This is a genomic window from bacterium (genome assembly GCA_018830565.1).
GTDB lineage: Bacteria > UBA9089 > JAHJRX01 > JAHJRX01 > JAHJRX01 > JAHJRX01.
Genome location: JAHJRX010000052.1, coordinates 1 through 49,013, shown reverse-complemented (window position 1 = coordinate 49,013; position 49,013 = coordinate 1). Strand labels below are relative to the sequence as shown.

Sequence of the window (49,013 nt, the reverse complement as noted above, 5' to 3'; positions counted from 1 at the left end):
TATTGACCAAATGCGAGAAAATTTTGCCATGCACTGTATTCCTGAAGGAATGGAAAATAAAAACATTGATCACTATGACGAGTTTCTCCAAGAACGTAGAAAACTAATGGCTATGAAGATAAGAAAATTTTATTGGCAATTGTAATTTCAAAACTGCCCAAAGACAAACGGCAAATAGTGGAAAAGATATATAAATCCGAGGCGGCATTGAGCGGCAAAAAGGTTTTGGTAGTGGATGATGATGTGCGAAACCTCTTTGCCCTAACCAGCCTGCTGGAGAGCCATAATATGGTCGTGCTGACCGCAGAAAACGGCAAGGACGCCATTGCCGACTTGAAGAAAAACCCGGAGGTTGATATAGTGTTAATGGACATTATGATGCCTGAGATGGACGGCTACGAGACCATGAAAGAGATACGCAAGTTAGCCAGATTAAAGAATTGCCCATAATTGCCCTGACCGCTGAGGCAATGAAGGGCGATAGGGAAAAGTGCTTAGAAGCCGGCGCCTCCGACTACATCACCAAACCGGTAAACACCGAGCAGCTGCTGTCGCTGATGCGTGTGTGGTTGTATAGGTAAGAGAGAAGATTAACCACAAAGGCACAAAGGCACGAAAGAACACAAAGAGAGAAAATATTCTTAGTGTTTTCTTAGTGTCTTGGTGTCTTAGTGGTGAAAAAAAGGGACTAACCACGAAGCCACAAAGGCACAAAGGCACGAAGGAAGAAAAGATTCTTAGTGTCCTCCTTAGTGTCTTGGTGCCTTGGTGGTGAGAAAAAAGGGATTAACCGCAAAGGACGCAAAGGAGGCACAAAAGACGCAGAGAATGACTGAAAATGAATTTCAAAACTTTGTGAACTTTGTGGATTTTCTTTGTGGTCTTTGTGGTAAAAAATCTTTCTTAGTCTCTTGGTGGTGGGAAATTGCAGGCTTAAAATTTAACTTGACATATTAAATATTTAGGGTGTATAATTTTTATTATGGAATTCAAGCCACGAGTATTAGCCAAAACAATTTATAAAGCGATTGAGACCTTTCCGGCGGTTGTCTTAACCGGCCCGCGTCAGTCAGGTAAAACAACCTTGTTCAAGATGCTTTTTCCAAAGACCCATACCTTTGTTAGCCTGGAAAACCCTGATGTCCGCCTCCGTGCAAAAGAAGACCCAATAGGTTTTTTGAATCAATATAAACCACCGGTAATTATAGATGAAATACAGTATGGACCTGAATTATTATCGTATATAAAGACAAAGATAGATGAAGACCGTAAACCTGGTCAATGGTTGCTTACAGGCTCACAAAATTTCGTTTTAATGGATAAGATTACCCAGTCGTTGGCTGGTAGGGCTGCGATACTTACGCTCTTGCCTTTTTCCATTTCTGAGAGGATTGACCAAGCTCAAAAATCTGAAGATATCTCCGGATGGTTTAATAGGTTAAGTGTCCATAACAAATGTGAAAAACAAATTTCTTTAAGTGAGATAATACTGCGTGGGTTTTATCCTGAGATTGCTTCTAATCAGGATGTTGATAGGCAGTTGTGGTGCGGGTCATATATAACGACATATTTAGAGAGGGATATCAGGAATTTAGCAACCATAGGAGATATTAGTCATTTCGAGAGATTTTTAGTTATATGTGCCACCAGGACAGGGCAAATCCTTAATTTATCGGAGATGGCACGAGATATTGGCATTAGTGTTCCTACAGCAAAAAGGTGGCTTTCCCTCTTAGAAACAGGGCATCAGATATACCTTCTCTACCCTTATTACAGAAATATAGGTAAACGATTGGTAAAAAGCCCTAAATTATACTTTAACGACCCGGCGTTATGCTCCTATTTATTGGGGTTGCAGACAGCAGAAATATTGGTTAGTCATCCATCTTTTGGAGCTTTATTTGAGACGATGGTTATCTCGGATTTTCTAAAAAGATTCTTGCATTGTGGCCAAAAACCCTCCCTTTATTATTTGCGTTCAAGGGATGGATTAGAGATAGATTTGGTGATTGAACAAGGAGGAAAACTGCATCTGTTTGAAATAAAGAGCACTATGACCATTACTCCAAAACATGCTGTATCTTTAAGCAGACTGAGGGAGGAATTGGGTTCTGATGTTGCCTCAGCAGGAATTATCTCCTGCTCAGAGGAGAATTTCGTCATTAAAGGAAATATTATTAATTATGGCTGGAAAAATGTATTAGGGAGATAGGCTGAAGGTAGGCAGGAGGCAGAGGGCAAGATGGCAAAGCAATATATTTTGTTCGTGACAACGGTGTTGGTTTTGATTGTTCGCAGGCAGATAAACTATTTACAGCATTTAGCCGACTACATTCTACATCTGAATTTGCAGGTATTGGCATTGGATTGGCTACTGTCCAACGAATTATTTATCGCCACAACGGACGCATCTAGGCAGAAGGAAAACCAAATGAGGGTGCAGTCTTCTATTGGACATTAGGATGATTAACCACAAAGACACAAATTAAAAGAAGGAGGTAACCTATATGGCAAAGAGAGTACTTATAGCAGACGATGAGGTACATATAAGGAAAATACTTGAACATGCTTTAACAGAGGCAGGATATGATGTGTCCACTGCCCTGGATGGATAAGAGGCGTTAAACATCATAGAGAAAGAGCCTGTGGATTTAGTCATTACAGACCTGAGTATGCCAAAAATAGATGGGTATGAACTGATCACAAAATTGAAGCAAGGCGAAAAAACCAAAAATATTCCTGTGATTGTCCTGACAGCACTTGGCCAGGATGATGAAATACAAAAGGCAAAGAAGTCTGGTGCAGATGAAGTTGCCTCAAAACCATTCTCATCGAAGAAAATAGTGGAGATGGTCGACTCAATGCTGAAAAAGGAGAATCATAATGAATAACAATGATACTTCTAATAAAAAAATTATGGAGTTAGAAAGTGATTTAGAAAAGTTTACGATGGAGTTATCGTCTGCTTATGAAGAACTGAGCCTTATTTACGAGATTACCAATGAGATGGAGACATTGCTTGACCCGGAGGTACTATCAAGTCAGGTATTGGATAAAGCAGTTAAGCTATTGAAGGTCAGGATAGGATTTCTCATGCTCTTTGAGGATGAAAATAAGTTGATACTTAAGGCATCAAAAGGATTTGGCTTAGGGGAACCAGAAAGATTCAATAAGTATAATCCATTTAAGGGGATAGTCGGAATGGCAATTTCTCAAGGGAAACCCGTTATTTGGTGTGATGCCTCTGACAAGGAAGAGGCACGACTGGGAATAAAGTCCTGTCTGGCTGTGCCAATATTGGTGAGAGCTGAAAAGATTGGCGTCATTTGCCTTGGGGATAAGACCTCTGGTGAACTATTTTACTCATCTGATGAGAAACTTGTCTTTACCCTGGCTATCCATGTAGGGGCAATATTTGCTAACTCCAGACTTCACCATAGAATAGAGTCTTTGCTCTTCGATACGGTTAAGGCTTTGGTCTCTGCTATTGAACAAAAAGACCCATATACTAAAGGGCATTCAGAGCGGGTAGCAGAAATTTCCGAGGCAATTGCCGATGAAATGGCGATGACTAATGAAGAAAAACAGCGGGTGAAAATATCTGGAATCTTACATGATGTAGGTAAAATCGGCATCCCTGCCTCTATTCTAATCAAACTAGAAAAACTCGATTATGAGGAATGGGAAAAGATAAGTGAACACCCAATTAAGAGTGTCAGTATCATTAAAAATATTGAGGAACTAAAAGAAATTCTTCCCTCCATTTATCATCATCATGAAAGATACGGGGGAGGAGGTTATCCTGATGGAATTTCAGGTGAACAAATACCACTTATTGCCAGAATAATTGCCGTTGCCGATACCTTTGATGCCATGAATTCAAACAGGGCATATCGCTCAAAACTTACCATTGAGGAGATTCTCCGTGAGATAAAGGATAAATCCGGTAGTCAGTTTGACCCAAGGGTTGTCCAGTATTTCTTTTTTGCCTTTGATAAAGGGAAGGTGAAGGTTGAGTAATACCAAATTGCAATTTCCTTTCCGTCTCAACCTTGTCCAGACATTTCCATCTACCGCGGTTTTAACTACCCCTGCTGAATACTTATAGAGTTAATGGTGCTTCTTATCAGAAAAATGAACCTCTCCCTTTTTCTACTGTTATTCATACCCCCTTTTATGCAATATTTCAATTCATTTGTTCAGTAAAATTTGTGGGACATAATAAGATCTTTTAAGGGGAGTTGAGATTAATAGGCCCAACCAGGTCTGGGCTACTGATATAACTTATATCAGGCTTCATCATGTAATGGCTTACCTGGTGGCCATCATGGATTGGTTTAGCCGTTACGTGATCTCTTGGCAGTTGTCAACCAGTCTTGAGGTGGACTTTTTCTATCAGCCTTAGATGAGGCCTTGAAATCGGCTGCCCAGAGATATTTAACACTGACCAGGGATCACAGTTTACCAGTCTATCCTTCAACCATATGCTTATAAATAAAAGCATTAAGATAAGCATGGATGGTAGAGGTAGAGCACACGATAACATATTTACCGAAAGGCTCTGGCGTTCTCTCAAATATGAAGAAGTCTATCTTAAAGATTATCAGAGTGTCCGAGAAGCAAAACAAGGTATTGGAAATTACTTAGCTTTCTATAACCATGATAGGCTGCATCAATCCCTTAATTATTTGACTCCAATTGAGGTTTATTTTAATTAAGAATAATTTAAGTGTAACTTAAAAAACCTAAAAAATTGTCTTGATAAATGGGTCCACCTTACTCAGAGCAAATTAATTGAGTGCCAACGAGTTTATCTTTTGTTACTTGGTATTATTTCCTATGAAAGGTTTTCGTTAATAACTACTATAATTAGAATTGCTGGCTATTCCTTTTAACCTTTCTACATAATTTTGAGCAGAAAAAGCAGCTAGAGCTCCATCTCCGCAAGCTGTTACTACTTGACGCAATAATTTTTTTCTACAATCTCCACCAGAAAATATACTTTCTCTTGAAGTCTTCATATTCTCATCCGTAATAATATACCCTTCTTCATCTACCTTTACTACTTCTTTAATAAAATTAGTATTAGGCATAAGTCCAATAAAGACAAAGACTCCTTGACAAAGAATTTCTAATTCTTGTTTCGTGTTAATATCTTTAACCTTGACGGCTTCTACCTTTTGACTACCTAAGATCTCCATAACTTGAGCATTCCAAATAAACTCTACTTTTTTATGGGTCAATATTCTTTCTTGTAAGATCTTTGTGGCTCGAAGTTTATCTCTTCTATGGATAACGGTAACCTTTCTAACAAACTTAGTTAAAAATAAAGTCTCTTCCACAGCCGCATCTCCTCCTCCTACCACCACTATGTCTTTATCTTTAAAGAATGCTCCATCGCAAATTGCACAATAAGAAACACCTTTGCCTTGAAATTCTGCTTCTCTTTCTATTCCTAATCTTTTAGGCATAGCTCCAGAAGCAATAATCAAAGCTAAACTATGATACTTCTGCTCATCAACCACTACTTCCCAAATCTTGATATCTTTACTCTTTCTAAAAGCAACCTTTCTTACTTCCCCTACAGCAAATTCCAAACCAAATCCTTTGGCTTGTTTTCTAAATCTATCTATTAACTCAAACCCACTAATTCCTTCAGAAAAACCAGGGTAGTTTTCAATTAAGGTGGTAGTTACTGCTTGAGAAGGCACAAAATAGCTTTCAATTAACAAACTCTTTAGCCTGGCCCTGGTTGCATACAAGCCAGCCGTTAACCCTGCTGGCCCTCCGCCAACAATAATTACATCATAAAGAAGACTATCTAATTTCAACTCTTCCTCCTTTTAGTTTTTACATCAGCCCCATTTTAAATTGTTATTTTAAAAGCAACACGGATTTACTAAAAGATATTTTTGGCCTGTCGATTTCCTTAAATCCTACTTTTTGGGCAATAATAATTGTATCTTCTAATTTTTTTCTGGTAACATGTAAAATTGGTTCTACAATTAATAAAGGCATATTTGGTTTTAAGGCGTCATAAATGCTTTGAAGAAATATTTGCCGATTTGGAACTTCATGAACCATCCAAAAAGCAAGGGCGAAGTCCAATGAAGAGTCTAATATTAATTTTTCATCAGAAACAATCTTTGGGAAAATCCTGTCATCAACTTGGTATTTTACAGCCTTCTTTTTCAAAATCTCTAACATTTTAGATTGAATATCCATAGCTATTACCTTACCTTTTGGACCAACTATATTTGCCATTGGTATTGTAAAAAAGCCTTGTCCAGCTCCAACATCTAAAACAATATCACCTGATTTTATATGTTTGGCTAATATCAGATTAGGATTATGGAAAAGTTTTCTAAAAATATTATCAAATGTGAAACAAAGCCACCATGGACACACATGTTCATTTCTTAGAAAAATAATGTCAAAAAGATTTTTCATACATTTCTTTTTAAAACTGGAGGCTGATAGCTGAATGCTTGCAGATTTAATGTTTATTTTTATCTATCTAATCAAGTTTTTTATTTGATTCTGGTCATGCTTTGCTTGCGTAATCGAATATTTTGGGGGGTAACCTCTAAATATTCATCCTCAGCTATAATCTCCAACCCTCGTTCCAGCGTTAATTCCATTGGTGGAATCAATTGAATAGCCATATCTGCATTTGAAGACCGCATATTGGTGAGTTGTTTGCCTTTAATAGGGTTAACAACCATATTTTGCCCCTTGGCTGTACTGCCAATAACTTCTCCCCGGTAAACCTCCACAGTTGGGCCTACAAACAACACCCCACGATCCTGAAGGTTGGAAAGGGAATAGGCTGATGTTTTGCCAGTTTCTCCAGAGATCATGGATCCAGTATTGCGTTTTTCAATTTCACCTGCATGTGGCTTAAAGCCAATCGTTTCGCTGCACAAAATTCCTTCTCCCTTGGTGTCTACAATAAATTCACTGCGATACCCCAGAAAACCACGGGTTGGAACTTGGAAAACCAATCGAATGTGCTTTTGCTCAGGTTGTATTTCTAATAATTGTCCCTTTCTCTTGGAAAGTTTCTCGATGATAATCCCAACAGATTCTTGCGGGGCATCAATGGTGATTTTTTCAAATGGTTCGCATTGCTCGCCAGCTATTTCCTTAAAGATTACCTGTGGTTGAGAAACTTGAACCTCAAATCTCTCGCGACGCATATTTTCTAATAAAATAGCAATATGCAATTCCCCACGACCATAAACCTTGAAATATTCAATAGGCGAAAAATCTATCTTCAAGCCCACATTGACCTCTAATTCCTTTTCTAATCGTTCCTTGATTTGACGGCTGGTAACAAACCTTCCGTCCCTTCCAGCAAAGGGAGAGTTATTGACTAAAAAATTCAAAGAAATTATTGGCTCGTCAATTGCAATGGCTGGCAAGAGTTTTTGGTTTACATCAGCACAAATTGTGTCTCCGATATAAATTTCCGACAGACCAGCTATCATGACAATGTCTCCGCTTGTAATTTCCGGCACCTCTTTTCTCTGCATGCCTTCAAAGGTAAACAACTTAGAGATACTGCCAGAAATAATCTCATTTGATTGTTTTTTAATAAAAACCTTATTTCCGGTTTTTAATACCCCTTGATAAACGCGGCCAATACCCAAACGACCAAGATAATTATCATAGGCTAAATTAAACACCTGTAAGGCAAAGGGCAAATTCTCATCAACCCTTATTGGCAAAACCTTTTTTAAGATCGTATCTAAAAGTGGGGTCAGATCATTAGATTCATCGTTTAATTCCATTTTAGCAATTCCTTGCCTAGCAATGGCATAAACAGTAACAAAGTCCAACTGTTCATCATTAGCGCCCAGATCCATAAAAAGCTCCAGCACCTTTTCATGTGTCCAGTCTGGTCGAGCTGCCAATTTATCAATCTTATTGACTACCACAATTGGTTTTAATCCCAATCCTAATGCCTTTTTTAAAACAAATTTAGTTTGGGGCATTGGACCTTCCTGGGCATCAACCACTAAAAGCACAGAATCAATAGACCGCAAAACTCGTTCTACCTCTGAGCCAAAGTCTACATGACCAGGGGTATCTACAATGTTAATTTTAGTTCCCTTGTAGAAAACTGAAGTATTTTTGGAATAAATGGTAATGCCTCGTTCTTGTTCTAGGGCATTGGAATCCATACTCACAGTTTCATCAGTAACCATGCCAGTTTGACGCATCAAGGCATCGGTCAAAGAAGTTTTGCCATGATCAACATGAGCAATAATAGCGATATTCCTAATTTCCATAATTAGCTGATAGGAAATTTAATTTTTGAGCTAAGTTGTAAAAATCCACTTTCCATACCTCCTGTGCTATTTAAAAGAGATTTTTTCTCCCCTTGAGTATAATTTTAACATAAGAAACTGGTTAAACAGGGCCATTTTGGATATACCCAGCAATTCTAAATTGTATAGCACTTATTAATGAAAATTTGACATAGAGCAAATTAATTTGAGGGCAAACAAGTTTATCTTTTATTGCTCGGCATTATTTCCTATGTCTAGTTTTCGTTAATAAGTGCTATAGACTTATCCAAATACTATTAAGTTAATCACAAAAGAACCTAATCTTTTCCTTTTTTTCTCCTGCCTCCCCTTTGTTATATAACTATAAATCTAAAAAGAAGTGAGAATAATTGATTTGGGAAAATGCAAAGGCATAAACAAGAGAGGTATTGTTAGTTTAAACAAAAACCAGAGGGTAAGAAACAAAAGGTGATAAGGCTGAAATATGCAAACTTTGCTTTGGAAAAAAGTTAGGCATTTACTACGGAACTTACCTTGACCTTGAGGCGCATTTTAAAACTTGCCAAAGAGGCGTCTTTGCTGGATGTTAGACAAAAACCCTTCGACCTCTACTTGCACCCCCAACCAAATATGGTCAAATAAAAATGGCTCCTCGGGTAGGGCTCGAACCTACAACCCTTCGGTTAACAGCCGAATGCTCTACCATTGAGCTACCGAGGAATAATAAACAAGAAAAGTATATTAGATAATAAATTTTTGTCAAGAAAAAAGAATGGTGCTCTAGTAATGGGTTAGTCATTGGTAGAAAAAATTATTGATTCACTGGCTATTCATCTTGGGATAAAAAAGCAAGAACAAGAAGATTAAAAGACCAAGGTGGTTTCTAATTCAAATAAATGAGATTTAAAGCATTCTCTTTCATTTTCTGGATCTTCTTGTCTTATATTTTTGTATGAAAGAGAAAAAACCTTATTAATTGAAAAGTAATACTTTCCTTGCCAACCAAGGACTTGATTTTTCGATCTTAACTCTTTATTAAAAAAACGGATAGTAATTTTATACTCTGGAGAAAATATTAGCTTGGCTGGAATTAAATAATAAGAAGCCCCAAGATTGACTTGGCCAGACTCATCACAGTCACCAGTACCTTTATTGGTAAATCTATTATAAGCAAGATAAGAACTCGTAGAGAAACCCTTCTTCTTAGGATAAGTATTTAAGTTTAAATTAAGAGTAATATTTTGGCAAGGGGCAGGTTTATACTCAGATTTATAGAGAGAATTATTTAAGTAATTAGATAATTGAGTATTAACAAAGTATCCTAAATCTTCAAAATTTTGAGTTACTCCAAAAGAAAAAGTTTCTTCTTTTTTACTTATTTTTGAAGGTGATAACGAAGATAAGAAGTTGCTTTTTTTTCGAGATAGTTTATGGCCAAAACTTAATTTTGGCCAAGATGATAAAGTTAAATTTAAATTAGATTTAAAAATGTTTGTCTTAGTAGTAAGGAGATTATTTATCTTGTCTAAGTTGTCTTGGTAAGATTCGTTATCCATATTTAATGAAATACTCTTAGCGGAGAATAAAGTATGCAATTTAAAGCCTCTTTGATTACTTAATAAGAATAAATTACCAGCGGTCTTATAGTCTGGCTTGATGTGAAAATAAGTAAGATTAAAGTTGGTCTTGTTTATTTTATTAGCCAAGGTTATTTGATAAGCATCATCTGCTTTATATTCTTGGACATCCTTAGTATCTAAATCAAAGTAACTACGGTTGTATTCAAATAAAAGACGATGGAGATATTTTCCTTTTCCATAAAGGGAAATATCTCCATCTAAGCTAAGATGATTATTTCCTATGGGAGTAACAATACTGTAAGGGTATACTTCCTTGGGATTAGCAATAGAAGAAGCCTTATCTTGAATCTTAAAGTAGTTTAAATTTAAGTTAGTATTTTTAAACATCTTAAGATTAATTCTGGTGGCGGTTATAAATTGAGCAAAGATACCATCATAGCTATCTAATTGACCATTTTGATTCTTATCTTCTCCATAATCAATTAAGTTATTTTGGTTGACATCCTCACTTAAAGCTTCTCTTTTTTCTTGGGAAAGACCGTAAGAAGAAAAAAGAGAAGCTTTATCTTTTATCAAGCTGTGCTCGAGGTTTATTCCTCTAATTTTTAGATTATCAAGACCAAATGAAGTATATCTTAAATAAAAATCACCAATTTCCATCTTAGTATCTTGATAAGGCATCTCCAGGAAGAGATTTTCAACATTAAGACTATCTTTATCTTTATTGATATTTATTAACCCCGTAAAATCACTAGAGATCATTTTTCCCATAAGAATAGATTTTAAAGAAAAGGTATTTCCTTCTTGATAAAGAGAACTATATTTATTGATATTAATTTGTTTTGTGGATAAGGTAGCACTACCATTAAGAGGAAAAGCAAAAGCCTCTAAAGCAGAGGAGGATTCTATTCTTAATATTCCTAATAATAAAAAAAAGATAAAGAGTTTTGTCTTCAATAGGTAAGCTATACTTGTTAAATTTACTCATCTGATGTTAAAGATGAAAAACATCTTGAATGATCATCTTTCTTCTGGAAGAGGAGGAATATCGATATTAAGCTCATTCTTTATTTGCATCCAAGAATAAAATAAATTTTCGGTAGTGATATTTCCTGCAAAATCTTCAATCTTTATTTTCGCGGAGATATCTTTTTGGTATATTTGGCCAGGACAAGTCCATTCATAGATACCTTCTTCTGTTTTAACCATAGAGAGGTCATTAGCCATAACCTTACGAATCCCACTGCCCTCATCAAATACATTTAAAGTTAAAACCAAGTAATTCTTTCCGGCTACATTTCTTAAATCTTTCCTCTTGGTAAGAATAACTGGGGAAAGGTAGTCATAGTATGGAGTAGGAACAGAAACGTATCTTTTTATGCCTTCTTGGTAAGAAGCAGTTATCTCTATTTTATTATATCCCAATTCCCAATGAGGTGCTTCATAGGTATAGTTATAAAGAGGGCCAAATAATTGCAACTCTCGATCGTTAATAGATAAGGCCATAGGAACAACTACTTCTACTTTAGATATCGTTGGTTCACTGACATTTTTTACTTTATCAGTAGCGATAATCTTAAAATTATAAACACCATTAGGAGGAATTGCTGATAAGTTTAAAAATAACTTTGGAATATAGTTGACAAACTTATCTTGATTAGAAAGGTAGTAGTTAATCTTGACCGGAGTAGGCTTACAAAGAGCAACTCCTTGAAATGAAAAGTTTCCTGAGTCATCTGAAACAGTATTTAAGCTTTGGCTTTCATTAATACTTAAAGCAATACTACTATTAGGTTCAGCATTTCCTGAGATATCAGTAATAACTGAATTTAAAATACTACCAGGGGAAGGAAAGATGATCTTAGGCTTAAGAGTGTAAGTATCGACTAAAAGATTTAAAGAAACCACTTCGCTGGATAGATTATCTTGATTGGTAGCCATCATATTAATCGTGCATTCTCCTTCGGGTAAATAAACTTGGTTAATATTCCAGTTTCCATTTTGATCAGCACTTGTATTATAGATAGATCCTTTTATGACCGTGAAGGTAATCTTATTTCTTGAATCGCTTATCCCTTTAACATTAAGATAATTTTTAGAAACCAAGGCTCCTGATTGAGGAAAAACTAGCTTAGGAGGATTAACCTCAGAGACTATGGGAGCCATAGACAATTGAGTAATTTTCACTTCTGACTCTTCTTTGTCTTCTTCTGGATCCTCTTTCTTAGTTTCTATAACTTCTGGAGAAGTTTCTTCTTTGGCAGGATCTTTGGCAGGAGAAGAAACTTCTTTATCCTTATCTTTTGGCTCCTCTTTATTTTCTATAATTTCAAGGCTTTTTATCTCTTTTACCTCTTCTTTTATCTTTTCTATCTCTTCAGGGGAAATCTTTTGAGGTGGAGTAACTTTAGTTCCATCAGTAGAACTTATTGAAAACTCACTACTTTTTAAGGTAACTTCCTCTTCCGGTAACTGACTACTTCCTCTAAAGTAAATCTCACCTACTTCTACCAAGGCCTTAGTTGTCTTATCTTCTTCTACGCAAACAATAAAAGTTGTTCCCCTAACTCCTACAATGGCGGTAGGAGTGATTACATTAAATCGGGAATTCTTTTGTCTAAGTTTCTCGATCCGAGCTCTAATCTTTCCAAGCCACAACTTGATAGAAGATTCTTGCTCTAATGTTTCTCTATCCAGAGTTAATTCTTTTATGTCTATCATTGTATTTTCCCCAACCTTAACGATACTTCCATCTTCAAACTTAATCTCCGTATTGGAGAGTAGTCTAGTTCGAAGTCTGTCTTCTTGGTGAAGAATCATATTAAGTTTAGCTAAAGTCCATTCTTTATCATTTGACTTTTTTACCTCTACTTGTCCTTGAATATAAGTGACCGTTACCATCGCTATCCCTTTAGCGTTAGCTTTTTTAACTTGAGCGTGAAGGTATGTTTGGAAGTTTAATAAAAAGACAAAGGTAAACACCGTAAATAGTAAAACATTCTTCAAAGCAATACCTCCAATAGATAAAAGTAAGGTTATAATAAAGCGTAGGATTAAAGAAGATCAGAGGATTAATTTTAAAAGACTACAGCCATCTTCTCGGATTTAGAAACTTTTTGATTTTGATATTGAGCAGTAATTATTAAGATATAGACTCCACTAGCCACTCTTTTTTGAGCAGAGTTTCTACAATTCCAAGAAGTAGAAAAATAAGTTCCTTCTTTACTTAGATTAAAGTTTCCTTTTTGGGGATTACCTTTTTCAAGAATTCCTTGAGTAATTAATTCTCCTGAAATGCTATAAATCTTATAAGTTACAGAAACTCCTTCTTCTGGTCTATAGACTTCAGCCACTAAGGTTGTTTCTCCCTCAGTCACAGGATTGGGGAAGTTATAGAGATCTTTAATCTTAAGGGTCTCTGAATACCACTTAGTGGCAATAGAAATGGTAAAAGACTTCTTAAGGCCATATTTCCCAGAATTAAAAACTAAAGTCTTATTAGTTCGCAGATCAATTTCTTTTTCTCCATCATGAAGAATAATCTTATATTTAGTGGGAACACTATCTATATTTTCCCAAAAAAGAGTAATCTCTTCGTTGGGCATGTCAGTAGAGACCACAAAATTCCAACTTTGAAAATTCTTAAAAGGCTCTCTTGTATCAAAAGCGTAAATTCCTGGATTGGTCTTCCATTCATAGTGAGGAAAATAAAGCGATAAGTAAGGTGAAACCAGAGGAGGTTCATTTAAATCCTGATGATCGTAGTCATTACAAGAAGCAGTGTTTATACCTAGATAATTGTTGCTATCTTTATGTTCTTTACTGGTAGCGATAAGTTGAATTTGCCAATTATCTTTACCTTGAAGAGAAGAAATAGACATAGGAGAGGGTGGTAAATTTGTAGCCGGAGAATTAGGGATGATAATTTGGCAATTAGAAAAAGCTTTTATCCAACAACCATGCCAAGGTTTTAAAACACTGATCGCTTGGGGATTAAAACTATCTTTGCTATCCCAAGGCAAAGAAGCTAATAAACCCTTTTTAACTGCTTGAGAAAGGCTTAATTTATTATCTTCGTAAACTACTTGAACCTTATTCCAATCTACAGGATATGGGAAAGGATTGCCAATTTGATTCCAGCCAGAAATAAGAGAAACTACATAAGGTAAGTTAAGATCCACGAAATTCCCTTCTACTTGACACTTAATTTCAGGGGTATCTTGAGAGACCTTTATCCAATATCCTATTCCAGGATAAAATTCTTTAGCAGAACGATATTTTAAAGTAATGGCATCTTCTTCTTCGCTTTCCAGCCAACGGTAAACCTTTATATTATTTGGATCTATCTGGTTAAAAACACTGCCTACTATCACAGGAGGAGTATTTCTAGGAATAGAGATCATCGCCCATTTATTAGCAGGAATAAGGTCATAATTATCAATTATAAACGGTGAAGAAACCACGAAATTTTTTAGATAGCCATCACTAACAGTCAGCTTAATAAGATAACCGCCATCAAGGTAATTTCTTGTATCAATAGAGATCTCACCTTCATTACTTCCTTCTTCTCTAACTTGATGGATGACTTCTTCTTTTATTTCGTTTATCCGACGCCAAGACTTTCCCTGATTATTACTCATCTCTACATTTATACAAAGAGAATCTAAATCCTTGTCATCAGCTCTCCATTTAATAGTCCTTTTTCCAATCCAAACTTGGTCTGAAAGAGAATCTTTGGTAGGAGAAAGTAAGCTAATCTCGGGAGATGAATAGCCAAGAGCATAGATAGAAAAATGATTTAAGCTTGCCTTGATTAATTTATTTTCTTTGTCCAAAAAGTCCTTTGCCTGGTATGGGACTAAATTCCAAGTAAGCTTATCAGGGTCTAATCTATATATCTTAAAAGCTTCTGGTTTTAACAAGGTTCCATCATCTAAGATAATATTTTCAGGATAAGGAATCTTTATCACCACCGGTTTACTAAAGTTTCCTTGATACTCACTATTGGTCTGGGTAAAAAGATTAAACTCGCAAGTAGAATTTACTCTAATGTTTAAATTCTTTGTATTGGTAATAGCTTGATTAATCTTTTCTTTCTTTTCTTCATTTAATTCTTGATAAGAAGAAACAATTAATTTTGCCTTTTCAGTATTTTCAGTAAAAGTATCTTCACTAATTGAGATTTGGACAAAATCTTTCTTAATCTCTAATCTCTCTCGGGTAGAAATAACATTTCCAATAGTAAAATCTTTGGTCAATAATGCAGTCTGGGAAAATCCATTAAAACTTTGTTCTGGTCTATCTGTTACGGTTAGCTTTAATCGATAGTTTAGCCCATCCTTGATATTGCCCTTTTCTAAGTTCCAAAGATATTCGCCAGCTCCAGAATTAATCTTTATAGAATTAGCTACCTTCTTCCAACTATTTCCTGAGTCATCACTATAAAAAATAGATAAAGATAAAGAATCATCGTCTTGATCATAGGCGTAGTATTTAATATTTATTTCTTTACTATAAATTTCTCCTTCTTTTGGTTCTATCTTAGTTAAGACAGGAGAGCGGTTGGTATTAGTAACTTTAATTAAGACAGTCTCTTCCGAGGAAGCTTGATCAAGGTCAGTAACCTTGAAGGTCAGTGAGTAATCTTTAGCCTGGTCAAAAGCAGGGGTCCAGGTAAAGGTCTGACCAGTAAGGGCAGCGCCTGTTGGTAGATTAAAAGCACTGTAAGTAAGAGAACCACCATCAAGATCAGAGGCGGAGAGATCAAAGGTCAAGAGAGCGTTCTCCTTAATTGTTTTACTCTCAATCTTAGTTAAGACAGGAGAGCGGTTGGTATTAGTAACTTTAATTAAGACAGTCTCTTCTGCGGAAGCTTGATCAAGGTCAGTAACCTTAAAGGTCAGTTGGTAATCTTGAGCTTGGTCAAAAGTAGGAGTCCAAGTAAAGGTCTGACCAGTAAGGGCAGCGCCTGTTGGTAGATTAAAAGCACTGTAAGTAAGAGAACCACCATCGGGATCAGAGGCAGAGAGATCGAAGGTTAAAAATGAATCTTCTGCAATCTCTTTGTTTCCAATAAAATTTAAAGTAGGAATTTGGTTATTATTATTTCCTACAATAGTAACGACTTTATCCTCACCCTCTATCTTAAAATCAGTAATATTAAAGAATGCCTGTCCACTCCAAGCACAAATACTATTATCATATGATAATGTTTTATATTCAATGGATTTAGCTAAGATGGGGGGGTTAAATGTATATGTATAAGTATGGTTAGTTGGTGAATTACTATTATTAACATAGGCTTTAATTTTAAATATATCTCCTGGAAGGTTAAATTTAGTCTCATTAGAAGAATTTTGGATAATAATTTCGGTAGAGATAGGATATAAAACATATCGAGAGCAAGAAACTTCTATCTCTCTAAGAAGATATTCCTCAGAAAAAGTATATTTTCTCTGGCCACCATTGGTAACGGTGCCAGATGTCCCTGAAAATCCAGCCAAATTAAAAGACGAAACAGGAAAATTATTTCTAATTATTTTTGGAAAAATAGCCGTAATGGTCTCATTATTATATTTTCCTTCGGCCTTAATTCTATAATCACCTTTTGAGATACTACTTAAATTCCAAAGATAACTAGTTGAAGTAATATTAGAGGCAAGGGATGTCCAACTTTGCCCATTATCAGCACTATAATATAAATTTGCCCCGTCTAATATTAAATTAGGTATGTCCGTCTTCCATGAAATTCCTAATTGAGGATTTGAAGAATAAATATTAGCATTTGGCTCCACAATGCTTAAATTTACCTCAAGAGAAACTTCCCATTCATAATAATTCATCCAATCCCAACCACTGGTGTTAGATTTATGGATTGAATTAACATCCCACCTAATCGAAGTTACTTCTCGAAGAGGAAAACTAAATTCTTGCCAACCAGTTATCGCCACAAGAGAAATATTTACCGTCGAACCATCACTAAAGGATAAGGTTACATCTTTAGGACAGTCTCGATAGTCGCCCCAGTAGGTATAAAATCGAGTTTTGTTAATAAAACAAGGTTGATTAAATTCATATTTCATCCAGGTGTCCTTACTCCCCTCAGTAACAAACCAACCATCAACCTTTCCATTGTTTATGCACGAAGTGGGCTGGCTTTGATAAGGAGGAGAAGAACTAAAGCTCTTTACCATTCCTTTTGAAGCTAAAGCAAAATTTATGGTTTCGGCAAAAGAATTATGGATAAAAAGATAGAGCACCAGCCAGGAGATTGTTAAGAAAAATATGGATAATAATTTAAAGGTCTTTTTCATAAGATATTCCTGAATGATCTTATTTAAAATTTATAGCACTTATTAATGAAAATTTGACATAGAGCAAATTAATTTAAGGGCAAACAAGTTTATCTTTTATCGCTCGGCATTATTTCCTATATCCGATTTTCGTTAATAAGTGCTATGTTAATAACTACTATATAGTTTATAGCTTCTTTAAAAGATAGGTTTAGAATGAAGTGGTAAGTGAAATCTTGTGAGTATCCCCTAAATCATCAAAAGGAGTAAAAGCATAATCCAAAGCCACCTTAAAGAGTTTTAAGCCCAGACCATAAGTGATATTATTTCTTACTTCCTCAGGACCAGATAAGTATCCTGCTCTTAAAGCCAATGTTTTAGCAATTGTATATTCTGTTCCCAATCGATAGTTTAATTCATTGTCAGTGGGCTTATTTATCTCAAGAGCTACTAATAAATTCTTTTTAAATAACTTAGAAGAGATGCCTATTTTATAAGTTAAAGGAAGAGAGTCTTTTTCTTGTTCAAATTTAATCTTTTGTCCCATATTTAAGATACAGAAGCCCATCGTTAAATCTTGGAAAGGTAATTTAATTAAAGCGCCAAGGTCTCCACTTAATAGATTTGAGGTCTTATAATTAGCTAGCTTTTCTTTAATTACTTTAAGATTAATGCCTAAACTAAGATGCTCATTGATGTCAAAAGCGTTAGATAAAGTAATAGCCAGATCAGAGGCGTTAAAAGTACCTAAGGAAAGGTCTCCAGAAGGGTAAGTATCGTTTGTTTTTCTTATCTCATCTATTTTAAGGTAATTAAAACTTAGCCCCATTACATCTCTAAAACTTAAAGGAATAGCTAAAGCCAGATATCCATGTTTAATATCTTGAAACCACATATTATACATGGTGTAAACTTGCTTATTCTTTATTTGAGATAGACCAGCAGGATTATAATTAAGGGTATTAATATCTCCATAAATAGCGGTAAAGGAATTAGCCATAGAGGTAGCCTTAGCTGACATTCCAATCTTAAGAAAATTAGCTCCCATCGTACCAGCTTTCTCATGGATGGCTAAAGAATAATCAAAAAAGACAAAAAGAGATAAAAGATTAATTATTAAGACTAAAGAAGATTTAAGATAACTCATAAATATTTTCTCAAGTTAAGGATGGTAACAAATAAAAAAGCCAAGCTCTCGAACGCTATTGCAAAACAGCTTTCGGCAACTTGGCTTTCACCTTTTCAGGCTCATTAGCTTTCCAACTCATTACTTAATAATGAGCTAGCTTTTTCGCTTCTGTTTTTAAAAAAAATCTTATCTTATATTAATAATAAAGATGACATATATTTTTATTTTTGTCAAGGGTTTTTTTCTTTTTTTTTACAAACTTGGGGAATTCGTAAGCTGAGATTTTTTAAATTGACTAAATATATTATCTATGGTATTCTATCTAAGATAAAAGACTAAAGTTAATAGTAAGCTTTCAGCCGTTAGTTTGGACAAAGCATTACGAGACAAAAAGCAGCAAAGTGATGAAGTCAGGACAGTTTTCTTTGTCTTGGCTTTGTGGCTTTTGCTGGCTGATAGCTGAATGCTTCTGTTTTTTCTGGATTCTTAATTTATGGACTATGAAGTAATTATTGGATTAGAGGTTCATGCTCAATTAAACACCAATTCTAAATTATTTTGTCATTGCCCTACTCAATTTGGAGCTATTCCTAATTCTCAAGTATGTCCAGTCTGCTTGGGACTTCCTGGAGCATTACCAGTCTTAAATGAAAAAGTGTTAATTTATGCTTTAAAAGCTGCCTTAGCTTTAAACTGTAAAATTCCAGAAATAAGCAGGTTTAGCCGAAAGAATTATTTCTATCCTGACTTGCCTAAAGCTTATCAAATTTCTCAATATGACCAACCTTTAGCTAAAGATGGCTATCTTGAAGTCTTAGGAGAAAATAATCTTATTAAAAAAGTAGGTATTAATCGAATTCAGATAGAAGAAGATGCCGGTAAGCTTATTCATTCTGAAGAGGAAGAGAGTAGTTTGGTAGATTATAACCGTTGCGGGGTGCCTTTAATAGAGATTGTAAGTGAGCCTGAAATAAAGTCTATTCAAGAAACGTATGAATACTTATTAAACTTAAAAAATATATTGGAATATTTAGAAATATGTGATTGCAATATGGAAGAAGGTTCCCTACGATGTGATGCCAATGTTTCTATCCGACGTAAAGGTGAAAACAAATTTGGCACTAAGACAGAAATTAAGAATATGAATTCTTTTAAAGGAGTCCAAAAAGCTTTAGAATATGAAGTTAATAGACAAACAAGATTAATTAATGAGGGAAAAGAGGTATCTCAAGAAACCCGCCTTTGGGATGCAGATAAACAAATTACTCTACCTATGCGGAATAAGGAAGAATCAAGCGATTATCGTTATTTTCCAGAACCAGACTTATCTCCTCTTGTCATAAAAGGAGAATTAAAGAATAAAGTGTTAGTTGCTCTGCCTGAACTACCTCTTCCTCGCTACAGAAGATTTATAGAAGAATACAAAATTCCTGAATATGATGCTCATTTATTAGTAAGGGATAAAAAATTAGCTGATTATTATGAAGAAGGGGTAAAATTTTATCCTAAACCAAAAGTAGTAAGTAATTGGATCATCAGCGAACTATTAGGAATTTTAAGTAAAAAGAAAGAAACTTTAAGCCAAATCAAGATTACTCCTCTTCAATTAGCCGAGATGCTAAAATTAATCGATCAAGGGGTAATTTCTGGTAAGATCGCTAAGGATCTTTTAGTTTTGATGGATGAAAGCGGAAAAGACCCTGGTGTTATTGTAAAAGAAAGGGAATTAGAACAAATAAGGGACGAAGAGTTGATAGATAAAGTGTTAGAGAAAGTGATCAAAGAGAATTTCAAAGTTGTAGAAGAATTTAAAAAAGGGAAAGACAAGGTATTGGGATTTTTAGTGGGCCAAGTAATGAAAGAGACCAAAGGAAAAGCAAATCCTGAGATAGTTAACCAAATTTTATTAAAAAGACTAAGATCTTAAGAGGCAAGAGATGTTGCATTGCGACTTTGTTCATTTACATAATCATAGCGAGTATAGCTTATTAGATGGAGCTACGGGGTTAGAAAAGTTAGTGGAAAAGGCTTTTGAAGCTAAGATGCCAGCAGTAGCTTTAACCGATCATGGTAATATGTTTGGAACGGTAGAATTTTATAAGCATTGTTTGCGAATAGGAATTAAACCTATTGTAGGATGCGAAGTTTATATTGCTCCTGGTAGTCGATTTGAAAAGAACATTTCTAAGAATGATGAAGCTTCTTCTTTTCATTTGACCTTATTAGTGAAAAATTTTATAGGCTATAAAAACTTAATGAAACTCGTGAGTCTAGGTTACTTAGAAGGATTTTATTATAAACCTCGCATCGACAAAGAAATTTTAAGAAATTATAGCGATGGATTAATTGTTTTATCTGGATGCTTAAAGGGAGAGATACCTTCATTAGTTTTAAAGAAGCAGCTAGAAAAAGCTTCACAAGTGATAAGTGAATACATAGAAATATTTGGTAAAGACGATTTTTATTTAGAAATCCAAGATAATGGCCTTAAAGAACAAGAGATAATCAATCAACAACTGATTGAGTTTTCGAAAGAATGGTCCGTGCCTTTAGTGGCGACTAATGATACTCATTACTTAAGCAAGGATGATGCAGAGGCACACGATGCTTTGCTTTGTATTCAAACCGGTAAAACTATTTCTGAAATAAATCGCTTAAAATTTTCTACTTCCGAGTTTTATTTTAAAAGTTCCTCCCAAATGAAGGAACTTTTTAAAGAAACTCCTCAAGCCATAAAAAATACCGTGGAGATTGCTAAAAAGTGCAACTTAGAATTAGAATTTAATAAAATTTATCTTCCTCAATATCAAGTAAACCAAAAAGAAGATCTAAATAATTACTTAAGAGAATTATGCCTTGAAGGTTTATCTAAAAAATATCAAGAAGTTAACGAAGAGATTAAGAAAAGATTAGAACTTGAACTAAAGATGATCTCTCAAATGGAATATGCCGGATATTTCTTAATTGTCTGGGATTTAATCAAGTTTGCCAAGGAAAATGAAATCTTAGTAGGTCCGGGCAGGGGATCAGCGGCAGGAAGCATTGTTGCTTACACCTTAGGAATTACCAATGTAGATCCTATTCGGTACAAATTGTTCTTTGAACGTTTTTTAAATCCTGAGAGAATAAGTATGCCTGATATTGATATTGATTTTTGTGATGATCGCCGCGACGAAATTATTGAATATATCATCAAAAAATATGGAAAAGATCATGTTTCTCAAATTATAACTTTTGGGGCAATGTTAGCTAAGCAAGTAATTCGAGATGTAGGAAGAGTTCTTGGTTTCCCTTATGGAGAGGTAGATAAAGTAGCTAAATTAATTCCTAATGAATTAAATATAACCTTGAAAGATACTCTTAATCGAGTAACAGAATTTGCAGATTTATATGAGAGTAGCTCAGAACATCAAAGATTAATCAAGATAGCTATGAAATTAGAAGGATTAGTAAGGCACGCTTCTATGCATGCGGCTGGAGTAGTTATCTCTAAGGAGGAAGTTACTCAATATACCCCTTTATATAAAGACACTAAAGGAGGTTCAGTTACTACCCAATATTCAAAAGATTCTTTAGAATCTATTGGTCTTTTAAAGATGGACTTTTTGGGACTTAAAACTCTTACGGTCATCAAGAATGCCATAAAATTAGTCAAAGAAAATCAAAAGATAGAGATAAATTTAGATAATATTCCTTTAGATAATTTAAAAACTTATCAACTTTTATCAAATGCAGAAACTATTGGTATCTTCCAGTTAGAAAGTGTTGGCATGAGAGATTTAATCAGAAAGCTAAAACCAGAAAGTTTTGAAGATTTGATTGCCCTTTTAGCTCTATATCGTCCTGGCCCTCTAAATAGTGGAATGTTAGATGAATATATCAAAGGTAAATATAATAAAATAAAGATAAGATATCTTCATCCTCGTTTAGAAGGAATATTAAAGGAAACCTATGGCATTATTGTTTACCAAGAACAAGTAATGCAAATTGCCAGTGAGTTAGGAGGGTTTACTTTAGGGCAAGCAGATGAATTACGTCGAGCTATGAGTAAAAAAATACCAGAGAAGATGGAAAAGATGCGCCAGTTTTATATAAGTGGAGCAAGTAAGAATGGGGTTTCTAAAAATAAGGCCAATGAAATATTTGAGTTGATGTTTAAATTTGCTGAATATGGATTTAATAAATCTCATAGTACTGCTTATGCTTTAATTTCTTATCAAACAGCTTATTTAAAAACTCACTACTCTTTAGAATTTATGGCGGCGTTACTGACTAGCGAAGTTTCCAATAATGATAAAATTAGCTTGTATATATCTGAATGCCGGCGCTTAAAGATTGAAGTTTTACCACCTTGCGTAAACGAGAGTGACACCTATTTTACTATTACTCAAGGAAATCTTCGCTTTGGTCTTTCAGCCATAAAGAATGTGGGAGATACAGCCATAAATTCAATTAAAAAGGCTCGTCAGGAAAGAGGAAGCTTTACTTCTCTTTATGATTTTTGCAAGAGAGTTGACTTAAGGTTGGTTAATAAAAAAGTTTTGGAAAGCTTAATTAAATGTGGCGCTTTTGATTTTACCGGGATGAAAAGATCGCAACTGATAACTTTAATTGATCAAACTATAGAAATGGCTTCTAAATTTCAACAAGATAAAATAACAGGTCAGGAATCTTTCTTTAATATTATTGAAAATGATCAACATTTAATAGAGAAATATAGTCAAGAAATTTTAAAAATACCAGAATGGAATGAAAGTAAATTATTACAATACGAAAAAGAGGTTTTAGGATTATATGTTACTAGCCATCCCTTGGCTAAATATGAAAAAGAAATAAAAGTTTACACTACCGATAATACTCAAACAGTAGTAAAAAGGCAAGATGGCGAAGAAATAATAATGGGTGGAATTATTAACACCCTCAAGGAGACGACCACTAAAAATAATAATTCCATGGCTTATTTGGAAATAGAAGATTTAGAAGGAAGTGTAGAAACTATAGCCTTTCCTCGAGTTTACGAAAAATTTAAGGAGATAATTAAATTAAATGAGTTGGTAATAATTAGAGGAAAGGTAAATAAAGAAGTAGAAGGTAAAGTAAGAATTAATCTTGAAGAGGTAATTCCTTTAGAGGAAGCCAAGATAAGGCTTATTTCTAAAATTCATATTAATCTTAAGTCACTTGGAATAAGAAAAGATAATTTATTATCCTTAAAAGAGATATTTTTAAAAAACCAAGGGGAAATTCCTATATATTTGCATATTATGACTACTAATCACGGAGAAGTAATGACTTCTGTTTCCCCAAGATTAAATATAACCTTAACTACTCAAATGATCAAAGAGATAGAGACTCTCTTTGGAGAAGATATGGTCTGGATAGAAAAGAAAAGAGAAAGCTTAAGTAACCGTCTCTAAATATAATAACTGTTAGCTGGCTGATATAGTAGTTATTAACGAAAACTAGATATAGGAAATAATACCAAGCAATAAAAGATAAACTTGCTTGGAGTTAAATTAATTTGCTCTATGTCAAATTTTTATTAATAAGTGCTATAGCTGAATACCCACAATTTAATTTAATTTAATTTAAGGAGGTTTTGTGAAAAAAATTATCATCATCTCTGTTGCTTTACTTTTTTTCTCTTTTAAAGCCTTAGCTTCTTCTACGATTACCGAATTAGTCAATATTCCTACGGCTCATACCTTAGTTAAAGGTTTCTTTGACTTAAACTGCAAGATGTATAACGAAGGAGGGGTTTTTGTCAAAATAGATTTAGGTATTACTAACCGACTAACGATAGGAACTTCTTTAGATGTAGAAAAGGTGATTGGAGATCAAAAGATGGAGAGCGATCTTCCTCCTTTTATTTCAGCTAAATATCATCTTTTAGATGGCACTAAGTATATACCGGCTATCGTAGCGATAGGATATAATTCTTTAGGTTATCCCAGATACGAAGGTAAGATTAAATTTTCATCTCAGGAATTAAAAGGACCTTATCTTTCTTTCACCAAACCTATACTACCATTAGGACTTAACGGTCATGCTCATGCTGGAGTTAATTTTGATACTCATGGTTTTAAAGACTCTTCTATTTATCTTGGTTTAAATTTATTTATTAACCCGGAGTTACTCTTGGTTTTAGAAGCTAACTCTATAAGATTTAACCATCAGGAAGAGGAAAAAAATGTTCATGGGGGAATAAGATTTGCTGTTAACCAACAATTTGAGATTGAATTAGACTTTAAGAATCTTTCCCATGGTTCGGTAACCAGACAAGTTAAAATTCGGTATTTAAGTACTTTATTTTAGGTTTTATTAAGGTTTAAGATATGGCTTTTGTTGGATCTCTCGATTTTGAAAAACCTATTGATGGAATTGAACAAAAGATTGCTGAGCTTTTTAAAGTTACTCAAGAAAAAGGAATTGATTTTTCCAAGGAAATTGAAGCATTAGAGATTAGAGCTACCGAGATCAAGAAGCAAATATTTAGCAACTTAACTCCTTGGCAAAAAGTACTAATTGCTCGTCATCTTAATCGCCCTTCCACGGTAGATTATATAAGGAAGATATTTTCAGAGTTTGTAGAGCTTAGTGGTGATAGACTTTTTAGAGATGATAAAGCTTTAGTCGGAGGAATAGCTAAATTAGATGAAAATAAGGTTTTGGTAATAGGACATCGTAAGGGTAAAGATACTAAGAGTAACTTGGAGTATAATTTTGGGATGCCTCATCCAGAAGGATATCGTAAAACTGTTCGATTAGCTCAGATAGCGGAGAAATTCTCAAAACCATTAATTACTTTTATTGACACTCCAGGTGCTTATCCAGGAATAGGCGCCGAAGAACGAGGCCAAGGTGAAGCCATTGCTAGATCTTTACAAGTCTTTTCAAGGCTTACCGTTCCTATCATCGTAGTCATTATTGGCGAGGGAGGTAGCGGAGGAGCTTTAGCGATAGGAGTAGGAGATCGGATCTTGATGTTAGAGCATGCTGTTTATTCTGTAATTTCTCCTGAAGGATGTGCTGCTATTTTATGGAATAATCAAAGTAAGGTCAAGGAAGCCGCTAAAAATCTTTCTTTAACTTCAGATAATTTGATGAAGTTAAAGGTAATAGACGAGATCATTAAAGAACCTATAGGAGGAGCTCATCGTAATCCTGAAGAAATTTTTAATTCAGTCAAGTTGTCTATCTTAAATAATTTAAGAGAACTTCAAAAGATACCTGTTTCTAAACTAGTTTTAGAAAGGTATCAAAGATTAAGAAAAATTGGAAAATTTATAGAATAGGAGGAAAGAAGTTTGTGATTATTAGGGATTATGAGAAAGATAATAAGATAGAGATTCCAGAAGAGATGCCACTTTTACCTTTAAGAGATATTGTTATCTTTCCTTATATGGTTGTTCCTCTTTTTGTAGGCAGAGAAAGATCTGTCGTGGCTTTGGAAAAAGCAATCTTAAAAGAGCGCTTAACCTTATTATGTACTCAAAAGAAAGCCAATGTTAATGAACCCTTAGAAGATGATATTTATAAAATGGGCACTATTTCTGAAATACTACAACTTTTAAAACTTCCAGATGGAACAACTAAGGTCTTAATTGAAGGAATTGCTCGAGCCAGAGTGGTAGAATATTTAGAAAATCCTGATTATTTTTATGTAAAGATAAAAAAAGTAAGGGAAGAGTTTTTTAAGACCAGCAAGATGGAAGCCTTAATGCGCATGTTGATTAGTGAATTTGAAGAATATATTAAATTAAATCCTCATCTTCCTTCTGAGGCAATGTCGATTATCAAAAATATAGATAATCCTGGGAGATTGGCTGATGTGATTAGTGCTCATTTAAATTTAAGTGTGGCTAATAAACAAGAAATTTTGGAACTAGTTGACTATGAAGAACGAATTAAGAAGATTTTTACTTTATTAAACTCAGAGATTGAAATCTTAGGAATTGAAAAAAAGATTCAAGGAGAAGTCCGGAAGCAAATAGAGAAATCACAAAAGGAATATTACCTCCATGAACAAATAAAAGCTATTCAAAAAGAATTAGGTAAAGGCAATGATTCGATCAATGAAATTAAGGAGATCAAGAAACAAATAAAAGAAGCTAAGCTACCTAAGGAAGTTGAAGAAAAATCATTAAGAGAGCTTTCGCGTTTAGAAAAAATGCCTCTTATGTCTGCAGAAGGGGCGGTAATTAGGAACTATTTAAGTTGGGTGGTTTCTCTTCCCTGGTCTAAACAAACTAAGGATAAGATTGATATTGACGAAGCGGAAAAGATTTTAGAGAAAGATCACTATGGTTTAAAGAAAGCCAAAGAAAGAATTATTGAATATTTAGCTGTCCAAAAATTAGTTAAAAAGATGAAAGGTTCCATTTTATGTTTTACGGGACCTCCAGGGACAGGAAAAACTTCAGTCGCTAAATCTATTGCTAAAGCGATGGGAAGAAAATTTGTCCGTCTTTCTTTAGGAGGAGTAAGAGATGAAGCCGAAATTAGAGGTCATCGCATGACTTATGTTGCGGCTTTGCCAGGAAGAATTATTCAGTCGATTAGAAAAGCTGGTTCTAAAAATCCTGTCTTTTTGTTAGATGAAGTAGACAAGATGAGTACAGATTTTAGAGGCGATCCTTCTTCTGCCTTATTAGAAGTATTAGACCCAGAACAAAATAGTTCCTTTAGTGATCATTATTTAGAAGTTCCTTTTGATTTATCTGATGTCATGTTTATTACCACGGCCAATGTTTTATACTCTATTCCTATTCCTCTCCAAGATCGGATGGAAGTTTTAGAATTTCCAAGTTATACTGAGGAAGAAAAAAAGAAAATTGCCGAACAGTTTTTAATTCCTAAACAAGTTAAAGCCCATGGCTTAAAGAAAGAAAATATTAAGATTAGCTTGGAAGTCCTGACTTCGATTGTTGGGAAATATACTCGAGAGGCAGGAGTTAGGAATTTAGAACGAGAATTAGCTACTTTATGTCGAAAAGTAGCTAAAGACATAGTAAAAGGTAAGAATAAGAAGAAATTGTATCTAATTACAGAGGAAGATTTAGTTAAATACTTAGGTCCCTCTAAATTTAAAAAAGAAATAACCGAAGAAGAAAATAAAGTAGGTGTCGTTACAGGATTAGCTTGGACTTCGACCGGAGGTGATATTTTAACAGTGGAAGCTACTTTAATGCCAGGAAGAGGTAATTTAATTTTAACTGGTCAATTAGGTGAAGTAATGAAAGAGTCGGCCCAAGCAGCTTTAAGTTATGCTCGTTCCAATGCAAAATTATTAAATATTGATGATCTTAATTTTTATAAGAAATCTGATCTCCATATTCATTTTCCAGAAGGAGCTATTCCTAAAGATGGTCCTTCGGCTGGTATAACTATGGTAGTAGCCTTAGTATCTTTGTTAGTTAATAAGGCAGTAAATCGTAAAATAGCGATGACTGGTGAAGTTACCTTGCGAGGTAGAATTTTAGCGATCGGAGGGATTAAAGAAAAGATTTTAGCTGCTCATCGAGCTAATTTATTTAAAGTGATTATTCCTAAAGATAATGAAAAAAATCTAATTGATGTTCCTAAAGAAGTATTAGATAAGTTAGAAATAATCTTGGTAGAGAATGTAGAAGATGTCCTAAAAGTAGCTTTAATAGAAAAAGAAAAGATCTTGGAGAAAAAAGATCAATAGATTTTTAGGAGGAGGTAAAGAATGGCCGAGATAAAGATAGAAAAGCCTTCTATTGAAAAATTAGAATCAATAGGAGTAAAGAATTGGAGTAGCTGGGAATGCAAGCCATCAACTTTTGATTGGGAATATACTAGTGATGAAACGGCGTATATTTTAGAGGGAAAAGTAAAAGTTATTACTTCGACAGAAGAAGTAGAAATTAATAAAGGAGATCTGGTTACTTTTCCCAAGGGACTTAAGTGTACCTGGAAAGTAATGGAAAAGATTAGAAAAGTATATAATATGTAATTTGGGTTCTTTCGTAATTATTGTAGATATCTCCTATGATTTAATAACCCGCAAGGCTGGTGAATTTTCAGCCTAAAGTAATCAGCGTCCTTGTATCCGTAAGCTATACATTTAAGTTGCTTAATTTTATTGTTAATCCCTTCTGATATAGCCGAGCTTATCTTTTTCTTGAACCAGTTAATGATGTACTGTAGTTTATCCCGGAAGCTTTCGGCGATAATCCTAAAGGTTCCTACGGCGCTTGAGAGCGCGTCTTTGATCCAATTCTCAAGATAGCCTTGTGCTTCTTTCGGGAGACTCGTAATCATAGACCTTAAGAAAGCTTTCTTTTAAAAGCATGGCCTTATAAATCGGCTCGTTGATTTCGCAGAGCCTTTTCAAATAACCCGCTTGACTTTCACTAAGAATTTGGGTTTAAGGCAAAGACTGATTTTGAAGAGGGATTGAAAAAAACAATTGCATGGTATAGAAATACTTGTTAGCTAACAAGTATTTGGTTACAGTAAGAAGTCTGAGATGCTGGAGGCATATCTCTATCTCCTCTCAGCTTAGTATCATCTCTGCCGTCTTTATTTCGGACTTCGCAAAATGATGTAGCAACTATTCAATGACAACAGGTGAATTTTTAATGGTAGCTTTCTTCTTCGCTAGGAAAGAGACTTGTTTCTACATCTTTTATAAAGCTTCTTACTGCATCTTTAATAATTTGATTTAGGTTGACATATGGTCTTACAAATTTAGGCATCTTTTTATCAGAAATACCCAATAAGTCATTAATGACTAAGACTTGTCCATCGCAGTGTTTTCCTGCACCAATTCCAATAGTAGGAATGTTTACTAAATTAGTTATTTCTAAAGATAGTGAAGAAGGAATACATTCCAGGACTAAGGAAAATACTCCTGCTTCTTCTAAGAGTTTAGCATCTTCAATAATCTTTTTAGCGCTTTGACTATCTTTGCCTTGAACTTTGTAGCCACCTATTTGGCAACAATGTTGAGGAGTAAGTCCAAGGTGTCCCATTACTGGGATTCCAGAAGAGACTACTGCTTTTACTTTATCGATAATCTCCTTGCCGCCTTCCATCTTTACTGCGCCAGCTCTCCCTTCCTTTATTAATCTACCAGCATTGTAAATAGCATCTTTGACATCCACTTGATAAGAAAGAAAAGGCATATCTATGGCCACCAAGGAATAATTAGCTGCTTTAGTTACTGCTTTGGCATGGTGAATCATTTCTTCCATCGTTACTGGTAAGGTGTCTTGGTAGCCTAAAACTACCATCCCCAAAGAATCACCCACTAAGATAATATCTACTTTCAGTTCGTTTAAGATAACTGAGACTTGGTAATCATAAGCGGTAAGCATAGTAATCTTTTTAGTCTGCTTATATTCTCTTATCTTGGTGGTAGTAATTATTGACAAATTATTTTCTCGCAAAATTAAGTCTTATTTATTGCCTAATGGCTTTCTTTTATTCTCTTATCTTTTATTTTCTTATCTTGGTGGTAGTAATTATTGACAAATCATTTCCTCGCAAAATCAAAGGTAAACATATTGCTTTTGTAAAAAGCATAAGTAGCCGAATAAAGAAGTCTGAACAAAATTCTTTATTCGAGAATTTATCCATCTGGATATTAGTCCATTCCCTCAAAATAATCAAGTAGAAAAATTGCCCGTGTTAGCCGCAGCATTTTCGCAGTCCTGTTTGTCATGTCCATTTTGAAGTAAGATAAATTCAGGAATAAGAGAAATTACTTTGTTTTGTCCATGTGCAACAATGACAGGATTTAATTTATCATGAATAAAAATTGCTGAGATTTTTTAATTGACAGGAGAGCAATTTTCGATAGACTTAAAGATAGTTATCATCTTAGTAACCGTTTAGTAATCAGCAGTCAGCTAAGGTTAACAAAATCAGGTAGTAGTGGATAATCCTCTTCTCTCTTGCCTTAATGGACTTATTCCTGATAAAACTACTATCTGAAAACTGATACTTGAACGGTTACTCATCTTTATCCTTAATTTCCAATAATTTTAAAAGTGGCATAAAAGTGGCAAATATAATGAAAGTAGCTATGTATTATAGTAATAATGATATCCGATTAGAAGAGATAGAGATACCTAAAATTGGTCCTCATGAAGTATTAATTCAAATAGAAGCAAGTGGCATATGTGGAAGTGATATTATGGAATGGTATCGCCTTCATAAAATTCCTTTGGTTTTAGGCCATGAAATTGCTGGAACAATTGTAGAAACAGGAAAAGAAGTAAGCCAGTTTAAAAAAGGAGACAGGGTTTCGGTCTCCCACCACGTTCCTTGTAATAACTGCCATTATTGTTTAAATGATCACCAGACGGTATGCGAAACCTTAAGAAAGACTAATTTTGATCCCGGTGGATTTTCACAATATGTTCGAATTCCTGCTCTTAATGTCGATAGAGGTATATACCTCTTACCCCACAAAGTATCTTTTGAAGAAGCCACCTTTATTGAACCTTTGGCTTGTGTTATCAGGGGTCAAAGGATAGCTAAAATAAACCTCTTTCATACTCTACTGATTATCGGCAGTGGTATGGCTGGATTATTACATATTTACTTAGCTAGGACTATGGGTGTCCATCGAATTATAGCTACGGATATTTCTTCTTATCGCTTAGAAGCAGCTGTAAAGTTTGGCGCTGATTTTGCTTTTCATGCCCAAGAAGATATACCAAATCGCCTCCGTCAAGTAAATGAAGGATACTTAGCTGATGTCGTTATCTTGTGCACGGGAGCTCTCCCTGCCATTAATCAAGCTTTAAATTCAGTCGAACGAGGAGGAACTATTCTCTTTTTTGCCCCTACCGACAAAGGAGTGACGATTCCTCTTTCTATTAACGATGTTTTTTGGCGTAGTGAAATAACTTTGACTACTTCTTATGCCGGTAGTCGGGCTGATCATATATCAGCTTTAAAAATGATTGCTGCTCAAAGAGTAAAAGTAAGTGAAATAATTACCCATCGGTTGCCCTTAGCCAGAACTGGCGAGGGATTCCAATTAGTAGTCTCTGCTCAAGATTCCATCAAGGTAATTATTGAACCACAAAAAATAGGATAAGATAATAACTTAAGAAAGTTTATAAAACTTTTTAGATTAATAAAAATTTTAAATTTAGATAAATGGAGGAAAGTAAAGATGATTTTAGTTACTGGAGCTCAAGGTATGGTAGGAAGTTACTTAAAAGAGGAGTTTCAGGATGAAGAGTTAGTCTTAACAGATATTGATTCTTTAGATATTAGAGACTCCAATAAAATCTTTAAGACTATCTCTAAATTAAAGCCAGAATTCGTGATTAATTTAGCTGCTGAAACGGATGTCGATAAATGTGAAATTGAGATAGACCATGCTTTTCAAACAAATATAATTGGCACTCAAAATGTAGCCTTAGCTTGCCAAGCTAATGATATAATTATGGTCCACATTAGCACAGCCGGAGTCTTTGACGGTAACAAACACGAACCTTACACAGAATTTGATGCTCCTAATCCTCAAAATGTTTATGGAAAGACAAAGTGGGAAGCAGATAAAGTAGTGATGCAGGCTCTTAAAAAATATTATATATTTCGACCAGGTTGGATGATAGGAGGAAAGGAAAAAGATAAGAAATTTGTAAGTAAGATTGTCAAGCTTGTTCAAAAAGGTTGTCCTGTTTTAAAAGTAGTTAATGATAAATTTGGTAGTCCTACTTATGCTAAAGAATTGGTTCGAGGAATAAGGCAGATTATCAAGACAGGTTATTTTGGGCTTTATCATATGACTAACAAAGGAGTATGCAGCCGATATGAAGTGGCTTTAGAGATAGTAAAATTTATGAAAAAGGATATTTTGGTAATGCCTATCTCCTCGGCTGCTTTTCCTTTGCCTGCTTTTCGGGTTAGATCTGAAGCTATGAGAAATTATAAATTAGATTTATTGGGGCTAAATAAGATGAGTAACTGGCAAGATGCTTTGCGCGACTACCTAAAAAGCTGGTTAGAGAATTTTGAAGAGGTAGTAAAATGATCCTAGTTACTGGTGGTAAAGGCATGGTAGGAAGTTATTTAAGAGAAGTCTATGACAAAAAAGAGCTCTTCTTGACAGACTTAGAAGAATTAAATATTTGCGATCAAGAACAAGTCTTCTCCGTTATAGAAAAAGTAAGACCAGAAGGAGTTGTTCATTTAGCGGCTGAAACTAATGTAGATAAATGTGAAATCGAAGTAGACCATGCTTATCGAGTAAATGTTTTAGGTACTTACTTTTTAGCCTTAGCTTGTCAAAAATATAATCTTGAAATGACCTATCTTAGCACTGGAGGAGTCTTTGATGGCCAAAAGACAGAGCCTTATACTGAATTTGACATCCCTAATCCTTTAAGTGTATATGGCCAGACTAAATTAGAAGGAGAAAATGTAGTCAAGTCTTTATTAGACAAGTTCTTTATTATCCGAGCAGGTTGGATGATAGGAGGAGGAAAAAAAGATATAAAATTTGTGGGTAAAATTGTTCAATTAATGAGAGAAAAAGAAGAATTATTGATAGTTAATGATAGATTTGGAACTATCACTTACGCTAAAGAATTAGTCCTTAATATGAAAGAACTTCTTAAGACTAAATTCTATGGTACTTACCATTTAGCTAATGAAAGAGTATGTAGCCGATATGATGTTGCTTTAGAGATTGCCAAGATATTAGAAAAGGATATCAAGATTAAGCCTATTTCTTCAGCTGCTTTTCCTTTAGCTGCTCCCCGGGCACGTTCTGAAGCAATTAAAAACTATAAGTTAGAACTTATGGGATTAAATAAGATGAGGCCCTGGAAAGAAGCACTTAAAGATTATTTAAAGGAAATATGCTCCTAAAAGAGTAAGTGTTCAGCTACCAGCGGTTAGTTTTGAGCACCACCCCCTACCCCCGCCAGCGGGGGATACAAGGCATTACAGCCCAGTAATCCGTTCAGCCAGAAGCAGGAAAATCAAGGCAAAAACGAAATGCACGCGATTGGACACTTTTTCTCTATAGTCTAACACTGCTAAAAACTGTTTAAGCTTCAGGCTAAATGCTTACGCAATACCTTAATTAAGAAACTATATTTTAGGAGAACAGCTTAAAAGGATAATTACTACTTAAAAAATTTTAAGGAGGAGGATTTATGAAGGTTTTAGTTACGGGAGGAGCAGGTTTTATTGGGTCTAATTGCTTGGATAGACTGGTTGAGGAAGGCATAGAAGTAGTAGTGGTGGATAATCTATCTACGGGACATCTAGAAAATATTCATAAAAAAGCTAAATTTTATCAACTGGATATTAACGAGCTTACGATTTCTGAGATCTTTGAAAAAGAGAAGTTTGATTATCTTATTCATTTTGCCGCCCAGATGAATGTTCGTCATTCTTTAAAAGATCCTCTCTTTGATGCTAAGGTTAATATCTTAGGCTCTATTAATCTAATCGAAAATTGTAAAAAATTTAAAGTTTCTAAATTTATTTATATTTCTACCGGGGGAGCAGTCTTTGGCGAACCTAAATACCTACCAGTAGACGAAGCCCACCCTATCAATCCCCTCTGTCCTTATGGAGCCAGTAAGCATACCGTAGAACACTACCTTTATATGTACCAAGAAAACTACGATCTTAACTATACCATCCTCAGATACCCTAATGTCTATGGCCCCAGACAAGATCCTTTAGGAGAAGCCGGGGTTATCGCTGTTTTTACTCAACAAATGATAAAAAATATGCAGCCAACTATATTTGGAGACGGATTACAAACCAGGGATTATGTTTATGTAGGAGATGTAGTAGAAGCTACTTTTTTAGCTTTAACTAAAGGCGATGGAAAAACTTACAATATAGGAAGCGGCAAAGAGACCAATGTCAATGAATTATTCCAAACTCTAAAAAAGGTAACAAGTTTTAAATTAGATCCTGTTTATGGTGATCCTATTCCAGGAGAAATTAGAAGAATCTCTTTGAACGGAAGTTTGGCTAAAAAAGAACTTTCTTGGAAAGAACCTCTTTCTTTAGAGGAAGGAATAAATAAAACTGTAACTTACTATAAAAGATTTTTTAAAATTTTAGATTAATGAAAATTACTATCTTAGGCCATGATTTATCAAACAATAGTTTAGCTCGGGTCTATGTTTTAGCTAAGGTTTTATCGCGAAAACATACGGTCCAAATCATAGGACCAGTCTTTGGAGATGGTATTTGGACTCCTTGCCAGACAGGTGAATTTAGTTTTATCCAAGTAGTTGGAAAAAAGTATCCTTTCTTCTTGGCAGAAGCAAAAAAGATAATAGATAAAATTGAAGGAGATCTGGTCTATGCGGTTACTCCTCAGCCTTCAAGTTATGGAGTAGGTTTAATCAATAAAATTATCCACCAGACTCCCTTAATCTTAGACATCGATGATTGGCAGGTTGGTTTTTATCTTCACCAGTCAAGATTAAGCAGGTTTTGCAACTCCTTACGTCATATCTTATATCCCAACGCTTATCCTTACCTGCTATTAATGGAACGTTTAACCAAGTATGCCAATCAGGTAACCAGTGTCTCAAATTTTTTACAAAAAAAGTTTGGAGGAATTAAGCTTCCTCAAGGAAGAGATACAGATTTTTGTAATCCAGAAAGATTTAATAAAGAAGCCTTAAAGGAAGAGAGGCAATTAAGTAATTACCGTTTGGTGATGTTCTTAGGTACTCCTCGTTCTCAAAAAGGATTAGAGGAGACATTAGAAGCTATTATTAGACTAAAGAGGAATGATGTCAAGTTAATGATTATAGGGGTTACTAAGGATAATACCTTTATTAATCACTTAGCTCAAAAAGGGAAAGATAAACTTCTTCTTTTTGGGATGTGTTCTTTTAATGATATTCCTAAATATCTATCTATGGCTGACATTGTAGTTTTACCCCAAAGAGAAACTTCTTGGACAATAGGACAAGTCCCTTCTAAATTCTTTGATGCTATGGCTATGGCTAAACCTATTATTTCTACTAAAGTCTCTGAAATTCCAGAAATATTAGCCGGATGTGGTTTGGTTGTAGATACTAATGACATAGAAGCACTTTCTAAAAGTATCTCTTATCTTTTGGAAAACGAAGAAGAGGCAATAAGGCTTGGAAAGAAAGCCCGAGAAAAGTGCATTCAAGAGTATAGCTTTAATGCCTTAGAGAAGATTATCGATCAGATGTTTAAAAATATGGGACTAGAGAATTAAGTAATCATGGGAGAGTTAAAAGAAAAGACTGTTTCGGGACTTCGGTGGGTAGGGCTTTCTATTTTTAGCACCCGCGTTCTCCATTTTGTAACTAGTATTATTTTAGCCCGCCTTCTTTCTCCGGCAGATTTTGGCATTATTGCCATTGGGTTTTTAATCATTCAAGTTTTAGAAATGTTTCGTGACTTAGGAATCGGGCAAGCTATCATTTATAAAAAAGATGAGATTGAAAAGACAGCTGATACAGCTTTTATTCTTACCCCCATTATTGGTATTTCCTTGTTTGCCTTAGGATACTTAATTGCTCCTTTAATAGCTATCTTCTTTAAGAATGCTTCTCTTGCTCCAGTCGTTAAGCTATTAGCCTTGACGATTGTTTTATCTTCTTTAGAAGTAGTGCCTTCTTTCTTATTAGAAAAAGAATTGAGATTTAAAAAGAAGGTTATAGCTGAAATCTTACCTACCGTAGGATATACTGGGGTAGCTATTAGTTTAGCTTACTTGGGCTATGGTTTGTGGAGTATTGTTTATGGTCATGTTGTTTATAAAATTATGTCTTTAATCTTAATTTGGTATATTTCTTCCTGGAGGCCTAAGTTTCAATTTAACAAGGCTATTTCCAAGGAATTACTTAATTATGGTAAATATATTATCGGATCATGGTTGCTTATTTTTATTTATACTCATATTGATAGTATATTTATTGGAAAGATATTAGAAGCTTCAGCTTTAGGTCTTTATGCGATGGCTTTTAACATTGCTAATCTCCCCGCCACTAATATTACCCAATTAGTAAATAGAGTAATGTTTCCAGCTTTCTCTAAGATCCAGGAAGATAAAAAATTCTATAAAGTTACTTATCTTAAAGTGTTTAAGTGTATCTCCATTATTGTTATTCCTCTTTCCTTGGGCACTTTTGTGATTGCTGAAGATTTTATTAAGATTATTTTAGGAGAAAAATGGCAAGAAGCAATAATTCCATTACAAGTTCTTTCTTTTTATGGACTATTCCGTGCTTTAAGTGGCACGACAGGAAATATCTTCATGTCTACAGGCCAACCAAAGATTTTACAAAGAGTAGTAATGCTTCAACTTATCATTTGCCTGCCCCTTCTTTATCATACGACTAAGTTTTATGGTATATTTGGGATAAGCTTAGTTATGGTGGGATCCTTAGGAATAGGACTTATTTATGCTCTAAAAAAAGTGAGCAATATTTTAGAAATAAAGCCTTGGGAATATCTTAATTGCTTAAAACAACCTTTAATCTTTTCTTTAATCTCCATATTTTTAATTAAGTTAATTTATTGCCTGACCGTTATTTCTATAAACATTTACTCTCTTTCCATCTTTGTAGTCTTAGTAATCATTAGCTACTTTTCTTTAGTCTTTATTTTTGAAAAAAAATATTTCCAGGAAATTTTAAGTATTTTTGGAATTGGTAAAAAGATATAGCAAAGATTAGCCCGGCTATCTCAGAGAGGTTTAATAATAAAATCGTAGAAATTAAGTTAATCTGTTTTGTAAAATCTTATAATTAGAATGGCTAACACAGGTTTCAAATTACCTGTTGACAAAGAAGAGTAATTTAAATATAATAAATTAATTTGGTATCTAGGAGGTTATAGTGAAGAGAACTTTTCAACCTAATAATCGAAGAAGAGCTAAGACGCATGGCTTTAGAATTAGAATGAGCACCAAAGGAGGAAGATCAGTTCTTAGTAGAAGGAGAGCTAAAGGAAGAAAGAAACTTACTCCTTAGTCTTAATCTATGAAAAACTTCTCGTTTTCTAAAAAAGAACATCTTTTATCTTTTAAAGACTTCAAAGTTGTTTACCAAAATAAAGAATTTTTTAATAACCAATATTTAAGTTTGTATATTTTAGCCCGAGAGGATGAAAATAAAAGAATTGGTTTTTCTGTAAGCAAAAAGGTTGGCCAGGCAGTAGTTAGAAATAAGATAAAGAGAATTCTTAGAGAAATTTATAGATTAAATAAAGATAAGATCAAAAATAATCTTGATCTTATTGTGGTAGTAAGAAAGATATTTCCAGTTATCTCTTTTGAATCTATAGAACCATATTTTATGGGCTTATTCATAAAAGCTAAGTTATTAAATTAAGTGGTCAATGAGGATGGCAAGGATAGCAATTTGGTTGATAGAATGTTACCAAAGATATATTTCAATTCTTATAGGAAATCACTGTAGATTTATTCCCAGTTGTTCTCAATATGCTAAATTAGCGATATTGAAGTATGGAATAATGATGGGAAGTTTTCATATTTTAAAGAGAATTTTAAGATGCCATCCTTTTTGCTTACCTGGATACGATCCTTTACCGTAGGAATTAATTATGCAAAAAAGGATGATTTTAGCCATATTTTTATCGGCCTTAGTGCTCTTTTTCTATAATCACTACTATTTTCAGTATATTTCTCCAAAGAAGATTTCCCCAAAAAAAGAAACAGCTCTTTCAACAAAGAATACCAAAGAAATTCCTTCTCCAGAAAAAACTACCACCTTCTTGCTTAAAGGAAAAAAGATAGTTTCTCCTCAAGAAATTCCCATTTTAGATATTCCTCTAAATATTCCTCCTGAAAAATTAACTGTTAAGACTAATCTTATCGAAGCAAAAATTTCTCCTTATGGAAATATTTACTCTTTTGAATTAAATAAATATCTTGCCAACCATGATAAGGTTCTTCTAGTAAAGAAGATTGAAGGTTTTACTGGTCCTCTCTCCACAACTTTTCAAACAAAAAACTTGGTCTTAAAAGACTTTAATTCTATCAATAACTATGAAAAAGAGTTTATTTATCTCGATCCAGGTAATCCAGAGATAAAGCTAATCAAGAGATATGTATTTTATCCTGAAAAATATTCCTTTGATCTTTGTTTAACCTTACAGAATAACACCTCTTCCAATCTTCAAGCCAATAATTTAGCTCTATCTTGGAATTCTTCAAATATAGGGCTCATAGACAAGGGAACGCAAGCAGAAAAAAACTTTCAATCTTATTTTAAGAATGGAAAGATGGATAAAGTTAAGTATAAAGGAGAAGGGTTTTTAGAGAAAGTTTCGGCTATGTTTACAGGCCAAAAAGAAGATTGGGAAGAAATTAAGACTTGCCAACTCTTAAATAATATATCTTGGGTTGCCGAGAGTGATCAGTATTTTACTTTAGTAATAGTTCCCGAAGGTGAGGTAAATAAGGTAGTTTTTAATAAGGATATTAAGAATAAAATGTCTACCTCTATTTATTTAAACGATAAAATAATTAGTCCTCATGGAGATTTTAATTTTAAGTTTAAGATTTATTTAGGTCCCAAAAAATTTGAAGAACTTAAAGCTCTTTCTAAAAACGTTGAAGATCTTTCTGAATTAAATTCCATAGCTTTAATCTTACTTTGGGCTTTAAAAAGTTTATATAAATGGTGTCACAATTATGGAGTAGCGATAATACTATTAACTATCTTGATAAAAATAATTCTTTATCCTCTAACCGCTAAAGGTTTAAAATCAATGAAAGAGATGAGTAAAATTCAACCTAAACTTGCTGAATTAAAAGAAAAATATAAAGACAATAAAGAAAAATTTAATCAAGAGTTAATGCTTTTATATAAAAAATATAAAGTTAATCCTTTGGGAGGATGCTTGCCTTTAATTTTGCAGATACCAGTATTTTATGCACTATTTAATGCTCTTAACGCCGCCATTGAACTACGAAATGCAAAGTTTATTTTTTGGTGGCAGGATCTTTCTCAGAAGGATCCTTATTATATCCTTCCTATCCTAATGGGTGCGACCATGATTATTCAACAAAAGATGACTCCTACTACTGATCCTACTCAAGCTAAGATAATGCTTTGGATGCCAGTTGTCTTTACCGTTATGTTCTTAAACTTTCCCGCTGGTTTAATGTTATACTGGATAGTTCAAAATATCTTATCTATTGGTCAACAATATCTAATCATGCGAAGTGAAAAATAGGAGGGAAGTTAAATCTTTAGGAGGAAAATGAAATTTCTAGGAGGAGGTTATAATGAAAACTTTGGAACAAGAAGGAAGAACTACAGAGGAAGCGATTGAGGAAGCTTTAAAAAAGCTTGGCATTACCAGAGAAGAAGCTAAGATAGAAATTTTAGATGAAGGTAGCAGGGGCTTATTTGGCTTGGTAGGTTCTAAGCCAGCTAAAATAAGAGTTATCGTTGATCGCAAGACAAGCAAGGTAGCGGTAGAGCTGGTTAGTAAAATTCTAGAGTTGATGAAGATAGAAGCTAAAATAGAAGTTAAGGATGAAAAAGAAGCTATTTTAATAAATATTGAAACTTCGGATAGTAAAATTATTATTGGGAAGAGAGGTCAAACCTTAAATTCTCTTCAGTATTTGGTTAATTTATTAATTAATAAAGATAAAAAAGATCAATTATGGGGGAAAATTATTATTGATACCGAAGATTATCGAAAAAGAAGAGAGGATACTTTAAGAAACTTAGCTTACCGTTTAGCCAATAAGGTTGATAAGACAAAAAGAGATTTAAGCCTTGAGCCTATGAATGTTGAGGATAGAAGGACAATTCATGCTGCTTTACAAGATCACAGATTTGTAGCGACTGAGAGCATAGGGGAGGGTATAAATCGAAGAGTGATAATTACTCCTAAAAAAAGATAAAGATATCTCGAAAATTCGTAAGTATTAACTAATGGTTACCGACTTATAACACTTATTAATGAAAATTTGACATAGAGCAAATTAATTTGAGTGCCAACGAGTTTATCTTTTATTGCTTGGTATTATTTCCTATATAAGGTTTTCGTTAATAACTACTATATGAAGATTAATATTTATAAAAAAGATGAAGGTATCTCGAAAGTTTAATATTCATAAAAGAAAAACAGCCAAGGAATATTCTAAACTTTGCCGGAAACTTAATATTATCTATTCCATCCTCTATCTAGTTCTGCTCCTTGTTTTCTTAATTAGCGAGGCTTCTCTTTGGTTAGAGGGTACTCTTTCTTCATATCTAGAAAAAGATTGGCTGCTTAATGCTGCTTATTTCTTTATTGTTTTAATCTTGTTTAACCTTATTACCTTACCTACTGATTTTCATGTAAGTTTCGTAGTAGAGCATAAGTTTAATCTTTCCAATCAAAGTATTCCTGCTTGGATTTTAGAAAATATTAAAAAGACTATTGTTTCTCTGGTCGTTGGGTTAATACTTATTGAGACTATTTACTACTTCTTACGAGGTTATCCAAATTTTTGGTGGGTTTATACTTCGATAATCTTTACATTTTTTAGCATCATTCTTAGTCACTTGGCCCCCTTGATCTTAATTCCTCTTTTTTATAAACTAATTCCGATAGAAGATGAAATTTTAAGAAATAAGCTTATTAATTTATGCCAAAAAATGAATATTTCTGTCAAGAATGTTTATAAGATTAATCTCAGTAAAGAGACCAAGAAAGCCAATGCTGGCTTAACAGGTATAGGAAATACACGTTGTGTGATCTTAAGTGATACTCTTCTAGAAAAATTTAGCCATGATGAAATAGAAGTCGTCTTTGCTCATGAATTAGGGCATCATTATTATGAACATCTTTGGAAGTTAATAGGCGTAGAAGCGATTGCTTCTTTTGTCTGTTTTTACTTGGTAAATCTTTCTTTAAAGTATTTAGGAGCTTTATTTGGTCTTTCCGAAGTATCGAATATTGCTAACCTACCCTTATTAATTCTTTCTTTTTCTATCATTTCCTTTATCTTTTTACCTTTAAAGAATAGTATTTCTCGAATAATGGAAAAGAATGCCGATAAATTTGCTTTAGAGGTTACTTTAAATCCTCTCTCTTTTATAAGTAGTATGATTGCCTTAGGTGATCAAAATCTTTCTGAAATCAAAGTCCATCCTTTTATCGAAGCATATTTCTTTAGCCATCCTTCTCTTCTAAAAAGAATAAAGATGGGGTATAGCTTAATTAAAGTTAAATAGTTTTTCATCATAGTAGCTTTTTAACTATCATGAATACATACTACACTACCTTAAATGCCCATCAGAGAGGAATTTTTATTCTTTATTCTGAAGAAGGACTTAAATTTGTGAAACTTTCTTCTAAATTAGAAGAGTTAACAAAAGAGATAGAAAATTTAACTCAAAGATCAGATCTAAGATTAGAAGAAGATTTAAAAAACTACTTTAAAGGCAAGAGTATACTTTTTAGAGATTATAAACTTGATTTTTCAAGGATAAGTGAATTTCAGAAAAAAGTTTTGATGGCTACTTTAGATATTCCATACGGAGAAACAAGAAGTTACAAATGGGTAGCTATCCAGATTGGGAAAGACAAAGCCTACCAAGCAGTAGGACAAGCTTTACATAATAATCCCTTGCCTATTATTATTCCTTGCCATCGAGTAATTAAAGAAGACGGAAAGCTGGGTGGTTTTTCCGGTGGCTTAGACTGGAAGAAGAGATTATTAACCTTGGAGCAAAAAAATGTTGGAATTAATTCTTAAAAAAATATTTGGCACCAAACAAGAAAGAGATCTGGCAAAACTTACCCCGGTGGTGGAAGAAGTTAATCAATGGGAAGAGGAATTTTCAAAAATCTCAGATCAAGTTTTAAAGAATAAGACTGTAGAATTTAAAGAAAGATTAAAAAAAGGAGAAACTTTAGAAGATATTTTACCAGAAGCATTTGAAGTAGTGAGAGAAGTTTCTAAAAGAACTCTCTCTATGCGCCATTTTGATGTCCAAATTATGGGAGGCATTGTTCTTCATCAAGGAAAGATAGCCGAGATGAAGACAGGAGAAGGTAAGACTTTGGTGGCTACTTTGGCGGTGTATTTAAATGCTCTTTTAGAGAGAGGAGTCCATGTAATTACCGTAAATGATTATTTAGCCCGTCGAGATGCTCATTGGATGGGACCAATATATGAATTTTTAGGGCTTAAGGTAGGTGTTGTCCAACATGATATGGGGTATAAAGAACGAAGATTAGCTTATCGTGATGATGTTACTTATGGTACTAATAATGAGTTTGGTTTTGATTACTTACGAGATAACATGGTCCCTAACATAGAGTTAAAAGTCCAAAGAGGGCATTTTTATGCAATTGTGGATGAAGTAGATAGCATCTTAATTGATGAAGCTCGAACCCCTTTAATCATTTCTGGGCCTACCGAAGAGTCTACCGATAAATACTATACTATTAACCGGCTTGTTCCTAAATTTAAGATAGAAGCTGACTTTCAAATCGATGAAAAAACAAAAACAGTCTCTCTTGCGGAAGAGGGCGTAAAAAAAGCAGAAAGATTATTAGGGATTAGTAATTTGTTTAACCCTAAAAATATCGAGGTGGTTCATCATATCATTCAAGCTTTAAAAGCTCATTATTTATTTAAAAATGAGGTAGATTATATTGTCAAAGATGGTGAAGTAATTATTGTCGATGAATTTACAGGACGACTTATGCCGGGAAGACGATATAGCGAAGGTCTCCATCAAGCCTTAGAAGCTAAAGAAATGGTCAAGATTGCTAAAGAAAACCAAACCTTAGCGACCATAACTTTTCAAAATTACTTTAGATTATATGAAAAATTAGCTGGAATGACTGGAACTGCCGATACCGAAGCTGAAGAATTTGACAAAATTTATAAATTAGAGGTAGTAGTTATGCCTACCAATAAACCGATGATCCGCCATGACTATCCTGATGCTATCTATAAAACAGAAAAAGAAAAGTTTAAGAATATTGCTAAGGAGATTGAAGAATTATACCAAAAAGGTCAGCCAGCCTTAGTAGGCACCATTTCTGTAGAAAAATCAGAAAGGCTTAGTAAGATGCTAAGTAAAAAAAGTGTTCCTCATCAAGTTCTAAATGCTAAATATCATGAAAAAGAAGCTCAAATTATAGCTTTAGCAGGGCGAAAAAATGCAATAACTATTGCTACTAATATGGCGGGTCGGGGTACCGATATTGTCTTAGAAAAAGGAGTAGTTGAATTAGGAGGACTACATATTATTGGCACCGAAAGGCATGAGGCTCGAAGAATTGACAACCAACTACGAGGTCGTTCTGGTAGACAAGGGGATCCAGGTTCTTCTCGATTTTATCTCTCCTTAGAAGATAACCTGATGCGACTTTTTGGGAGTGAGCGGATCTCTAATCTTATGGGTAGGCTAAATATTCCTGAAGATCAACCCATAGAGCACAATTTAGTAACTAAAGCTATTGAAAGAGCTCAAAAGCAAGTAGAATACTATAATTTTGATATTCGAAAAAGACTTTTAGAGTACGATGATGTCATGAATGAACAAAGAAGAGTTATTTACCGGGAAAGAGATGCTATTTTAGAGGAAGAAGATTTATGGGAACATATCAAAGAACTTATCGAGGAAAATGTAGAAAGTTTAGTAGATTTATATTGTCCTTCTGATCTTTATTCTGAAGAGTGGGAAATTAAGACTTTAAAAGAAAAGATATCCCAGCTTACTAATACAAATTTTCAAAAACTTAAGTTTAACCACGAATTACAAGATTCTCAAAAATTAAAAGAAGAAGTATCAAATTTTATGATTAGCTTTTATCAAAACAAAAAAGAGAGCATCGACAAGGAATTAATGAATAACATCGAAAGAATGATTATGCTCCAAATTGTTGATTCTCATTGGAAGGATCATCTTTACGGTATGGATTGCCTAAAAGAAGGTATTGGTTTGCGAGCTTACGGCCATAAAGATCCTTTAGTTGAATATAAAAGAGAAGCTTTCCAGATGTTTGAAGGGCTAATTTATAAGATCAAAGAAGAGATTATGGAGTATCTATTTAAAGTAGAAGTTGCTTCTAAACCGAGAACTTCATCCGCCTCTCTTGAAGAGATCTCTTTAGAATCTGAGGAAGTTTTAAAGAATAAAAAGATGGGGCGCAATGACCTCTGCTATTGTGGAAGTGGAAGAAAGTATAAACATTGTCATGGAAAGTAAGTAATTATAGTAGTTATTAACGAAAACTAGACATAGGAAATAATGCCGAGCAATAAAAGATAAACTTGTTTGCCCTCAAATTAATTTGCTCTATGTCAAATTTTGGTTAATAAGTGCTATCTGATAAATAACTTGACATAATAGTTGTATTTCCACCCCCCTACCCCCGCCAGCGGGGGATAGGCTTGTCCTTGTCCGAAAAGGCAACGAAACAATGGACATTCACGAGGCTGTCCCCCGCTGGCGGGGGTAGGGGGGTGGATTTTCCCTACGAGGTATGTCAACTTAATTAATGGATTGCATATAAGTGCTGTAATGGTGGTTAATATAGCTGGTAGATCTAAAATAACTTGCGAGCTATCTTCATCATAAATTCAGGAGGTTTAATCTTGAGAAGCTGGAAAAGCTTTTCTATCAATTTAGCGATGTTTTTAAAAGAAGCATATAAAAAGCGGCTAAGTATGTAAAAATATTCCCCTAAATACTTTATATTTCCTTGACTATCAACAGCAAAAATACCCTTCTTAATATAAAAATTTCCTTCTTTGAAAGCTTTTAATAAATTCTCAGCAGAGAGATCTTTAACTTTTACAATGGTTTTCACCAATCCAAAATCTTTTAAGTTGTGAAGATCTAATCCTCCAAAGCCTAAAAGTTTATATCCTTCTCTTCTCAATCTTCGTAACATCTTAATATTTTGAAACTTAGGCATACCTTTACCATCTTCCCTTGCATTCCATATTTCTATGCCTGCAAATTTAGACAAAAGATGACTGGTTAATTTATAAGCTTCCTTTCTGTAGGGATGGGCTAAGATAGCTAAACCACCTTGACTTCTTATAAAGTCTAAGATCTTAACTGGATCATTTTCAAAAGTAAGATCTTGTAAACCTAAAGCTAAAATATGCAAACAGTTATTATCACAAGCAAATTCCATCCCTGGTAATAAGCAAAAATCCTGACTCGATAATCGTTGGCAATTAGCTAATAGTTCTTTATATTTCTCTTGACTAAACTCGTTGGGGTGCTCATTTAAGACGACAAATCTATATTTATGCTTTTGAGCCAAAGCAATAATTTCTTCTAAAGAAAGTTCACCATCATACGAATAAACAGAATGAACATGAAAGAGTCCGGCTATTTCCATTAGTCTTCCTTCTACTAGTCTTAATGTTCGTATCTTTATGATTAATCTTAGTTACGGATTTGGTATTTTGTAAATAGCTTATAAATCTCCATAATTACTAAAGGTAAAATGGAAATACCTAAGATTATACCCCAATCAGTTAAGTTCAAAGGCACGGTTCTAAAGATTGGCTGTAAGTACGGAACATAAATAATAGCTACCTGAGTAAGAATGATGAACAAAACAGACCATATTAGCCACCAGTTAGAAAAAAATCCAATCTTAAAACAGGAAACATTCTCACTTCTACAATTAAATATATGAAATTTCTGACATAAGATTAAGACCGTAAAGGCAACGGTTCTTGCCTTTACCAGATCCTGATAGGGATTATAAATTCCATATGCTATCAAGGTACACAGTCCCATGACTACTCCCTGAATAAACATTAAGATGCCTAAGGGTTTGGTGATGATTTTCTCTTTTGGTGAACGGGGTGGTTGTTTCATTATTCCTGACTCTGTTTTCTCAACAGATAGGGCTAAGGCCGGAAGTCCATCCGTGACTAAGTTTGTCCATAATATCTGCAAGGCTAAAAGTGGTAGGGGCATTCCGATGATCATGGCCACAAATATGACCAGTATTTCGCTGATATTACATGAAATCAAAAAATGGATAGCTTTCTTAATATTAGCATAAATCCTTCTCCCTTCCTTAATAGCCGCAACAATAGAGGCAAAATTATCGTCTGTCAGGATCATATCTGATGCCTCTTTGGTCACATCTGTCCCGGTAATACCCATAGCAATGCCAATATCGGCCTCTTTAACCGCCGGGGCATCATTAACACCATCACCAGTCATAGCGACGGTATATCCCTTTGCCTTTAAGGCCTTAACTATCCTTAACTTATTTGCTGGTGAGACACGGGCATATACCTTGACCTTCTCTACTATCTTTTCAAATTCTAAATCACTGAAGGCGTCAAGCTCTATTCCAGAAAGAGCCATATCCTTTGTCTCATCAAAGGTGTTTAACTCTTTAGCAATAGCTATGGCGGTAATCTTATGGTCCCCGGTAATCATCACTGTTTTTATACCAGCGGTCCTGCATTCAATCATAGCTGACTTGACCTCTTCCCGCGGCGGGTCAATCATTCCCATTAGTCCAAGAAAGGTCATCTCTTTTTCAATGTCTTTTTCATCATTAATCTCTCTATATCCAAACCCGATAACACGTAGGGCTTGCGAGGCAAATATCTCATTTGCTTGGAGGATAGTGGTTTTATCTTCCTCGTTTAATCTTCTTGTTTCACCCTGGCTATAGATATCTTTGCAAAGATTTAACAAGATATCGGGAGCGCCCTTGGTAAAGGCAATCCTTTTTCCATTAGGGTCCTTGTAAATAGTGGTCATCATCTTCCGTTCTGAATCAAAAGGAATCTCAGCCAAAGGCTCATATTCATTTAGCACCTCTTCTTGAGATAAGCCGGCCTTTTTTGCCGCGACAATTAAGGCCCCCTCGGTTGGGTCACCAATTATTCTCCAACCTTCCTCATTTTTATATAGCTTAGCATTATTACATAACAAACTTGTTTTTAACAAGAGCATCAGGCTTTGGTCTTGTTGAGGGGCAAGAGGAGATGCTTCCTGGTAAAATCCACCTTCAGGCTCATATCCCACACCAGTTAATTCAACCCACTTGTTAAAGGTAAAGATTCTTGTTACCGTCATCTCATTTTGGGTCAAGGTGCCTGTCTTGTCAGAGCAAATAACCATAACGCACCCTAATGTTTCTACCGAAGGCAATCTTCTTATCAAAGCATGTCTTCTCGCCATTTGCTGGACACCTAAAGCCAGGGTAATGGTTACCGCGGCTGGTAATCCTTCCGGTATAGCGGCTACGGCTACGGCTACGGCTGTAAGAAACATCTCTATTATTTTTCCTTGTTTCAATATCCCGACCACAAAGATAATGACACAAATGATCAGGCAAACATAAACTAACCACTTAGCAAACTGTTCTAACCGTCTTTGAAGAGGGGTTGACTCCTTTTCAACCGACTGAACCATATCGGCTATTTTACCAAGCTCGGTCTGCATTCCTGTCTTAACTGCTACACCTATCCCTTTACCAGCAGTAACAATAGTGCTCATAAAGGCCATATTCTTTTGGTCTCCAAGGCTAATCACTCCTTCAAAGCATCTTCCTGCATCCTTTGAAACAGGAACAGATTCACCGGTCAGAGATGCTTCTTCAATAGACAGCCGTTGGGAGTCTATTAACCTCAGGTCTGCGGGGACAATGTCCCCTGTTTCAAGAAGAATAATATCCCCCGGCACAATAGAGACTGTTGGTAAAACCTGAAGCTGGCTATCTCGAATAACCTTTGCGGTGGGAGCAGTCAGCTTTTTTAAGGCAGCAAGTGCCTTTTCCGCTTTAAACTCCTGAGCAAATCCCATAATAGAGTTAAAAACAACAATAGTTAAAATCGCAAGTGAATCAATCCATTCTCCAAGTATGCCTGAAATAATAGCCGCTCCTATTAAAACCAGGATAATAAAGTCCGTAAACTGACGGAGAAACATTGCCAAAGGACCAATCCGTTTTTTTTCCTTTAATTGATTAGACCCTGCCTCCTTTAATCTTTTTAAGGCTTCAGTTGAGGAAAGCCCTGTTACTTTGTTAGTTTGCCAGTGCGACAAGCACTCATCAATTGTTTTTATATACCAATTCATCTATCTCTCCTTTGAGGTAGTTTTAGATCGGATATTTCAGAGATTTATTGGGCATTGATAACTGATTAATATATTTTGTTTATATCTTGCACCTAACAAGTTATATTAAACAAGTCGTTTTATCTTGGTGGCGATAATGATATTTTAAGTCAAATCAACGATTTACATAATTATAACATACCCAACAGTGAATATATATATATATTATTAGCCATTCTCATTATAAGATTTTACAAAACAGATTCTAGGCCAGTATCAAAAACGAGATACTTATCACTCCAATCAGGTAAGGAATAAATATTGAGCAGCTACGATTTTCTTCATCATATTATCAAAATTTTTGTCCCACTTTTTCTCGCTTGATAGTGTATCGTATTCAAAAATGGTCGGGCTTGGAAAGCCATGCAGATAGAGATTAACTTTGGGAAGCCGCGCCATATCAGGTGAAATGTTGTAGCCGACAAAATGGTCCATTAAATTTTTTCGCTCATCCGGCGTAAGCAATTAAATCCCCCTGTGGCTTTGCTACTTTCCCCCTTTATCAACTTATCTTTACCCATATCTTTTACTGGACAAATTATCAAGGAGGAGCAGGAGAACCTTGACCCACTCTTCCATTGAATATCTTCCACATTTCAGTCATATTA

At 34.5% G+C, this 49,013-nt stretch carries 38 protein-coding genes, 1 tRNA gene and 1 pseudogene; 27 read left to right on the top strand and 13 right to left on the bottom strand.

The genetic code is table 11. The features are described 5' to 3' along the window. Nucleotides 1-126: 126 nt before the first annotated feature. From KJ849_04950 to KJ849_04920, 7 genes and pseudogenes are all read left to right on the top strand, one after another. Nucleotides 127-581: pseudogene (locus KJ849_04950) on the top strand (response regulator). Between the two features lie 401 nt (nt 582-982). Continuing rightward, nucleotides 983-2,212, top strand: coding sequence for an ATP-binding protein (locus tag KJ849_04945; GenBank protein ID MBU2599901.1), 1,230 nt, complete (start codon nt 983-985; stop codon nt 2,210-2,212). Nucleotides 2,213-2,253: 41 nt separating this feature from the next. Continuing rightward, nucleotides 2,254-2,415: a hypothetical protein gene (locus KJ849_04940; protein MBU2599900.1), complete on the top strand. Its 162-nt coding sequence runs from the start codon at nt 2,254-2,256 to the stop codon at nt 2,413-2,415. Between the two features lie 230 nt (nt 2,416-2,645). After that, a complete protein-coding gene (locus KJ849_04935) occupies nt 2,646-2,891 on the top strand; it encodes a response regulator (protein MBU2599899.1) in 246 nt (81 codons plus the stop codon). Beyond that, nucleotides 2,884-4,020 carry an HD domain-containing protein gene (locus tag KJ849_04930; GenBank protein MBU2599898.1) on the top strand — a complete coding sequence of 379 codons (1,137 nt, stop codon included), beginning with the start codon at nt 2,884-2,886 and terminating at the stop codon, nt 4,018-4,020. Before KJ849_04935 ends, KJ849_04930 begins: the two co-directional genes overlap by 8 nt. A gap of 226 nt (nt 4,021-4,246) precedes the next feature. Continuing rightward, nucleotides 4,247-4,405, top strand: coding sequence for a DDE-type integrase/transposase/recombinase (locus KJ849_04925; protein ID MBU2599897.1), 159 nt, complete (start codon nt 4,247-4,249; stop codon nt 4,403-4,405). Between the two features lie 109 nt (nt 4,406-4,514). Further along, the gene (locus tag KJ849_04920) at nt 4,515-4,718 is read left to right on the top strand and encodes an integrase core domain-containing protein (protein ID MBU2599896.1); all 204 of its coding nucleotides are present in this window, start codon (nt 4,515-4,517) and stop codon (nt 4,716-4,718) included. A 135-nt stretch (nt 4,719-4,853) separates the two neighbouring features. Here KJ849_04920 and trxB read toward each other — a convergent pair whose 3' ends face one another. The 8 genes from trxB to KJ849_04880 all read right to left on the bottom strand — a co-directional run bounded on the left by trxB (nt 4,854) and on the right by KJ849_04880 (nt 18,313). After that, entirely contained in the window at nt 4,854-5,831 is a 978-nt protein-coding gene (gene trxB, locus KJ849_04915; protein ID MBU2599895.1) for a thioredoxin-disulfide reductase, read from the bottom strand. 43 nt (nt 5,832-5,874) lie between these two features. Continuing rightward, a complete protein-coding gene (locus tag KJ849_04910) occupies nt 5,875-6,450 on the bottom strand; it encodes a class I SAM-dependent methyltransferase (GenBank protein ID MBU2599894.1) in 576 nt (191 codons plus the stop codon). Between the two features lie 80 nt (nt 6,451-6,530). Next, on the bottom strand, nt 6,531-8,294 hold the full coding sequence (gene typA, locus KJ849_04905; protein MBU2599893.1) for a translational GTPase TypA: 1,764 nt from the start codon (nt 8,292-8,294) through the stop codon (nt 6,531-6,533). A 645-nt stretch (nt 8,295-8,939) separates the two neighbouring features. Then, nucleotides 8,940-9,014, bottom strand: a tRNA-Asn gene (locus KJ849_04900). A gap of 143 nt (nt 9,015-9,157) precedes the next feature. Further along, the gene (locus KJ849_04895; GenBank protein MBU2599892.1) at nt 9,158-10,831 is read right to left on the bottom strand and encodes a hypothetical protein; all 1,674 of its coding nucleotides are present in this window, start codon (nt 10,829-10,831) and stop codon (nt 9,158-9,160) included. Between the two features lie 63 nt (nt 10,832-10,894). Next, complete coding sequence (locus tag KJ849_04890) at nt 10,895-12,880, bottom strand: FecR family protein (GenBank protein MBU2599891.1); 1,986 nt, start codon at nt 12,878-12,880, stop codon at nt 10,895-10,897. Between the two features lie 71 nt (nt 12,881-12,951). After that, nucleotides 12,952-17,187: a hypothetical protein gene (locus KJ849_04885; protein ID MBU2599890.1), complete on the bottom strand. Its 4,236-nt coding sequence runs from the start codon at nt 17,185-17,187 to the stop codon at nt 12,952-12,954. A 190-nt stretch (nt 17,188-17,377) separates the two neighbouring features. After that, nucleotides 17,378-18,313 carry a PorV/PorQ family protein gene (locus KJ849_04880; GenBank protein ID MBU2599889.1) on the bottom strand — a complete coding sequence of 312 codons (936 nt, stop codon included), beginning with the start codon at nt 18,311-18,313 and terminating at the stop codon, nt 17,378-17,380. A gap of 475 nt (nt 18,314-18,788) precedes the next feature. Between KJ849_04880 and gatB the strand changes: the two genes are divergently transcribed. The 6 genes from gatB to KJ849_04850 all read left to right on the top strand — a co-directional run bounded on the left by gatB (nt 18,789) and on the right by KJ849_04850 (nt 28,274). Further along, nucleotides 18,789-20,222, top strand: coding sequence for an Asp-tRNA(Asn)/Glu-tRNA(Gln) amidotransferase subunit GatB (gene gatB / locus KJ849_04875; protein ID MBU2599888.1), 1,434 nt, complete (start codon nt 18,789-18,791; stop codon nt 20,220-20,222). Between the two features lie 13 nt (nt 20,223-20,235). Continuing rightward, nucleotides 20,236-23,712, top strand: a complete 3,477-nt coding sequence (locus KJ849_04870; GenBank protein ID MBU2599887.1) for a DNA polymerase III subunit alpha — start codon at nt 20,236-20,238, stop codon at nt 23,710-23,712. Nucleotides 23,713-23,896: 184 nt separating this feature from the next. After that, nucleotides 23,897-24,610 carry a hypothetical protein gene (locus KJ849_04865; GenBank protein MBU2599886.1) on the top strand — a complete coding sequence of 238 codons (714 nt, stop codon included), beginning with the start codon at nt 23,897-23,899 and terminating at the stop codon, nt 24,608-24,610. Between the two features lie 20 nt (nt 24,611-24,630). Further along, the gene (locus tag KJ849_04860) at nt 24,631-25,590 is read left to right on the top strand and encodes an acetyl-CoA carboxylase carboxyltransferase subunit alpha (protein ID MBU2599885.1); all 960 of its coding nucleotides are present in this window, start codon (nt 24,631-24,633) and stop codon (nt 25,588-25,590) included. Between the two features lie 65 nt (nt 25,591-25,655). Continuing rightward, the gene (gene lon, locus KJ849_04855; protein ID MBU2599884.1) at nt 25,656-27,986 is read left to right on the top strand and encodes an endopeptidase La; all 2,331 of its coding nucleotides are present in this window, start codon (nt 25,656-25,658) and stop codon (nt 27,984-27,986) included. A gap of 21 nt (nt 27,987-28,007) precedes the next feature. Then, a complete protein-coding gene (locus tag KJ849_04850) occupies nt 28,008-28,274 on the top strand; it encodes a cupin domain-containing protein (protein ID MBU2599883.1) in 267 nt (88 codons plus the stop codon). 17 nt (nt 28,275-28,291) lie between these two features. Here KJ849_04850 and KJ849_04845 read toward each other — a convergent pair whose 3' ends face one another. Next, nucleotides 28,292-28,582, bottom strand: coding sequence for a transposase (locus tag KJ849_04845; protein MBU2599882.1), 291 nt, complete (start codon nt 28,580-28,582; stop codon nt 28,292-28,294). 317 nt (nt 28,583-28,899) lie between these two features. Beyond that, the gene (panB, locus tag KJ849_04840) at nt 28,900-29,697 is read right to left on the bottom strand and encodes a 3-methyl-2-oxobutanoate hydroxymethyltransferase (GenBank protein ID MBU2599881.1); all 798 of its coding nucleotides are present in this window, start codon (nt 29,695-29,697) and stop codon (nt 28,900-28,902) included. A gap of 641 nt (nt 29,698-30,338) precedes the next feature. Here panB and KJ849_04835 point away from each other — a divergent pair. The 14 genes from KJ849_04835 to secA all read left to right on the top strand — a co-directional run bounded on the left by KJ849_04835 (nt 30,339) and on the right by secA (nt 44,502). Next, a complete protein-coding gene (locus KJ849_04835) occupies nt 30,339-31,373 on the top strand; it encodes a zinc-dependent dehydrogenase (GenBank protein ID MBU2599880.1) in 1,035 nt (344 codons plus the stop codon). A gap of 78 nt (nt 31,374-31,451) precedes the next feature. Further along, nucleotides 31,452-32,318 carry a dTDP-4-dehydrorhamnose reductase gene (gene rfbD, locus KJ849_04830; protein MBU2599879.1) on the top strand — a complete coding sequence of 289 codons (867 nt, stop codon included), beginning with the start codon at nt 31,452-31,454 and terminating at the stop codon, nt 32,316-32,318. Further along, a complete protein-coding gene (gene rfbD, locus KJ849_04825) occupies nt 32,315-33,157 on the top strand; it encodes a dTDP-4-dehydrorhamnose reductase (protein MBU2599878.1) in 843 nt (280 codons plus the stop codon). Before rfbD (KJ849_04830) ends, rfbD (KJ849_04825) begins: the two co-directional genes overlap by 4 nt. Nucleotides 33,158-33,447: 290 nt before the next feature. After that, nucleotides 33,448-34,380, top strand: coding sequence for an NAD-dependent epimerase/dehydratase family protein (locus KJ849_04820; protein ID MBU2599877.1), 933 nt, complete (start codon nt 33,448-33,450; stop codon nt 34,378-34,380). Then, nucleotides 34,380-35,516 carry a glycosyltransferase gene (locus tag KJ849_04815; protein MBU2599876.1) on the top strand — a complete coding sequence of 379 codons (1,137 nt, stop codon included), beginning with the start codon at nt 34,380-34,382 and terminating at the stop codon, nt 35,514-35,516. The genes KJ849_04820 and KJ849_04815 overlap by 1 nt, the downstream gene beginning before the upstream one ends. A gap of 6 nt (nt 35,517-35,522) precedes the next feature. Further along, nucleotides 35,523-36,971: a lipopolysaccharide biosynthesis protein gene (locus KJ849_04810; GenBank protein MBU2599875.1), complete on the top strand. Its 1,449-nt coding sequence runs from the start codon at nt 35,523-35,525 to the stop codon at nt 36,969-36,971. A gap of 172 nt (nt 36,972-37,143) precedes the next feature. Then, the gene (gene rpmH / locus KJ849_04805) at nt 37,144-37,278 is read left to right on the top strand and encodes a 50S ribosomal protein L34 (GenBank protein MBU2599874.1); all 135 of its coding nucleotides are present in this window, start codon (nt 37,144-37,146) and stop codon (nt 37,276-37,278) included. A 9-nt stretch (nt 37,279-37,287) separates the two neighbouring features. Further along, nucleotides 37,288-37,638 carry a ribonuclease P protein component gene (gene rnpA / locus KJ849_04800; GenBank protein MBU2599873.1) on the top strand — a complete coding sequence of 117 codons (351 nt, stop codon included), beginning with the start codon at nt 37,288-37,290 and terminating at the stop codon, nt 37,636-37,638. A gap of 13 nt (nt 37,639-37,651) precedes the next feature. After that, complete coding sequence (yidD, locus tag KJ849_04795; protein ID MBU2599872.1) at nt 37,652-37,861, top strand: membrane protein insertion efficiency factor YidD; 210 nt, start codon at nt 37,652-37,654, stop codon at nt 37,859-37,861. A 9-nt stretch (nt 37,862-37,870) separates the two neighbouring features. Beyond that, a complete protein-coding gene (gene yidC / locus KJ849_04790; GenBank protein MBU2599871.1) occupies nt 37,871-39,508 on the top strand; it encodes a membrane protein insertase YidC in 1,638 nt (545 codons plus the stop codon). Between the two features lie 52 nt (nt 39,509-39,560). Further along, a complete protein-coding gene (locus KJ849_04785; protein MBU2599870.1) occupies nt 39,561-40,190 on the top strand; it encodes a protein jag in 630 nt (209 codons plus the stop codon). 184 nt (nt 40,191-40,374) lie between these two features. Continuing rightward, nucleotides 40,375-41,508: a M48 family metallopeptidase gene (locus tag KJ849_04780; GenBank protein ID MBU2599869.1), complete on the top strand. Its 1,134-nt coding sequence runs from the start codon at nt 40,375-40,377 to the stop codon at nt 41,506-41,508. 29 nt (nt 41,509-41,537) lie between these two features. Then, on the top strand, nt 41,538-42,032 hold the full coding sequence (locus KJ849_04775) for an MGMT family protein (GenBank protein ID MBU2599868.1): 495 nt from the start codon (nt 41,538-41,540) through the stop codon (nt 42,030-42,032). Then, complete coding sequence (gene secA / locus KJ849_04770) at nt 42,016-44,502, top strand: preprotein translocase subunit SecA (protein MBU2599867.1); 2,487 nt, start codon at nt 42,016-42,018, stop codon at nt 44,500-44,502. Before KJ849_04775 ends, secA begins: the two co-directional genes overlap by 17 nt. A gap of 340 nt (nt 44,503-44,842) precedes the next feature. On the opposite strand, the gene KJ849_04765 is transcribed toward secA, so the two are convergent. The 3 genes from KJ849_04765 to KJ849_04755 form a co-directional block, all read right to left on the bottom strand. Beyond that, nucleotides 44,843-45,649 carry a hypothetical protein gene (locus KJ849_04765; GenBank protein ID MBU2599866.1) on the bottom strand — a complete coding sequence of 269 codons (807 nt, stop codon included), beginning with the start codon at nt 45,647-45,649 and terminating at the stop codon, nt 44,843-44,845. 47 nt (nt 45,650-45,696) lie between these two features. Next, nucleotides 45,697-48,366: a calcium-translocating P-type ATPase, SERCA-type gene (locus KJ849_04760; GenBank protein ID MBU2599865.1), complete on the bottom strand. Its 2,670-nt coding sequence runs from the start codon at nt 48,364-48,366 to the stop codon at nt 45,697-45,699. A 282-nt stretch (nt 48,367-48,648) separates the two neighbouring features. Continuing rightward, complete coding sequence (locus KJ849_04755; GenBank protein ID MBU2599864.1) at nt 48,649-48,870, bottom strand: hypothetical protein; 222 nt, start codon at nt 48,868-48,870, stop codon at nt 48,649-48,651. Nucleotides 48,871-49,013 lie beyond the last annotated feature (143 nt).

Excerpts from the sequence above, each read along its gene's own strand:
- KJ849_04835 (MBU2599880.1), top strand. The coding sequence starts at position 30,339 with ATGAAAGTAGCTATGTATTATAGTAATAATGATATCCGATTAGAAGAG.
- rfbD (MBU2599878.1), top strand. The coding sequence starts at position 32,315 with ATGATCCTAGTTACTGGTGGTAAAGGCATGGTAGGAAGTTATTTAAGA.
- KJ849_04910 (MBU2599894.1), bottom strand. The coding sequence starts at position 6,450 with ATGAAAAATCTTTTTGACATTATTTTTCTAAGAAATGAACATGTGTGT.
- yidD (MBU2599872.1), top strand. The coding sequence starts at position 37,652 with ATGGCAAGGATAGCAATTTGGTTGATAGAATGTTACCAAAGATATATT.
- KJ849_04920 (MBU2599896.1), top strand. The coding sequence starts at position 4,515 with ATGGATGGTAGAGGTAGAGCACACGATAACATATTTACCGAAAGGCTC.
- typA (MBU2599893.1), bottom strand. The coding sequence starts at position 8,294 with ATGGAAATTAGGAATATCGCTATTATTGCTCATGTTGATCATGGCAAA.
- lon (MBU2599884.1), top strand. The coding sequence starts at position 25,656 with ATGCCACTTTTACCTTTAAGAGATATTGTTATCTTTCCTTATATGGTT.
- KJ849_04815 (MBU2599876.1), top strand. The coding sequence starts at position 34,380 with ATGAAAATTACTATCTTAGGCCATGATTTATCAAACAATAGTTTAGCT.
- KJ849_04760 (MBU2599865.1), bottom strand. The coding sequence starts at position 48,366 with ATGAATTGGTATATAAAAACAATTGATGAGTGCTTGTCGCACTGGCAA.
- KJ849_04810 (MBU2599875.1), top strand. The coding sequence starts at position 35,523 with ATGGGAGAGTTAAAAGAAAAGACTGTTTCGGGACTTCGGTGGGTAGGG.
- KJ849_04785 (MBU2599870.1), top strand. The coding sequence starts at position 39,561 with ATGAAAACTTTGGAACAAGAAGGAAGAACTACAGAGGAAGCGATTGAG.
- KJ849_04945 (MBU2599901.1), top strand. The coding sequence starts at position 983 with ATGGAATTCAAGCCACGAGTATTAGCCAAAACAATTTATAAAGCGATT.
- KJ849_04880 (MBU2599889.1), bottom strand. The coding sequence starts at position 18,313 with ATGAGTTATCTTAAATCTTCTTTAGTCTTAATAATTAATCTTTTATCT.
- KJ849_04820 (MBU2599877.1), top strand. The coding sequence starts at position 33,448 with ATGAAGGTTTTAGTTACGGGAGGAGCAGGTTTTATTGGGTCTAATTGC.
- KJ849_04860 (MBU2599885.1), top strand. The coding sequence starts at position 24,631 with ATGGCTTTTGTTGGATCTCTCGATTTTGAAAAACCTATTGATGGAATT.
- KJ849_04780 (MBU2599869.1), top strand. The coding sequence starts at position 40,375 with ATGAAGGTATCTCGAAAGTTTAATATTCATAAAAGAAAAACAGCCAAG.
- KJ849_04885 (MBU2599890.1), bottom strand. The coding sequence starts at position 17,187 with ATGAAAAAGACCTTTAAATTATTATCCATATTTTTCTTAACAATCTCC.
- KJ849_04765 (MBU2599866.1), bottom strand. The coding sequence starts at position 45,649 with ATGGAAATAGCCGGACTCTTTCATGTTCATTCTGTTTATTCGTATGAT.
- rfbD (MBU2599879.1), top strand. The coding sequence starts at position 31,452 with ATGATTTTAGTTACTGGAGCTCAAGGTATGGTAGGAAGTTACTTAAAA.
- yidC (MBU2599871.1), top strand. The coding sequence starts at position 37,871 with ATGCAAAAAAGGATGATTTTAGCCATATTTTTATCGGCCTTAGTGCTC.
- KJ849_04930 (MBU2599898.1), top strand. The coding sequence starts at position 2,884 with ATGAATAACAATGATACTTCTAATAAAAAAATTATGGAGTTAGAAAGT.
- KJ849_04775 (MBU2599868.1), top strand. The coding sequence starts at position 41,538 with ATGAATACATACTACACTACCTTAAATGCCCATCAGAGAGGAATTTTT.
- rnpA (MBU2599873.1), top strand. The coding sequence starts at position 37,288 with ATGAAAAACTTCTCGTTTTCTAAAAAAGAACATCTTTTATCTTTTAAA.
- gatB (MBU2599888.1), top strand. The coding sequence starts at position 18,789 with ATGGACTATGAAGTAATTATTGGATTAGAGGTTCATGCTCAATTAAAC.
- KJ849_04850 (MBU2599883.1), top strand. The coding sequence starts at position 28,008 with ATGGCCGAGATAAAGATAGAAAAGCCTTCTATTGAAAAATTAGAATCA.
- KJ849_04845 (MBU2599882.1), bottom strand. The coding sequence starts at position 28,582 with ATGATTACGAGTCTCCCGAAAGAAGCACAAGGCTATCTTGAGAATTGG.